Raw genomic sequence first — 57338 nt, forward strand, 5'->3', positions numbered from 1 at the left:
GGACCTGGCCTCCGCCCTGGAAGCCAAGGGCTACAAGGCTGCCGCGCTGAACGGCGACATCGCCCAGAACCAGCGTGAGCGCGTCATCGACTCGCTCAAGGATGGCCGTCTGGACATCGTCGTCGCCACCGACGTCGCGGCCCGTGGTCTGGATGTTCCGCGCATCACCCACGTATTCAACGTGGACATGCCGTACGACCCAGAGTCCTACGTTCACCGTATCGGTCGTACCGGCCGTGCTGGCCGCGATGGCCGTGCGCTGCTGCTGGTTACCCCGCGTGAGCGTCGCATGCTCCAGGTGATCGAACGTGTAACCGGTCAGAAAGTGGCCGAGGCCCGTCTGCCGAACGCGCAGGCCGTACTGGATGCCCGCATCAAGAAGCTGACTTCGAGCCTGGCGCCGCTGGTGGCCGAAGCGGAAGCCACCCATGGCGAACTGTTCGACCGTCTGACCGCCGACCTCGGCTGCAGCCCACGCGCACTGGCCTCGGCCCTGCTGCGCAAGGCCACCAATGGCCAGGCTCTGGATCTGGCGGCTGTCGAGCGTGAGCAGCCGCTGGTGCCAAGCTTCACCCCGCGTGAGCGCAGTGGTGAGCGTGGCGACCGTGGTGAGCGCAGTGAGCGTGGTGACCGCGAGCGTCGCGCGCCGATGCCGCTGGCTGAAGGTCGCGTTCGTTGCCGTACCGCGTTGGGTGCCCGTGACGGTATCGCCGCCAAGAACCTGCTGGGTGCGATCCTCAATGAGGGCGGCTTGGCTCGCGACGCCATCGGCCGGATCCAGGTTCGTGACAGCTTCAGCCTGATCGAACTGCCGGAAGACGGCCTGGAGCGTCTGCTGTCCAAGCTCAAGGACACCCGTGTGGCGGGCAAGCAGCTGAAGCTGCGCCGCTACCGCGAGGACTGATCCTGGCGCCATGAAAAAATCCCCGGCCTAGGTCGGGGATTTTTTTGCCTGCACGCTCAGCTTTACCGGCAGGCGGCGGCCTGCCGGCAAGAGGTCCCTTCAGTCGAATCGATAAATGTCCATCCCCAGGGCCCCCAAGGTGAACCCCTGGTGCACCACGGCAAACCGCTTTCCGGCCCCCAGGGCAAAGAACAGCGGCAGCAAATGCTCATCGCTGGGATGGTTGCGCACCGCAAACGGCGCCTGGTGCCGGTAATCCAGCAATGCAGCTTGGTCATCCTCGGCCAGGCGCGCCACCACCCAGTCCCTGAAGGCCAACGCCCAAGGCTCGATCACATCCGGCCCGGCGTGCCAGTCCAACTCGCCCAGGTTGTGGGTGATGCTGCCCGAACCGATCAGCAACACATCTTCCTCTCGCAGCCCCGCCAACGCTTGGCCGACCTTGATCTGCAGCGCCGGGCCCATGTGGCTGGGCAGTGAAACCTGAATTACCGGAATGCCCGCATCCGGGTACATGAGCGACAGCGGTACCCAAGCACCATGGTCGAACGGTCGCTGCGGGTCCAGGCGGGCAGGCAGGCCGGCCTTGGTCAACCGTTCGCTGACCTGGCCGGCCAGGCCAGGTTCGCCCGGCGCCGGGTACTGCACCGCATACAGCGCGGCGGGGAAGCCATGGAAGTCATGCCAGGTCCCTGGTTGCGCACTGCCGGTCACCCGCAGTTCGCGGCTTTCCCAGTGCGCCGACACCACCACGATCGCCTTTGGCCGTGGCAAGGCGTTGGCCAGACCAGCCAGGGCCGGACCGCTGGCGCCGGGTTGCAGGGCGAGCATGGGGGAGCCGTGGGAAATGAACAGGCTGGGCAGCATGGTGGTGTCCTGGCGGTTAAGATGCTGACATCTTCGATCAGATACAGATCGAATTCCAATATAAGATTTTAGCGTTATCTATCGAATAACCAGGAGGAAAGATGGACGCGGCGTTCTGGCATCGCAAGTGGGCCGACAACCAGATCGGTTTTCACCAGGCCCAGGTCAACCCCTATCTGCAGCGGTATTGGCCAGCGTTGGGGTTGGCACCCGGTAGTCGGGTATTGGTGCCGCTGTGTGGCAAGAGCCTGGACCTGGCGTGGCTGGCAGGGCAGGGGCACCGGGTGTTGGGGGTGGAGTTGTCGCGGCGGGCGGTGGAAGACTTCTTCCGCGAGCAGGGGTTGTCGGCCGAGGTATCGCAGCAGGGCGTATTCGAGCTCTGGCAGGCCGGCGCGGTGCAAGTGTTGTGCGGGGATGTCTTCGCCTTGCAGGCCGAGGATGTCGTCGACTGTGTCGGGCTCTACGACCGGGCCGCGCTGATTGCCTTGCCCCCTGAGATGCGGGAGCGGTACATGGCGATGCTGTCGAATATCCTGCCTTCTGGTGGTCGAGGGCTGCTGGTGACACTGGACTATGACCAGGCCAAGCTGGAGGGGCCGCCGTTTTCGGTGGGGGATGAAGAGGTGCGGCGCGGCTTTTGCGCTTGGAAGGTGGAGGCGTTGGAGGCCGTCGAGGTGATCGAGGAAAGTCCGAAGTTTCGCCAGGCTGGAATCGCGAGCTTGCTGGAGCGCGCCTATCGGCTAGGGTTTTGATCGATAGCGCGCAGGTCCCGGACGCTTTGCGGGTAAGCCCGTCCCCACAGGTGTTGGTGGGGAGAGGTAGGCGTAAAAAAAGGGCGACTTGAGTCGCCCTTTTCATACCTCGACCCATCAACCGCGGCGACGCAGCGCCTCGATGCGGTCTTCCAGTGGCGGGTGGCTCATCAGCAAGCCAGCGAGGCCATGCTTCAGGCCGCCGTTGATGCCGAAGGCACGCATGGTGTCAGGCATGTGCACCGGCAGGCCTTGCTCCACGCGCAGGCGCTGCAGGGCGCCGATCATGGCGTTGGTACCGGCCAGTTGTGCGCCAGCTTCGTCAGCGCGGTATTCGCGGCGACGCGAGAACCACATCACGATCATGCTGGCCAGAATGCCCAGCACCAGCTCGGCGACGATGGTGGCCACGTAATAGGCGATACCCTGGCCTTCCTCGTTCTTGAAGATGACCTTGTCGACGAAGTTGCCGATGATCCGGGCGAAGAACATCACGAAGGTGTTTACCACGCCTTGCACCAGCGCCAGGGTCACCATGTCGCCATTGGCCACGTGGCCGATTTCGTGGGCCAGCACGGCACGCACTTCATCGGGCGAGAAGCGCTCCAGCAGGCCTTGGGATACGGCGACCAGCGCGTCGTTGCGGTTCCAGCCGGTGGCGAAGGCGTTTGCCTCGTAAGCTGGGAAGATACCCACCTCGGGCATCTTGATGCCGGCCTCGCGGGACAGCTCCTCGACAGTCTGCAACAGCCACTGTTCGTGACGGGTGCGCGGCTGGGTGATGATCTGGGTGCCGGTGGTCATCTTCGCCATCCACTTGGAGATGAACAGCGAAACGAGCGAACCGGCGAAGCCGAACACGGCGCAGAAGACCAGCAGGCTGCTGAGGTTGAGGTCAACCCCATTGGCGGCCATGAACCCGTTGAAACCGAACAGGCTCAGGGTAATGCTTGCAACCAGCACCACCGCAAGGTTGGTGGCTACAAACAACAGAATGCGCATCATGGTTGTTACGTTCTCCTGACGGATGAGTTCGTTGCGTATGCGGGGTATATAAGGGGCCTGTCGCGCCGATTCAATCGGGCGACTATTTCAAACTGTGTACGGCGGAGTATGGCAGAGGATATCGCGGGGGCTGTGAGCTAGAGCGTTGCAGGATGTAAGAAACATGCTGAGAGGGCTGTCGGACGTTGTTTCATGGCCCTAAGCAAGCGTAGGAGCGAGCCATGCTCGCGATGCGCCGCGCGGGCGGCGCTCGATCCACGCGCCGCCACGAACCCCAAGCCGACCCTACTGCGAATACCCCTTCAGGAAATTACCGATGCGGCCAATCGCCTGCTCCAGGTCATCCACACGTGGCAAGGTCACCACGCGGAAGTGGTCCGGCCACGGCCAGTTGAACGCGGTGCCCTGAACGATCAGTAGCTTTTCCGACAGCAGCAGGTCGAGCACGAACTTCTCGTCGTTGTGGATTGGGCACACTTTCGGGTCGATCTTCGGGAACGCGTACAGCGCGCCCATGGGCTTGACGCAGCTCACGCCTGGGATGGCATTGAGCAACTCGTAGGTGCGGTTGCGCTGCTCCAGCAGGCGCCCTGGTGGCAGCACCAGGTCGTTGATGCTTTGGTAGCCGCCCAGGGCGGTCTGGATGGCATGCTGGGCGGGCACGTTGGCGCACAGGCGCATGTTGGCCAGCATGTCGATACCTTCGATGTAGCTCTGGGCATGCTGCTTGGGCCCGGAGATGATCAGCCAGCCGGAGCGGAAGCCAGCGACCCGGTACGATTTGGACAGGCCGTTGAAGGTCAGGCACAGCAAGTCCGGGGCCAGCGAGGCGGTGCTGATGTGCACGGCCTCGTCGTAGAGGATCTTGTCGTAGATTTCGTCCGAGAACACCACCAGGTTGTGCTGGCGCGCCAGTTCCAGCATGCCCAGCAGCAGTTCCTTGGAGTACACCGCGCCGGTCGGGTTGTTCGGGTTGATGATCACCAGGGCCTTGGTGTTCGGCGTGATCTTGGCCTTGATGTCTTCCAGGTCCGGGAACCAGTCGGCCTGCTCGTCGCACAGGTAGTGGACCGGTTTGCCGCCGGCCAGGCTGACCGCAGCGGTCCACAACGGGTAGTCGGGCGCTGGGATCAGCACTTCGTCGCCGTTGTTGAGCAGGGCCTGCATCGACATCACGATCAGCTCGGACACACCGTTGCCGAGGTAGATGTCCTCGATACCGACGCCTTCGATCTGCTTCTGCTGGCAGTACTGCATCACCGCCTTGCGCGCGCTGAACAGGCCCTTGGAGTCGCTGTAGCCCTGGGCGGTGGGCAGATTGCGGATCACATCCTGGAGGATTTCGTCCGGTGCCTCGAAGCCAAACGGCGCCGGGTTGCCGATGTTCAGCTTGAGGATGCGATGGCCTTCCTCTTCCAGGCGCTTGGCGTGCTTGAGCACTGGGCCGCGAATGTCGTAGCAGACATTGGCGAGCTTGTTCGATTTGCTGAACTGCATGATGTGATCCCGATTGAGAAGTCGCAGGCGCCGCCGTCGAAAGGTTTGAAAGGGCGGGGCGCGGGTGCCAGACTTGGAGCCTTGCACACGAAGCCGACTAATATACGTGCCACCCGCGCCCTGGAAAAGACGGCGCAGCGTGAAATTCAGCCTGCCGAGGTCACCTTATGCAAAAGATCGACAAAACCCTTGAAGAATGGCGTGCCATGCTCGACCCGGCCCAGTACCAGGTGTGCCGTCTCAAGGGCACTGAGCGGCCGTTCAGCGGCAAGTACAACAGCGAACGGCGCGACGGCATCTACCATTGCATCTGCTGCGACCTGCCATTGTTCGACGCACAGGCCAAGTTCGATTCCGGCTGTGGCTGGCCCAGCTTCTACCAGCCGATCGAAGACAGCGCGATGATCGAAATCCGCGACACCTCCCACGGCATGATTCGCACCGAGGTCACGTGCGCCCGCTGCGATGCCCACCTGGGCCATGTGTTCCCCGACGGCCCGCCACCGACCGGGCTGCGCTACTGTATCAATTCGGTGTGCCTGGACCTCAAGCCGCGTGACTGAACGGAGCTGAACATGGCTGGATCGATACTCGACATTCCCTGCGTGACCCTGGGCGGTGAGCACAAGGTGCTGGGCGACTTCGCCGGCAAGGCACTGCTGGTGGTCAACACCGCCAGCCAATGCGGCTTCACCCCGCAGTACAAGGGCCTGGAGCAGCTATGGCAGCAGTACCGTGATCGTGGGCTGGTGGTGCTGGGCTTCCCGTGCAACCAGTTCGGCCAGCAGGAACCGGGCGATTCGCGGGAAATCGCGCAGTTCTGCGAGCGCAATTTCGGCGTGAGCTTCCCACTGTTTCGCAAGATCGACGTCAACGGCCCTGGCGCCCACCCGCTGTTCGTCGAGCTCAAGCAGCGCGCCCCAGGCCTGCTGGGCACCCAGAAGATCAAGTGGAATTTCACCAAGTTCCTGTTCGACCCGGCCAGCGGCAAGGTCAAGCGCTACGGGCCAACCACCAAGCCCCAGGCCCTGGAGGCAGACATCGAGCGTTTGCTCAGCCGTTGACCGGTACCCAATGGTCGATCAGCGCCAACAGCTCCTCGCGGCGGAACGGCTTGGCCAGATAGTCGTTCATGCCCGCCGCGCGGCAGCGCTCGCGCTCCTCGGGCATGGCATTGGCAGTCAGCGCGACGATGGGCAGCTCAGGCCAGCGACCGCTCTGACGAATCCGCCGGCTGGCTTCGTAGCCGTCCATCACCGGCATGTTGCAGTCCATCAGCACCATGTCGAACTGATTTTCCTCGAGCATCTCCAGCGCCTCGGCGCCTTGGGTGGCGAGCTGCACCTGGCAACCGAGCTTGGCCAGCATGCCCTTGGCCACCAGTTGGTTCACCGGATTGTCCTCCACTAACAGAATGCGCGCGCGGCCTTCCTCAAGTGTGGCGCTGGGGTTGGCCAGTGGATGTTCGGGGGCCTGTCCTTGCAGGGTGCGGCGCAGCATCTGGTACAGCGGATTGCGCGCCAGCGGACGGGCCAGTTGATGTAACGGGGCGAGCAGGCTGGACTGTTCGCTGGGCAGGAAATTGCCATAGGCGGTCACCAGCAGAATCGGCGCCTTGAAGGCTGGGCGCAGGTCCTGCAGGTGGTCCAGGTCATCGGTGATCAGCACGTCGACGGCTTTCATCCGCACGTTGCTGGCATCGTCATGACGGCTGTAGTGCAGGCCCCAGGCGGGCAACAGGCTCTGCAGCAGTTCGCCCAGGCCGCTGCCGGCGCGGGTCAGGGCCACCACCTGGCCGTGCAGCGGCGCTGGCGCGATGGCTTCGGTGTGCGCGGCCAGTGGCAGGTCGGCGCTGAAGCGGCTGCCGAAGCCCGCCTCGGACTGGATGTGCAGGTGCCCTTGCATGGCTTTGCACAGGTTGCGGGTCAGCGCCAGGCCCAGGCCGGTGCCGCCGTACTGTCGGGTAATGCCGGCGCCTGCCTGGATGAAGGGCTGGAAGATGCGCGCCTGGGCTTCCTCGGGAATGCCGATGCCGGTGTCGTGCACTTCCAGGCGCACACCGCCGACGATGACGCTCAGGCGCACGTCGACGCGGCCGAAACGGGTGAACTTCAGCGCGTTGGACAACAGGTTACTGACGATCTGCCGCACGCGTGTCGGGTCGCCGAGTACCATGCTGGGGAAGTCGTTGGCGATCAGGCAGGTCAGTTCGACGCTTTGCGCGGCATTCTGCGACAGCAGGTTGGCGGTGTCCTCGATCATCGCGGCCATGTCGAACGGAATGCGCTCTAGCTCCAGCTGGCCGGCATCGAACTTGGACAGGTCGAGGATATCGTTGAGCAGCTCGACCAGTACCTTGCCCGAGTCGTGGGCGATCGACAGCTGCTGGCGCTGCTCGCCGGCCAGCGGGCTGTCCAGGGCCAGGGCGATCATGCCGAGCATGCCGTTGAGCGGGGTGCGGATCTCGTGGCTCATGTTGGCCAGGAAGGCGGCGCGGGCCTGGGCCATGTCCAGGGCACGCTGGCGGGCTTCTTCCAGTTCCTGGTTGAACTGGCTCAGGCGACTGTTGCTGGCCTTCAGCTCAGTGGTGCGCGACGAGACGATGTCTTCCAGTTCATTGAGGTACTGGGTGAGGCGGTTCTCGGCACTGCGCCGCTGCTGGATTTCGGTGGCCATGCTGACGAACTGCTGGTTGGCGACCTTCACCAATACGCCGATCTCGTCTTTTTCGTGACCGTGCGGGCAGTCCACCCGGGTTTGCCTGCGTTGGCCCGCGTCGTTGCTGAGCGCGCCGATGACGGTCACCAGGGGTTTGGTCAGCATGAAGTAGAACAGGGCCAGGAGGATGCCGGTAAGCACCAGGCTGCGGGCGAAACCGTTGACCAGGGTGACGCCGGCGCGGTCGAGGAAGCGGCTGCCGAAGGCGTAGGTGTCCACGTCCAGGTAGAGGGTGCCCAGGTACTCGTTGGGCATGTGGGTCAGGAACAGGCGGTCCTGGAACTGGCGCTGTTCGCCGAACAGGAAGTCACTCAGCGGCCGGTAGCGGTCCTCCAGGCGCGAGCGTTGCACGTCGGCCAGTACGGTGTCGTTGTTGTCGATCAGCCGCGCGCGGATGACGGCTGGCGATTGCAGCAGGCCACGGGTCAGCTCCAGGGCCAGTTCGGCGTCGATGTTGTAGGCGATGCGCGAGGCCGGGTTGTGGCTGATCTGTAGCAACGCCTGCACTTCGCGGTTGATGGACGCGTCTTCACTGGCATAATCAATGCCGATCTGGATGAGACTGAGCAATGTTCCCAGGATGAAGCCGACCAGGACTGTCAACCGGGCTTGCTTGTATGACAGGCGATTGGTGAACTTGATATCCATGGGTCCCGAGCCGGTTTCATGTCCCTTGCGCTGCGCAAGCATAGCCGATCAGCCCCGGCTGCTGGCGGGTCTGTCAAACATTCAAACTTGATTGTTGTTGGTTGTACCGGTGTCTTCGCGGGTAGACCCGCTTATACAGGCCGTAGCCACCTTTCAGGGGGCTGGATTGTTCGCGACAGGGCCGGTACCGCCGTAAAACTCATGTTGTCTTGCTAGGAGTCGTCATGGACGCCCGCTTGTATGCTTTCCTGGAACGCGCCGAATCGGTACTGGCGCGTCTTGAACCCCTGTTGCCAGCACCACGCCCGGACATCGACTGGCATACCACCCTGGCCGCCCGCTGGCAGCGCGACGGCCGCACCGGTTACCTGATGCCGCTGGAGGTCAGCCTCGACATCCGCCTGAGCGACCTGATCGGCGTCGACCAGCAGCGCGACCAGCTGGGCCGCAACACCCATCAGTTCATCAACGGTCTGCCGGCCAACCATGCCTTGCTGTGGGGCTCGCGCGGTACTGGCAAGTCGTCGCTGGTGCGTGCGCTGCTGGCCGAACATGCCGGTGCCGGTCTGCGCCTTATCGAAATCGAGCGCGATCACCTGGCCGACCTGCCGCGTGTGGTCGAACAACTGCAGACGCTGCCGCAGCGCTTCATCCTGTTCTGCGACGACCTGTCGTTCGAAGCAGGGGAGGGCGACTACCGGGTGCTCAAGAGCGTGCTCGACGGCTCGCTGGAGCAAGCCCCGGACAACGTGCTGCTGTACGCCACCTCGAACCGCCGCCACCTGGTCCCGGAAAAAGAGAGCGACAACGAAAACTGGAAGCGCGTCGATGGCGAGCTGCACCCCAGTGAAGCGGTGGAGGACAAGATCGCGTTGTCCGACCGTTTTGGCCTGTGGCTGTCGTTCTACCCCTTCACCCAGGACCACTTCCTCAATGTGGTGGAACATTGGATCGGCCAGTTGGCCGCCAAGGCCGGGTTGCGCTGGCAGCGTGACGAAGCCCTGGATATTCTCGCCGTGCGCTGGGCAACCGGGCGCGGCAACCGTAATGGCCGTTGTGCCTATCAGTTCGCCCGCTATTGGGTCGGGCTGCAATTGTTGGAGCAGAAATAAATGATCGACCTCAACGCCAGCGGCACTGGCCTCGATGGCTATGACCTGCTGGCTGCGCAAGTGCAGGCGCTGTTCGCCGACGAGCGCGACTTCATCGCCAATGCCGCGCAGTTTTCCGCGTTTCTCTACCACCAGGTGGATGACCTGAACTGGGCGGGGTTCTACCTCAATCGCAACGAACAACTGGTGCTCGGCCCGTTCCAGGGGCAGGTGGCCTGCGTGCGCATCCCGTTCGACAAGGGCGTGTGCGGGGCGGCGGCGGCAACGCGTCAGACCCAGCGCGTGGAGGACGTGCACGCATTCCCAGGGCATATCGCCTGTGACAGTGCGTCAAACAGTGAGTTGGTGATTCCGCTGGTCAAGGAGGGCAGGCTGATTGGCGTGCTGGACCTGGACAGCCCGAAGCTTGCGCGTTTCAGTGAGGCGGATCAGGTGGGGCTGGAGCGTTTGGCAGCGATTTTTCTCGACTTGACCGACTGCTGAGACCGCAGCGTCGGGGTATTCACCAGAATGACTGAAGCTGGCGAGCTGCCTTTTCGCGCCCCAAGGCTGCTCACCAGCTTCCGCGCTCAGTCGTAGATGACGCGCTTCTTCCAGGTCTCTTCTTCATCGGTCTTGAGCCCTTGGGTCAGCGCGTTCTCGTCATTCTCGGCCGGCTCCATCTTGTCCAGCACCTGGGCATTGGCCCGCGCCAACAGTTTTTCCAGATAAGTCAGCTGCTCTTCGTAGAGCTTCGGCTCAGGCTGCTTGCGCAGGTACTGCACGCCCCGTTCGAACGCCAGGCGTGCCTGGCCGGGTTGTTCCTGTTGCAGGGCCTGCTGGCCGAGGTTGTTGAAGAACTCGATATGCAGCAGCACCAGGATATGGCGGATTTCCTTTACCCAATACTTGCCCTCGTTGGTTTGCAGGACGTTTTCCTGGGTGGCGCGGACGATCTGGGTGTGCAGTGCCTCAAGCAGAAACCGCACGTCCTTGGCCTTGACCTCGGTCTGGATCGGGCTTGGCGGGTTGTTAACCGGAATCTGCTCACCCTTGGCGACCAGGCCTTCGAGCTCGGCGATGCGCGCTTTCAGGTCGCCGTTGTGCTTGTCCAGTGCCAACTGGCGCTGGTTGAGGTTGAGCTCGAGCCGGGCGAGCATCAGCTTCAGCGCTGGCGTCATGAACTGGCCTGGGAAGGTTTCGGTGATTTCGCCACAGCGGCGTACACGGTCGGCCAGCTCGACCTTCAACCGGGCGCGTTCGAGCTTGCTGTTTTCGACCACGTTGTTGAGGTAGCCGATCACGATCAGCAACGCGATGCCCGCCACGATGAGCAGAGTGATCAGAAGTGGTGTCACCTTTAACGCCTCATCAAGAAGTTTTGCTTTATTGAGTGTAGTGAGTTCGCCGAGGGGCGAACAGCGCAGCCTGGCGGACGACTCTGTGTCGGCTCGGGCTGCGTTATCTAAAGCCTGATGGCACTTTGCTTGGGCTGCGTCAGAAAATCAACGCCAATCCTCGGACGCCCCTTGCCGTGGCCGGCCCGAAGGGTGGAAGTCATTGATTTAAATAAATTTCTACAAAGGGGTTGACGACCTGCCAAGGCATCCATAGAATGCGCGCCACTTGCAGCGTAAAGCACACAGCGAAACGCAGCAGGGAGTGAAAGCAGCATGTGAATGCTTGCAGCGTGTCCCCTTCGTCTAGTGGCCTAGGACACCGCCCTTTCACGGCGGTAACAGGGGTTCGAGTCCCCTAGGGGACGCCAATGCGGGAATAGCTCAGTTGGTAGAGCACGACCTTGCCAAGGTCGGGGTCGCGAGTTCGAGTCTCGTTTCCCGCTCCAGTTTCTCCGGCAACGCCTTGTGGCGCGGCAGGAAAAGAAAATCCAGGCTGAATCGTGAGGTTCATGTGCTGGTGCACTGAAAAGTGTTGTGTCCCCTTCGTCTAGTGGCCTAGGACACCGCCCTTTCACGGCGGTAACAGGGGTTCGAGTCCCCTAGGGGACGCCAAATGCGGGAATAGCTCAGTTGGTAGAGCACGACCTTGCCAAGGTCGGGGTCGCGAGTTCGAGTCTCGTTTCCCGCTCCAAATACAGGTATGCAAGGCTGAATCCAACCTTGCAAACCTTCAAAAAAAGACGCTTAGGCGTCTTTTTTCGTTTCTGACCATTTATTCTTATCGTGACAAAGGCCGCAGGGTATTCGCCCTGTGGCCTTTTTTTGCGTGTTATTTGTAGCTTACGGTAAAGGTCAAGCCTCCTTCGGCCAAGCCTGGCGTTACCACCGGTGCGCTCTGGTAATAGCGTGCCTGAAAGTCCAGCTGGGTGATGCCAATACTGACTGGCTTGACCAGCTCGTCGGATTGCAGTGGCATGGGCGTTCCATCGCTGCGCAGTAGTTGAATTTCAACCCCGGCGGCATCGGAAGCGGCACCCAGGCTGAAGCGCCCCTCGGCCGGAACGGTCGGTACCGAGCCGTTGGCGCCATCCAGTTCGATGTACACATTCGCGGCCGCTGGATTGGGGGCGCTGGCGTCTTCGCAATCACTGAGCGTGATATGGAACGGGACGGACGCGGTCGTGGTACCTACCCCTGTGAAGTCAGCAAGGGTGTGATCACCCAGTTTCACGGGGTCGGCGCTTACGGCATTGGATTTCAGGGAGCACTGTGCCTGGTTCACCGTCGCGCTCAAGCGGTATTCCATGACCTTGCCCAGATTATGCAAGAATCCATGAAACATCTCGCCGTTGACACGTTGGGGGCCGGGTGCAATTGGCCCGGTCTTGATGAACCAGGCATTGCCGCGCATGACCGACACCAGTACGTTGAAGGGCTGGTCTCGCAGGGTCCCCGAGTAGGGGATAACCGCAGAGGTGCCAGGATCAGGGATAAAGGAGTTGTTGGCTGCGCCGTCAAAAGGTGAACCAAGCTCCATGTACACGCCGATGCCGGGAATGTTGGTTTCCATGACATGCCCATTGATGTCCTTGCCACCCAGCGGGGGCAGGGTGCCCGTGAAGATTGGCGCGGTGTTGGGCAGCCTTGCCTGGGGCGGGCTGGCGGAGTCCCAAAGGCACGAGGCCCTCGCGCCTTCGTTGTTGCTTCTGGTAAGCGAGCTGGTACCGATCACGGTACCGATTGCGGCATCGCGGGGTACCCAGAATGTCCCCATGTCACGCTCGAAGGTCATGTAGTTGCTGGCTGTCTGGAACGAACAGCTGGCGTAAGCGTTGCCAGAGAACAGGCCTAGGGTCAGGCAGCAGGCGGTCAGCCGCAAGCTGCGGTCGATGTTGAAGGTCAATGCGGTCATCAAAGCATTTCCTGGGTATTGTCGCCGGGCAGAAGAGGCTGGCCGCTGGCCACGGGCCGTGCGCAGCGCAGGGTTTGCAGGCGGTAGCCACCTTCTTGTGCAAGTGCCTGCGGATCTATGTTGAGTGTGCAGTCCGTATCGCTGGCCTCGCCCCACATCACGCCTATCGCCTGCGGGCCTGTGGTGCGGGTGGACACTAGTGCTTGGCCGGCCTGCCCGACCACGCCCAAGCTCTGGCCATCGGCATCGAGCACCTGGGCGCCAAATGGCACGGGTTGCCCATTGGCTTGCAGCAGGGTCAGCACCAGGCGGGCCACATGCTCGGCCTCGTAGCTGGCCTTGACCACGGCGCCGCGGCGCGGAACCACTTGCTGGCTGGCATTGGCAATCACCACTTCCGGCGAAAGGTCGTCGGTTTGCAGCACCAATGCATTGAGCCGATAGGGGCGCAGGTACGGCACTAGCGCGTAGCCATGGGAATTGGTGCGCGCCGAGGGTGTATTCTGCACGCCGACACCTGGCACGTCGGGCACATGCACCAGGGCCATGGTTTCTCCCAAGTGGCTGCCAAATGCCACGCCGTCTCCATGCAGCATGACGGCACCGCTGGCGTTCACCGACATGCTGCGGTAATCGTTGCCTTCGTTGTAGCCCATGCCGACACTGGCCTGGCTGCCCTGATAGTTGATGGACAGCCCGCCACTACTGCGACCTTGACTGTCGTTGGTCAGCGAGGTGCTGTAGGTCAGCTGGTTGTCCAGCAAGCCGCCGCTCAGGCTGGCGCGTTCGCTGGCGCGGCCATTGTCGTTGCGCAGGTCGAAGCTGGCCTGTTGCTGCCGGCCGAAGTCTAGCGGCACGCTCAAGCTCAGGCCGAACAGGCGGCTATCGTCGTTTTTCGAGTCCAGCGCCTGGGAGGCAAACAGATTGATCGCGACCTTGCCCACGCGGGTGGTGTATTGCAGTTGGTACTGGCGGCGCTGGAGGCTGGTTTGCCAGTAGGTGTCCTGGGAAAAGGTCAGGTTTAGCGCGCTGCGTTCGCTCACGCGCTGGTACACCGATGCTTCCAGGCGGCTGCGGCGGTTGCCCAGGTAGCGGCTGGCATTGCTGCGTTGCTGCACGGCTTCGTCGAAGTCGCGGTAGCCCTGGGTCGAGTAGCGATAACCGGCAAAGCGCAGGTTGGTGCGGGTTTGGAAGCTTTTGCCATAGCGCAAGGCAAAACTGTGGCCCTGGGTCTCACCCAGCGTGTTGCCCAGGTCGCTGGAGGAACGGGTGACATCGAACGATAGCGCGCCCAGATGGCCGACGTCGCGGGCCATGCCCAGCACACTGGCGTTGTAGTACTCACTGGAAAGCAGGCCGCCGTAGAGGGTGGTATCCCAGGCCCCGCCACGGGCCAGGGTGGCTTGCCAGAACAGTGGGTCGTCAAGCTGCTCGGCGCCGTCGTAACGGCCCACGGTCGCGCTGTAGCGCCATACGCCTTCGCGCAGCAGGCTGCCCATGCTCGAATAGGGTTGGGTAAAGCGACGCACCTGGCCGTCAGCCTCGGTGATCACCACTTCCAGCTCGCCGTGGCCGGAGCCCACGCTGAGGTCATCGATGGCATAGGGCCCGGGGGCCACGTAGCTGGAGTAGATGGGGTAGCCGTTGTGCAGGATCTCGACCTTGGCGCGGCTCTGGGCCACCCCGCGGATCACCGGGGCGTAATGCTGCATCGCGTCGGGCAGCATGCCGATGTCCGAGGCCACCTGTGCGCCGGTAAAGCGTACGCTGCGGAACATGTCGCTGTTGGTGAAGGTTTCACCCAGGGTGAAGTTGGCCTGTAGGCCTGGCAGGTCGCGCTGTGCGTAGGTGTCGCTGCGGGTCCAGCGGCGCGCCCCGTTGGCCTCCTCGCGCAGCGCCTGCTTGCTGCGTAGCCGCCAGGCACCCAGGTTGAGGCCGCTGTTGAGGTACAGGTCCTGGCTGCTGCGGTTGCCGCCGCCGTGTTGGCTGCTGTGCTGGGCCGAGGCCTGGTAGCTGATGAAGGCGGCGTTGATGCCGTTGCTCCATCTGGCCTCGGGGACGCTGCCTGAACGGTCCTGGCGCAGGGCGATTTGCGGGATCGACAGGGACAAGTGCAACTGCGCAGGGTCGAACATGACGCTGGCGTGCGGCACCAGTTGCATCAGGTTCACGCAGCTGTCGTCGTCTGGCAGTGGCGTTTCCAGGGCCTGTTCGCGCAGGTCGAGGGTGCGTAAAACCTCGGCCGTCAGGCAGGGCTGCAGCCCTTTACCATTTCGGGCCTCGAAGAAGTTGATGTCTTGCTCGGGCTGAGGGCTGAGGTTGAGCGAGACCCGCACCCGGTAGCGTCCTGGCGGCAGGTGTGCCTGCGCGGCCAGGTTTTGCAGCGCCAGGGCACCGGCCTCGGAAGACTGGCCGGGGGGCTGGCGCATGAAACCGGGTAGGAAGGCAATGCCGGCTTGGTCTGCCAAGGCGGCGGGGGCGAGGGCCAACGCCAGGCAGCCGCCGAGCAGGGGCGGCAGCGGGGCGAAGCGCGGGCGCAACGGCAATAGCCTGCGCCATTCGAGCTGGAGCATGAGCGTGTCCTGGGCGGCGCCTACGGACGATGCTCAGGTGGGCTCGTGGTGGGCGCCTGAAGCTGGAAATGAGGGGTGAAGGCAGGTGGTGCTGCCGGGTCACGGTTTTCAGGCGGGGACAGGGTAGGTGGGAGGGGGAGGTTTGAAATGTAGGAAAAGCCAGTAGCTGGAAGGGGATGATTCGACGAAGTAAGTGTTGGGAGGCCTTCGGGATCTTGCCCGCCACCTTTCGGCAGCGGGCTTCGAGATTGACTGGCGGCGCGCGTCGTCCATGCAGGCGCCGTGGGGTTGTGCAGGGTCGGTGTGGTCACCAGTACCCGGGCAGCGTTGGCGGGGCCACCCGTGACGAGTCTATCCTGCCGCCCCTAAGACTACTGGGTTTAAATACCCCGCCTTTGTATTTGCCAACAATGAAAACTCCCCATTGGTTGCCATTCGGCGCCGCCGGTGCACCGTTTTGCATTGGTAGTGCCATACCTCCGTTTTGTGGAGCGGCTACGGAGCGGGTCGCTTGTGCAGACCCGGTAGCATTGCTGCTTGCGGCAGGGGCAGGCGTAGATGCCGAGCTTGGTCCCGGAGCTGACGAAGGGCGTTCGGTCAATGACCGTAAACTCGCGCGAGGTCGCCGAATAATACCTCTTGATGATCTACTCGAGTAGGAAATGTGAGTTGTATAATTGTTCGTGATGTTCTGAATGGTCTTCCCACCCGCATTCGCCGTCACAGGCGCCGCGTGCGTTCCATTCGCCCCCTCTCTGAGTGCTTTCACCGCCCCTCTGGTCGCCGCAGCCCCATACCCTGACGCGAACATACCGATGACGGAAAACACGATCGCAAAGTTCTGCAGCAGGCCCGACACTTCCGGGTTGCTGTAAGTCATCGCCGTCGCCACCCCTTGCATGACCAAGGCGATGCCGTTGGCTGCCACACCGATCACGCCGACGACATAACTGGTGGTCACGCCGATGATGGCCGGTGCTGTCCATGGCATTGCTATCGCCGATGCCACGAAAATGGCGGCGGCGGCAGCCACGCCAATCCAGGCATACCAAGGCACCTTGGGCTTTTCCTCTTCGATGCGTTCCAGTGGTGCCTCGCGGCCGCGGGTTACGGGCACGTTGCGGTGGCCGCTCGGGTCTTGCCAGTAAACGGGGTTGCCCAGGGCGTAGACGTACGGGTTGATGCCGGCCTCTTCGGGCGGCAGCGAATCAGGGCTGTGGAAGCGCATCAAGACCGGGTTGTAGGCCCGGTAGCCGCTGCCCAGCAGATACCAGCCAAAAGCACGCTCGCGCGCCTCGCCGTTGAAGGCCAGCAGGCTGCGCATTTGCTTTTCAGTATCCTCAGGCAGTTGCTCACCATAGGGGGCATAGTGGGCATGGCGCGTGCCGTCTGCATCGTGCTCGGTGTTCACGCTGCCTGCATGGTCGGTCAGCAGCAATATGGCGCTGCCTGCTTGCTGCTGGCCCTGGGCTTGGCCGCCGGCATACAAGTACTCTGTGAGCAGGCCGTCTTCCAGAATGCTGTCCAGGGTATGCCCCTGATAGCGCCGCTGCGACTTGCGCTCATCGGTGCCCGAGTAAAGCAACTGATCATGCCCGTCGTAGCCGTACTGTGCCGCTACCTTGTTGTTGGCATCCTGCACCCGGTGCAGGCGACCGAGGCTGTCGTAGTACAGGGCATTGCCGCATTCATCATTGAGCATGTTGCCCAACTCATCGTATTGGAACGACTGTTCTGCCGGGCACCCTTCAGGAGGCAGGGTATGGGTGACCTTCTGTAACCGGAACCTGTCTTGAGATGAGTAGGTAAAGTTCGCGTCGTCCCGGTCTCCATTGTTGAACGTTGTGCGGCAACGCTCGATGTTGTCTACCGCGTCGAACCTGAACAGTTGGGTTGTTATCTGCTGGCCGCCGGCGGTTTCGACGGGGCAATCGTACCTGATCAGGCGGCCAAGGTCGTCATACTCGAACATCTCCTCACGCAGCTTTTGCTCGCCTTGCCAAAGTGTTCGCGAATGCAGCATGTCGTTGTCCAGCCACACTTGCACCAACGTGCGCACGTGGGTGCCGGCGCTCAACGTGCGGCGGGTCTCCCTGCCCAGGGTGTCGTAGTGCAGGGTGCACAGGGTGACGGGCTGTTTTTTCAGGTCGGGGTTGGTCGTGTCGCGCGTCTCTGTGCTTTCCAGCAGCCCGGTGTCTTTGGAGTAGCTCAGCGTCGACTGGAGTTTGCCCTGTGTCACCGTTTTCAGCCGGCCCAACTCATCATAGGCGTAGTCACAGGCCTGGCCATCGCTGTGCTTGCGTCGCGTGGGCAGCCCTTGCCAGGAGTGCTGGTAAGTGGCGCTGTACGATGTGCCGTCAGTGTCGGTCAAGTGCTCTTCGCTAAGGTCGCCCTGGTCGTTGTACACATATCGGCGTTTACCCAACGCGTTGTTGGCATGGATAATTTCCGAGCTCTCACCGTCATAGTCGAAGTCTGCTGCCTGCTGGCCTTCTTGTGTCGCACGCCCGTGTTCATCTTCCCGTGTTGCAACGAGCTTGCTGGGTTGCTCGGTCAGCTCCGGCTTGTATTCATAGGCGATGACCCGCTTGCGGACGCCCTTGCCTGTTGCTTCGCGGCTAAATGATGTGCGCGTGTCGACCAGGTGGGTCATGCCCTGATAGGTGTATTCTTCTACCCGCGCACCCACACTCATGTGGACAAGGCGGCCAAGCCCGTCGAACTTGCGCTCGTAGAGCATTTGCTCAGGTGAACTGCTGTCCACTTTCAAATGCAGTTCCGTGACCAGCTCGCCCATGCTGTGGTTGGCGAACGTGCGCGACAGGGTGCTGTTGTCAGGCCGCTGGTGGGTGGTCATGCGCCCGAGGGCGTCGTAGGTAAACCTGCTGGTGAATGTTCTGAGTTCCGGAACGTTGAGTGTTTCGGTTCGGCTCAGGCAGCGACCAAGGCCGTCGTAGGTAGAGTCAGTGCGACCGGCCACGCGTGAAACCCATTTCGCACCGCTTTCAGGGGCTTCGGGGTCATCCACTGCTTCTTCTACCAGGCGGTACTCATAAACGGGTTTGTTGAAGCGATTGAGCTTGCTTACGGTCTGCTGCAGCCTGCGCCCAGGCGCATCCGGGCTCTCGATCCAGCGGGTGACCAGCGGGCCACCGGGTTCGAGCGGCGATGTGTCAACGCATTCCTTGATGCCATCGGGGCGCACGGTTTCACACAGTTGGCCCCAGCCATCATAGGCGTAGCGTGACTCCAGCTCGAGAACGTGCGGCTCTGGCGCCCCGTCCTTGCCCGGTAGATAGTCATAGGTGGTTTCGCTCTGCAAGCGGCCGGCCGAGTCATAATGCTGCTCGGCCATCGTGCGCTTGACGACCACCCCGGTCACGGCATCCTTGGCTTCGCGCTCCTCCCGGATCGGGCGGTGACTGCCATCGAAAACGATCCGTGTGATTACACCTTTGCTGTCGGTGGCTTCTTCGCAAGCGCGTTTGCGGCGGTTGTCGTCGATCAGCTTATAGACGGTGGTACGTGTGGTGGCAAAGTCAGTACCGGGGCTTGCGATCGTCGCAGTGACGCGGCCAAGTACATCATGGTGGTAACGGGTGAACACATCGTTGGCATCGTGTTCCAGCACCACCTGGCCGTCGTACATGGAATAGGTGGTGGCCGTTTTTTTCACAAGCGTATGGGTGTGGTCGGTAAAGGTTTCGGTACTGCGGCTCCAGGTGAGTTCGCCGTTGTCGTCCTTGACCTTTTCGTACTTCCACTCGCTGGTGGTTGTCTTGTCGTTGATCGTCAGCGATTGTTGATCGAGTCGCCCATGCAGGAACGGCGTGTCCATTTTGTCCAGGTAGCGGCGATGCTTGCTGTTCAGTAGTTTGCGTTCTTTACCGAGGCCTTCGAATGTGTCTTCCTGTTCCAGTGACAACCATGCTGGCAGGTCCAGGTCAGGATCCGTTTGTGGCAGTGCGGCCAGGCGGGTATAGACGTATTCGCTACTGATGGTCTGGGCCTGTGGTTCTCCCGGGCTGGATGGGGCGGCAGGGTGGATGACGACGGACTTGAGGTTGCGTTCAAAGCCTTCCGGGTCATCCGCACCAGGGTAATAGGTGCGTTCCATGCGCGAGCCGTCAGCTTTGAGCTCCGTCAACAAGTTGCCATGGTCATCGTAGGTGGTTTGCGTCTGCTCGTAGTCGCCCACCGTCGGATCGCCCACCTTACCCCAGGACTTCGTCACGCTGGCTGGCAGCTGGAAATACGTAGGTTGATCTTTGAACTGTACGTTTGCTCTTTCGTGATACACCGTTTTGATGGTCTCGATACAGCCGTTATCCGTGGTCGCCTGAGACGTCATCAAGTGGAACCGGTTGAACGTGCTTTCGACCGTTCGGTAGATTTTATTGTCGCGGTAGTGCTCGGCGGTAGATCCGTATTCAAAGGTATGACCTGTAAACTTGTAGAGTTGGTCCGTTCCATCCTCAGTGCCATACACCAGCCCTGTGCCGTTACCTAAGAAGTTATTGCTGGAATAAGTGTATTTCGTGAGGATATGCGTGCTGCTGTCACGCTCATCGGGTTTGACCCAGTGCTCATTGACGGAGGGTAAGTACCGGTCGATGCCTGGATATTTATGGCCAGCAGTCCCCTCGTGATAACTGATCGTTTCCAGGCCTTTGTCGGGGTTTTCGACACTGACGAGGAAGGGCAGTTGATCGTAATGTTTGTATTTCAGTTCCCAGTATTCGTCGGCCGATGTGGGCAGGGTTAATTTTCTAAGTTCGTTGTTCTCCAGGTCCAACGTGTACTTGGCCGGGCGGCGCGTTGTGGGGTTGACGATCACCTCTGCCTGGATGTCGGAGGGGTATTTTATCTCCAGCAGTGTACGACCCGTGTCATCTTTGATGAGCTGCAGACGTGCCTTGGACTTACGGGTGTCGTAACTCAGGTTGATGCCATGGCCAGAGGCTCCCATGACACGGACAGGCACGGCAATGGTCGCGTCGTTTACCTGAGGCTCGAGTATCTCCACCAGGCCGCCTTTATGGGCAACGCGAAGGCGTTTCCGATTGCCTTTACTGATGTTGCTGAAGCGAAAGCTGTCCAGTTTCTTTTCTACGATAACAGGCGGATTGCCCGGTCCGTTGTCGGCGACGTTAAACGATTCGCCGGTGTGCAGGGCGAGCATGCCGGTGCTGATATTGAACGTGCTTAGTTTAAGGCTCCAGCCCATGCCAAACCCGTTGTTATCGTTGCTCATTGGGTTGAAGTTCAATTGCAAGGGCAGGTCTGGGCCGCACTGATCGTTGGCATTCAAAGCGGGAAGGGCAATGGACAACGTGTAGAGGCCAGTACGAGGGTCGACGCTGCTCTGCATGAAACTTGAGAAATTGAATGCATTCGATGTGGTTGCCATGATGCAGGTTCCTGGGGGTGCGGTATGCGTTGAATGGCCTGTGTTCAGCGATGGGCCCACTACCAGAATTTTTCCGCTGGGGCGGATACGCCCTCGTCATAACTGCGGTGCGGTAGTCAGGGATCGCATTCGAGACAAGCTGTCTACCCCGAAGGCTAAGAAAAAAGCCAACTACATGCACCTGGCAAAACTGCTAGGTCTGTGCGCTTCCCCGCGTTTCGGGCCGTGCGCGGTCAACCTGTTATTTTTGCTAGTTGTGGGGCAGGCGAGGTCGGACTAAAACTGTCCGGGCAAGCAACCGAGCCGGGTGACAGGCATTGTAAGAATGCCGTTTTCGCGCTGTTTATTTAGCTAATTGATGGATGCGCACCTGAGCGAAGTGCAGGTGTTCGCCCTTTTATGGAAGTTTCGATATGAATGAGCAGCTTGATAAAGACGAGGCTTTGGAGGCGCCCGCGATTGAGGGCTTGACTGCATTCGGTGAAATTGATCTGGATGAACTCGGCAACAAGCCTCTGAAGACCTTGATCAAATACACAGGTATGAAGATTGACGATCTGGTGCGGGTGCGCTGGCTGGGCCGTAGTGTTGCCGGCGAAGCGTATGACTTCGCAGCGGACTATCCCGTCCAGGACGAACATCTGGACGACGGACTCCAAATAGAGATCGCGAATGCTTATATCGCAAATGCCGCAGGCGGTGAGGCATTTTATTCCTATACCCGTCTGGCTGATGGCCCGGTGCCTGACGCTGAGTCGTTACGAACGTTTTGCTATATCGGCGTGAGGCCGCGCGGACAAGTTGAAACACCGTCTGTACTGCACGCTATTCATTCCCATGGATTGATCATTCAACCCGATAAGCTGCCAGGCGCAGGTATGACCGTTGTGGTGCCCCGCTACCAGTCAATGCAGGAGGGAGACAAGGTCACTCTAACGGTCGAGTGCTATGAGCCGGACGGGACGCGCGATGACACCTGGAAAAAGGTGGTCACGGTCGGTAAAATGTCGGCGCTGATTGAAAATTGACCCACCCTGCCGATTGAAAAATGACCCAGGGCTGCTTGCCGATTTAGACCCCGGCAATTGTGGATAAGCCTAGCAGTCGACAGCGTCGTAAAAGTGCTGACCCTGCACTCAGCAAGGCCAGCCCAAAGAGGTCAAAACGGGTCGTCCTCCGCCTCCTCGATATCCTGTCGCCTACGCTCCCTCGCCTGGATCTTGGTCTTGGCCACCAAGGTGCTGTTTTGCAGGCGGTACGATTCATTCCCCGTCTCGACGATGTGGCAGTGGTGTGTCAATCGGTCGAGCAAGGCCGTGGTCATCTTGGCGTCGCCAAATACGCTCGACCATTCGGCGAAGCTGAGATTGGTGGTGATGATCACGCTGGTGTGCTCGTAAAGCTTCGAGAGCAGGTGGAACAGCAAGGCTCCGCCGCTCTGACTGAAAGGTAGGTAACCAAGCTCATCAAGGATTACCAGATCTGCACGCAGTAGCCCCCGGGCGATCCGCCCCGTTTTGCCCTCGTGCTTATCACGTTCCAGCAGGTTGACCAGATCGACCGTGGAGTGGAAGCGTACACGCTTGTTGTGTTGGGTGATGCCGGCCACCGCCAGGGCGGTGGCGAGGTGCGTTTTACCGGTGCCAGGGCCGCCGATGAACACCACATTTTGAGCTGTGTCGGTGAAGGTCAGAGTGGACAGTTCCTTGATCAGCCGGGCATCAGCGCTGGATACACCGAAGTCGAAGCCAGCCAGATCGCGGTGCATGGGCAGTTTCGCCATATTCATCTGATGATGTACCGAGCGCACTGCCCGGTCGGCGTGTTCCTGATCGAGGAGATGCTCGATCAGCCATTTCGATGAGGCGGTGGTGGATTCACCTTGTGCGGCCAGATCTGCCCAGGCAGTGGCCATGCCGTGCAGGCGTAAGTCTTTGAGTTCCTCTGTAAGATCACGCATTGCGCACCTCCTCATCTGTGCTGCGCAACCGGTCATAGCGCGCGGTATTGGCGATAGGGGTAACTTTCAGTTGCAGGTTGGTTTCGACCGAGGGTGGTGCGTCACGGGCGGTCAGACGGGCCACGATATTGAGGATGTGGTCAGCGCTCAGGCTGCCGGACTCCAAAACCAGCTCAACCGCTACGAGGACAGCATCCAGCCCAGCGATGGGCACGGCGGCCAAGACCTGGGTCATGACCCGATCACCCTGTAGATGCCGCCGCAGCCCGCGCCTGAGCAGGCGTAGTGGCTTGGGCAGGTCGGCAAACGGGGCACCATTGCGTAGGGCTCCCGGTTTACGCTCAATGAGGGGGATATAGTGTTGCCAGTCGTAGCTGACCTGATCGCGATCAAACAGGCGCTCATGGCTGGCAATCACACCATCATCGGCAATCACGACGATCCGCGAGGGATAGAGCTGACTGCTAACCCACTGTCCAACACGCTCGCAGGGTACTGAATAGCGGTTGCGAGCCACGTTGATCAGACAGGTGCTGGAAACGCGAACCGTGCGCTCTACATAGCCGTTGAAGGGCGTCGGCATCGGCATCATTTCGACGCGCTCCAGCTCCAAGACTTCTGCGACGGTGAGGCCGTTGTACTGCGGATGGATCAGCTCGTGCCACAGAGCCCGGCAGCGCTGGGCAAGCCAGGCATTCAGCTCTTCGAAGCTATGGAAAGTGTTGTCGCGGGCGGCCAGCCAGATGCGGCGCCGACTGTCTTGGACGTTCTTTTCGACGATACCTTTTTCCCAGCCGGACGCTACGTTGCAGAAGTCCGGGTCGAACAGGTAGTGCGAGCACATCACCATGAAACGAGCATTGACCGTGCGACCTTTACCCTTGGAGACCTTGTCGACCGCCGTTTTCATGTTGTCGTAGATGCCGCGACGCGGCACGCCGCCCAAGGCGGCGAATGAGCGGGTATGGGCATCGAACAGCATCTCATGCCCTTGGCTGGGATAGGCCACAAGCCAGAAGGCTCGGCTGGCACAGAGCTTCATATGCGCGACCTGGACGCGCCTGAAAACACCGCCAATCAGCAGACCTTCCTCGCTCCAATCGAACTGGAAGGCCTCGCCCAGCGCGAACGCCAACGGCACAAATGCCCGTACCGCCTTGCCTTGTTCTCCGCGCCAATGACGAACGAAGGCAGTGAGCTGGCTGTAGCCGCCGTCATAGCCTTCAGCGCGAATCATGGCCAGTAGCGCCTTGGCACTGCGGCGATGTTGCTTCGCCCTCAAGGCATCAGCCCGCAGCGCCTGCTCCAACATCTCGTGAAAGGGACTGAGCTTGTTGAACACGGCTCGACGCTGATAAACCGGCTGCTTGGACTCCGGCGCTCTGACCCATTTTCGGATGGTGTTGCGCGACAGGCCGGTGCGCTTGACTATCTCATGCAACGACAGCTTGTCGCGGAAATACATCCGCCGAATTTTGCCCATCATTTCCATGCTGATCACCCTGTGTTCTCCTGCTCAAAAAATGAGCAGGTGCAGTGGAACACCTGGGTCAGTTTTCAGTCAGCACAATGGGCGAAACTGGGTCAGTTTTCGGTCAGCGGCAACATCGAGCAGAAGGACGCTTGAAATCTGTTGCACTGAGCCCCACAGCAAGCATCTGTAGCAACTGACCACCACCAAGGCACTGTTGCGTGCATAGATTGCGGAATGGATACTTAAAGTGGCTCCTTTCGAAATGTAACGTGCTGGCAGAGAGGCCGAGGCTTGAAGCGCTACGAATGCCTTTTTTCTGCTCTTCCGCCTGCTTACAAAGTTGCATCTGAGGTCACAACGCATCAGCCTGGCTGCTGAGCCCACCCGCCGCCAAGCGATACCATCAAGCCAATGCATGTCTCTACCTGCTTGATATGTAGCGCTTGAAGATCCTGCTTCGTCTGCAGCGCATCGAGCTGGGCGGTGAGAACGTCGAGAAGGCTTACCGCTCCCTGCTTGTAGCTATTCATGGCAATACTTTCTGCTGCCGTGGCAGCATCTGCAGCGCTTTTCACATCCCTGGCTTGTTGGCCAAGATCGCCGATCTGGGCAAGGTTATCTTCAACCTCGCGCACAGCATGAAGCACCTTATTGTGATAGGACTCAGCAGCCTCATCGAACTCAGCCACGACTTTCTGCTCAGCCGCATCTCGTTTCCCCCAGATGTTGGGCTAGACCACTTCTCCGCTGGATGGCGACATCATCCCCCACTCGCTTATGGGCCGAAAAAACCAGCGCCCGGAGATACGCGTCTTATATAAAAATGCGACGCTTCAGGCATATGTTAGAAGCGAAATTAACAGACTAGCCACACGCCCCACAAATTCCTTCACACCTTCCCTCTAACCATCCCTCGCACCGATCAAGATGAAGAGTTACTTGAGCCGACCAAGTCAGACCACGCTTACCAAATCTCTCAGCATCTATCCCAACAATTCCAATAAGTTCAGCATCGCAGCCTGATTGCTTCATATTCATGATATCCATCGTAGAGCACACCCGTATACCATGCTTGCTTCAACGACGCGATTCAAACCAAATACTTTGTCATGAATCGCATGAATTATTTCACTTATAAACCTGTTTAGAAACATGATTCTCGACTAGGATTCCGCTCTTTCCATTGCAGGGCTTAGCTCCATGAATCTCTGGTTCCGTTTGTTACTACTGCTGCTGCGCCGTCCTTGGCGGAATCCAACTTCAGGTTTAGCTACAACTGTAACCCGTTTAAGGGTTTGGCCTCTAGACCTTGACTTTAACCGGCACGTCACTAACGGACGTTACTTCACAATGTCTGACGTCGCGCGAATGGATTACGTGTTACGCACCGGTGCTTTTCGTGCAGCGCTAAGGCACCGCGCAATACCGATAGTTGGTGACGCTTTAGGCAAGTTTCGCCAAGAACTGAAATTATTCGAGAGTTTTGAAATCCACACCAGCTTGTTGGGCTGGGATAGCAAGTGGTCATTCATCGAACATCGTTTCGTCAAACATGGGAGGGTAATCGCCGTGATTGTTATTCGTGGTTTGTTCCGGAGCCCTCGAGGCAACGTCTGTCCAACCGAATTCGCCCGCGAGCTGGGTTTGGAGGAGCACTCACCACCTTTGCCTGAATGGCTGACACAGTGGTCAGCCAGCTGTGACGGCCTCAGCTCCTGCCTTCGAGACGGGGAGTCGTTATAAATAAGCCTAAATTGCGGAACACTAAATAGGATGCGCCAGGTTGCAGGCATTCCTGAACGACCTGGGCTTTGAACGGTTTCGGATAAGAGCTTCGTTGGCGCATGGAAATCCTGACGATAAGGGCGATCGCGTCCGCTTAAAAATACGCGGACACCATCGCCCTTAAAGCTGGAGTTCGGAAGGAGAGTTCGCCGTCCGCTTACTGCCGATTGGGTTTCTCGGCATTTCGTAAAGAGCCTAGGAAATTAGGCACGATGCAAGCAGTCCAAAGTGGTGGCCCGATTGCGGTAACCAATTATTGGGAGTTGACTCTTTCGCGGCCTGGCGATCTCTGATTAGGAACTCGCAGCGAGCAATCCTGAATAGGCATTGCTCGCCGAAACCATGACCTCTTGATCAATAACCCACAATGCCTTTCACTTCCAGAAATTCTTCAAGTCCAAACTCAGCATACTCCCGACCATTTCCTGACTGCTTGAAACCTCCAAATGGCGCAGCTGGGTTCCAGGCTGGATAATTGATGTAGACCGTCCCTGCCTCCAAGCTACCTGCAACCCTAGCTAATGCTTCACGATCAGCCCCTTGAACATAGGCGGCCAAGCCATACACAGTATCGTTCGCTAAAGCGATTGCGTCCGCCTCCGACTCATAAGGAATAATAGCCAGCACTGGGCCAAAAATCTCCTCCTTGGAAATGGTCATCCAAGGTTTGACATTCGCAAAAATAGTTGGCCGTACAAAGTGACCGCGCATTAAGTCTTCGGGACGACCCACACCACCGGCTATCAAGTCTGCACCTTCATTGATCCCTTTCTGAATCGATGCTTGGATTTTCTCAAATTGCTGCCTGCTAATCACAGGCCCAATATCAATTCCATCTTCAGTAGGCAGACCCGTGCGGATTTTCGAGGCTGTTGCCGCTGCAATACCGACAGCTTTATCGTGCAAAGCTGCTGGTACCAGCATCCGGGTTGGGGCATTGCAACTTTGGCCAGCATTGCTAAAACACGCGAAAACGCCCTTTCTAACAGCATCCTCCAGGTTGGCATCGGGAAGCAAAATGTTAGCGGACTTTCCCCCAAGCTCCTGGTGTACTCGCTTGATGGTGTCTGCAGCGGATTTGGCAACTAGAATGCCAGCCTGGGTAGAACCTGTGAACGACACCATGTCAATCCCGGGGTGCTGAGAGATCGCACCTCCTACCGTGACGCCATCGCCATTGACCAGATTGAAAACTCCGGGCGGCACACCCGCTTCGTCCATAATCTCTGCAAACAAAATCGCGTTAAGGGGTGCCAACTCCGAGGGTTTAAGCACCATAGTGCAGCCTGCGGCAATTGCAGGCGCGACCTTGCAGAGAATCTGGTTCATTGGCCAGTTCCACGGAGTGATCATACCCACCACTCCGATTGGCTCCTTGCTTACGCGCAGCCCTGCTTCACGTACCTGGACGAAAGAAAACTGTTCAAGAGTTTTGATGATCTGCTGGAGATGTCGGCTGCCGATGCCTGCCTGCCACTGGACTGCAAATGGTAACGGAGCCCCCATTTCCTGGCTCATCGTCTCCCCAAGCTGATTCAGTCGACTGTCATAAACCTCCAGAATTCGTTGCAATAGAGCCAATCGGTCGCTGGGCGAAGTTTTGGAGAAACTCTGAAACGCCCTTCTCGCAGCGTGAACAGCCAAGTCGACGTCCTGAGCGTTGCCTAAGCTGATCTCTCCGACAGTTTCTTCGGTTGCAGGGTTTTCGACTTTCAAGCGCTGCCGATCTGCAGGGGTGACCCATTCGCCGTCAATGTAGAAACTCAGTGAATTGTCCATACACCACTCCTTTGGAAGCTCAGGCTTACCGCCTCAGCACAGGTTGCAGTTGCTTAGTGAGACGCAGCTAAAAGCAATTCGATTGTTTTGCCTAGCGCAAGTAATCGCGCGTCTTGTCCCCTGGACATGACTAGTTGTAGACCAATGGGAATACCGTTTTCGGTCGTACCGCATGGCATCGCCAACGCAGGTTGCTGACTGAGATTGATAGGGAAGCTGAAGCCTGCCCACTCAGTCCAGTGCTTGTAGGCACCGTCTGGTGGCACCTCCATCCCTGCAGCGAAGGGAAGGATTGAGGCGGCTGGTGAGATCAAGACGTCATAGTCGTTAAGCAAGCTCTCCATCGCTGCTCCAAACGCTGCACGACGATTCTGCGCATCCACAAGCTCTGCAGCGCTCCAGTCGCCCCCTTGACGGGCAGTACTGATAAAGCCGGGATCCATGAACGCCTGCGCATTTTGAGGTAAAGCCGCCAGACGTGCAGCTGCACCAGAGAACCAATGGCGCTGAAAAATATTCAGAATTTCGGCAGCGGGTAGATCAACCACCTCAACTGATGCGCCTTGCTGGACGAGACGCTCAACCACCGCGTCTAGGCGCTGCTGAATGGCAAGGTCAACATGGCCCTGTGGGGGGCTGCGCCAGTAAGCGATTCGCTGCCCTCGCAACTCCACTTGGCCGCTGTGCAAGGCAGGTAACGCTCCGGCGCCTTGAGCCCAGTCCGTAATGCTTCTACCCGACATCGCGTGCAGCATTAACTCCGCATCCGCTACACTGCGCGCCATTGGCCCAAGGTGCGCGACCGTTCCGAAGACGCTTGCCGGGTACGCAGGCACACGACCGAATGTAGGCTTGAGGCCAACTATGCCTGTAAACGCTGCAGGCACGCGAATTGAACCACCACCATCCGTACCAAGATGAAGCACTCCAGCGCCAGTGGCTGCAGCCACCGCCGCGCCACCCGAAGAGCCACCTGGCGTCAGCGATGGATCGTATGGGTTACGAGTCACACCAAAACGCGGGCTGTCAGTAACTGCTTTCCAGCCAAACTCTGGTGTAGTCGTCTGTCCGATGAAAACTGATCCCGCATTTCGCATCAGCCCAACCGCAGGAGCATCTGCGGAACAGGGAAGCTGAGATGTCGTGTGAGAGCCGTAACTTACGCGCCAGCCTTCAACCCAAACGATGTCTTTAAGTGTTGTCGGAATGCCATCAACGGGTGATAAAGGTTTACCGCTTCTCCACCGGCGCTCCGATGCATGGGCCGCTGCCAGCGCTCGCTCTGCGTCAAGGAATGTGAACGCATTAAACTTCGGATTGATCTCCTCAGCACGATCCAATGCCGCCTGAGTAGCCTCAACTGGCGACAGCTCCTTGCGCCGGAAAGCTTCGGCCATGGCGACTGCGCCGATCTGTGCCAGCGCGGAAGCGTCCGCCAACGGAGCAGGTACATCTGTGTGTAGTGGGGGCTTGTTCACATCTTTTCCTCTTCATCAGCAGGCGAGTCGTCTGGTAGAAAGATGCCGTCCGCTGGGAGCCATTCGACCACTACAACGTCACCGATCTCAAAGAGAGCTTGCCGCGCCGGCATCCGTGAGGTAACCACAGAGCCATTGGATAAAATAACGTCGTAGCGCACGTCAGCACCTAAGTAGAGTTTTTCGGTCACCACGGCTGGGAGACTGTTAAATCCGGCAACTCCATTGCCGCGCGCAAGGCGAACCTTGTCTGGGCGTATTAACAGTGCGTGAGGGCCAGGGGCTTGGGGCAATTTATCGATTACGACTTCCTGGTTAGCCACATTGAGAAGTACGCGCTGCCCTTCAATCCGATAGGGGCCTCGGATAATCGAACTCTCGCCAATGAATCGGCCTACAAAAAGGGTTTTGGGTCGTTCGTATAGCTCCTCACTGGAGCCGATTTGTTCGACCTTGCCCTTGTTGAAAACCGCGATCCGATCCGACAGCACCAGAGCCTCTTCCTGGTCATGGGTCACGTAGATAAAAGTGCTTCCGATCTCACGGTGCAGCCGCTTGATCTCCAACTGAAGGACTTCACGCAGCTTCTTATCAAGAGCGCCAAGCGGTTCGTCCATGAGCAACAGAGGGGGAGAAAAAACCATTGCCCTAGCAAGGGCTACGCGTTGCTGTTGTCCGCCAGATAGCGCGCTCGGATAACGGTCAGCAAATGCAGCCAGCTCTACTTTGGCCAGCGCATCAGCCACCGCTACCTGACGCTCAGCTCTAGGGACGCCTCGTTGGCGTAGCGGATAGGCGACGTTTTGTTCCACCGTCATGTGCGGGAACAATGCGTAGTGCTGAAATACAACACCGATATTGCGCTTGTGGGCAGGAACGTGGCTGATAGCCTGCCCTCCCAGATGTATCTCACCTTCACTCAGATTGGTAAAACCAGCGATGGCGTTAAGGGTCGTGGTTTTTCCCGAACCTGATGGGCCAAGAAACGAGATGAACTCCCCCGGATTGACGTCCAGGTCAATGTTATCGAGCGCTGTGAAGGGCCCATAGTATTTACTGGCATTGGTGATCTTTATCGCGGCGCCCCGCTGCGGCGTTGCATTGGTCATGACTTACGTCCTTTAGAACTGAAGAAAAAGCTCGCACTGACCGCCAACAGGGTCGCGGCAAACATCAAGGTGCCTAGGGCCGCTACAGTGGGGTCGGAGTCTCGGGTCATGGATGAATAGATCTGTACCGGCAGTGTTTTAATCTGTGGGCTCGCGATGAACAGGGAAACAACCACCTCGTCAAAGGAGGTGACAAAAGCAAAGATTGCGCCCGAAACGAGACCAGGCATGATTAAAGGAACTGTCACGCTAAAGAACGTAGAGAGCTTCGAAGCACCCAGACTTGCGGCTGCGGTTTCCAGTCGGTTATCAAACATCGCCAAACTGGCACCTACTGCGATGATCACAAATGGGATCGCCAATAGAGTATGAGCCAAAATGAAGCCGCTGTACGTGCCAACCATATGAGTCTGGAGACACACTGCGTAGATACCTACTGCCAGCACTACCCCCGGAATGATGATTGGGGTGAGCAGCATCAGGCGAATTACTGCTCCAGCACGACTCTGCATTCGATGGATACCCAATGCCGCCATTGCGCCTATAGCAGTAGCTAAGACGGCGACCACCGAACCGATCTTGATCGATGTCCACAAACTTCCAGACCATGCAGCGTCAGTGAAAATGTTCTTGTACCACTGCAGCGAAAATCCAGTGGGAGGAAACGCTAGCGATTGGCGATCAGCGAATGACATAGGAATGATTACAAGTGTCGGAGCTACCAGCCAAAGCGCGATAAATCCGCAAATTGCCCCCAGAGTCAGACGACCTAACAGCTCGCTCATTTGCTACCTCCGGTTGCGTCGTACTTACGCTTCAGGAGCGGTGCGACAACCACCAACAGAGCCATTGTCGCCACCAGCAAAACCACTCCCATTGCGCCTCCGCGCCCCCAGTTCAGCAAGGAAAGGACTTGCTGTTGAATCAACGTCGACAGCAACGTACTGGCAGGGCCGCCGAGTAACAGAGGTGTGATATAGAAACCGAGAGCCAGAATGAAGACCGTCAGCGCCCCAGCGGCTACGCCAGGCAGCGACAGGGGAAGATATACTTGGAAAAAGATGCCAATAGGCGACCCGCCAAGGCTGCTAGCTGCTTGTAGCAGGCGCATATCGATACTGCGCATCACCGAATACAACGGCATGACCATAAACGGGAGCAATATTTGCGTCATACCGATATTCACTCCAAGTTGGGTGCGGATGAGCCGAAGCTTATCGAAGCCCAGAGACATCAGAGCGTGGTTAATCAGCCCTGAGTCCTGAAGCAAAATGACCCAAGCGAACGTTCGGATCACACCTGAAACCAGAAAAGGCACCATCACGCAAAGCATCATTAATGTGCGCAGACGAGGTCCTACGACGGACATTGCAAAAGCGAAAGGATAGGCCGTTATCACACAGCACAGAGTGACCCAGAATGCAGTGTTGAACGTACGGGCGAGTATGGTGATGTTTACGTCACCACTGAAGAACCATTGATAGTTCTGAAGTCCAAGCGCGGGCTCAGTGAAACTGCGCAAAACGATGATGGCCAGAGGCGCAATCATCACGCAAATAAACAAGGCTAGCGCCGGCAGGGTGAGTAAGAACGACCGCGTCTGCACCGCCTTGGGCGACTTGGGCGTACTCGGTTGAATCATGGACATATTGTGCTACCTTCGGGCAAAGAGGAGTAACTTGCCGCAGCTGTGGCCGCGAAACACGCCACCGATCGGGCGCCTTCGCCCGACCGATAGCAATCACTCAGTTACCCGTAATGAACGCGGCCCACTTTTCTTTGAGCTCTGCGTTGTGCTTGACCCAGTAGTCGAGATCGTAATTGAACGCGCTCGCCAGTTTCTCAGGGGTGTTAGTCATCCACTGTGCGGTTAGCGGATCGAGCTTTGGACGTGCGTCGATGTTCACAGGCGAATATGACGTAGTCTCTGCAAGTCGCTCTTGGGCAGCCCTACCCAGATAAGCATTGAGTAGCGAGTAGGCCGCATCCCTGTTCGGAGCTCCCACGGGAATCGACAGCTGATCTTTTACGACCACCCAGTCCTTCCATACAGGGGCATAGCTCGCACCATTTTCGACTGCGGCCTTCGCTCGACCACTCCACACAATGGCCATGTCCGCCTCGCCACTCTCTAGGAGTTGCTGGGACTGGGCACCCGTCTGCCACAGGATCAGGTGATCGCGCATACCGCGATATTTATCGAGGGCACGATCAATGTTCGCGGGATGAAGCTGGTCTTTGGGGACGCCATCAGCGAGCAGCGCGAGGTCGATGATGTACCCCTCAGCATCCCCATATCCAGGCATCGCCCGTGTCCCTGGGAATTTTTTAGTATCGAAAAAATCCGCCCAGCTTTGCGGCGGATGGTCGCCGTAGACTTTCTTGTTGTAGACGAGAATGGCGGCATAGTTCATTGCCGGCACGCTACACTCCCCGACTTGGCCAGAAGGGATTTTCGAGGTATCGATACGCTTGAAGTCGAGTCTCTCGAACAGAGTCCCGCAGTACACGTATGGAATCATGTCGCCGCTGTCGACCACGTCCCACATGACATTCCCAGCCTGTGACTGAGCCTGCAACTTGGCCACTTCTGTAGGCCCATCAGAGAGGATGCTGACCCCACTCACGTCAGCGAACTCCTTGAGTGCCGCAATCTGCCCGGCCTGGTACACCCCGCCATACGACACGAAGGTAACGCTCTCACCTTTGTGTGATCCTGCAGCTGTCTCCCCGGCCACAGGTGTTGCTGCGCTCGCGGTAGCTGCGCAGAAAAGGGTGACGCAAGCGCTCAGCGCAAGTGTCTTTTTCATGAGCCTTCTCCTAATCATTTTGTGGTGTGTAGGCACTTGCACCGTAGCCCGGATGACCGAGCGGGTGGGTGTTTCATTTCCATCCCTATCCGACGTTTACGCTGCCTAGATCGAAATCATTTCTGGCGTCGTCGCATCTCTTCAAGCGCCAAGCGGCGGTTGGAAGCGGGACGTGCAAAAAGGCTGTGGCAAAAGAAAACCACTATTTATTTTCCATTGCAATAAAAATTTGTACGTATTTTTTTATTGCTTTTAAAAAAAACCATGCGTAAATTTATTTTCGTTAGCTGGATTGCTCTGCCAGCCCACTGCCACTCTGATGAACCGGAGACCCTGCGATGAAGAACTTGTACGAGGCAACCGCACGCCCGGTGGTTGAGACTAGCCGTCTTGCAGGCGTGGTCAGTGCCGACGTTGCGATCATCGGCGGTGGATACACAGGCCTCAGCGCTGCTCTTCGGCTTGCTGAAGGCGGAGCCAATGTTGTGCTTCTTGAAGCTGCCGACATTGGTCACGGATGCTCTGGACGTAATGGAGGGCAGGTTAATCCTGGGTTGAAAGAGCTCCCCGACGACGTTGAGAAACACTGGGGCTCTTCACTCGGCGCACGCATGAACCGGATGGCGAGTGACGCTGCAGGTGAGGTGTTCGATCTCATTGGAACATTGGGAATAGACTGTGAGCCCCGTCGAACCGGATCTATACGAGCAGCTGTAGACGCTGCGGGGTTGCGTCAGGTGAATGCCCACGTCCATCAGAATTCGGCCGCTGGGCACCCGGTTCGTTATCTAGATGCTCAAGAGATAGCCCGACTGACGGGTACCAATGTTTATCTCGGCGGCGCCATGGATGGACGCGGTGGGCACATCAACCCATTGGCTTATGCCAGAGGACTCGCGCTAGCTGCTCAAGGGAAAGGGGCGGCCTTGTTCACACAGAGCCGGGTCGAATCGATCTCAAGGCAAAATGGCGGCTTCCGACTCAAGACTCAGATCGGGCAAGCGCAGGCTACACAGCTCATTGTATGTACCAACGGTTACGCCGATGGAGTATGGCCAGGCCTGCAAAAGGCAATGGTGCCCGTTTACACCTACCTCACAGCAACCGAACCACTTCCGCAGGCCATGAGAGACGCCATCATGCCGTGCGGATCAGCACTATTTGAAACCGCTTGGGACGTCGTTTATTACCGCCTGGATGACGCAGGCCGACTGATCATTGGTGGACGCGGCCCGCAACGAGACGCCCGTGGAAACGGGGACTACCAGCACCTTCGAAAATACGCATTGAAGCTGTGGCCCTTTCTGCAAGGAATTAAATTCCCTTGGGGCTGGTATGGCCAGGTATCAGTAACACCAGATCACTATCCACATCTTGTTGAACCTGAACCAGGCGTCCGCCTGATGTATGGCTATAACGGCCGAGGCATCGCGGTAGCGACCGCCGCTGGAAAAATGCTGGCAGATCGAGTGCTCTCTGGAGGTCAGACAGAAATAGCGCTGCCAGTGCGCACAGCACTCCACCCTGTTCCCTTTCATCGATTTTGGCGGGCTGGCGCTCACGCGACCATCGTTTGGAACCTACTCAAAGACACGTTCGCCGGGCGATAACCGGCTTTCAGAAAAAAGTGAGATTGAATATGCATTCAACAGTCAAATACCCTACATTAGTACTGCCCACAGCCCCTACCGCTCCACGCCCTAGCCCTAGCGGTACGGCATCAGAATTGGCAGACGCAGCGCCCTACTCTCAATCCTGGCCTGCGGGAAAACTGCCCAGCGGGAGCGGCGTACGCTATGGCGCGTGGATGGGGGAGCCAGGGTTTATCAAAGTCGACTCTTACCCCCATGATGAGTTTTTCATCATGGGCTCCGGGATCGTGAGGCTCCTGGGCACAGAAGGTGATGAGCTCGAAGTGCGCGCGGGCGACACCTGCCTTATTCATCGAGGCTGGGCTGGTACCTGGCAGACAGTTGAAACGACACACAAGGTATTCATCATCATTGATCCTCAGGATGCGAGCGGTACAGATACGACAGTTGATGTAGTATCATGAGAGATCTCCCGAGAGCTAAGCATGAATCAATTACCTGAAAACCCGATGGACATCACTGATCTCGACATTGATTTGCATGCCTCGGTTGAAAATGGCCCCATTGACGAACTTGGTTCGCGAATTCGGCTACGGCGCAAGATGAAACGGTTAAAACTTGTGCAGGTAGCAAAAGCTGCAGGGATTTCTCCCGCCCAGCTAAGCCAGATTGAACGCGGTAATTCCCGGCCTTCAATCGGGAAACTTGTACTGCTTTGCAAAGCTCTTGGCATGCCGATTAGCTGGTTGTTCGATGATGGCCAACGGGAAAGTGTAGACGCCGAGGAAAGCAATGTCGTCGTCCGCAAAGCAAACCGCCGCCATGTCAATTTTCCCGCGAGCGGCATGGAGAAGGACATGCTCACGCCAGATACCATGCCGGATATCCAAATGATGCGCGTGGTGCTGAAGGCCGACGGGACAACCGGCGAAGCTCCCTACAACGAAAATGAAGGAGCTAAATGTGGTCTGGTCTTACGAGGTTCGATAGTTCTCGAAATCGATGGAGTTGCTCACCACTTGAATGCAGGCGACTCTTTTGCATTTAGCGCGACATCATTGACAAGATTCTGGGGAAATGGCGAAGAAAGCGAAGTCATTTGGGCATGCTCTCCAGCATTCTATTGATCAAGCTCGACGTGCTCAGACGCTAGCCATAACCTGCAATATCCAGCGATCTAGAGTCTTGCTTTACCAGTAGGCGGTATACTCGCGAAAGCGTATTTCAGGCACCTCAAACCATTTCGACTTCACATTATTGAGAACTCGTTTGATGGACGATGAGGATGTGCGCTCTCCATGTATCACCGCCCACTCTAGCAGAGACGCTGTGTAGCGGCGGCATAGGCGATCTCAGACATGCTGCTGTCTGAATCGCGCCTGGTTTCCTAGACACCTCCAAGCCTCATAATGAGGTCCAAACAGGAGGTGCCATGAGTCGTCAGCATTACCCCGAAGAATTCAAAATCGAAGCGGTCAAGCACGTGACCGAGAAAGGCAAATCTGTCGCCTATGTCGCTCAGCGCTTGCGGATATCGGTTCCATGGGCGACCTCTTTTTATTGTTTGAGTGTCAACGCCTGTCGCCGACCCGGCGATATTTCCCAGGCCGACAGCGTGAGTCCAGCTCATGGGCCTTAGCGCCCGCCTTCAAATCCTTGTAGGGTGTTAACGGCGTTGATGCCGATTTCATCGACCATGTAGCCGCCTTCCATCACGGACAGCGTCGCAATGCCAGCTCCCGCGATGTCCGCGCCTAAGCGTAGGAAGTCCTCGCTGGTGAGTTTGAAGTGGCTGATTGGGTCGTCCTCGAAGGTATCGACGCCCAGCGAGATCACCAGAAAGTCGGGTTTGTACGCGACGATCCGGATCAGGGCGTCGGTCAGCGCCTGTCGGTAACTGGCCCAGGCGGTACCTCTGGCCAGTGGATAGTTCACGGTGAAGCCCTCCCCCGCTCCCGCCCCCCGCTCGTGTTCAAAGCCCGAGAAGTACGGGTAGGACACATGCGGGTCACCATGAAGGGAGGCAAAGAAGACATCAGGGCGGTCGTAGAAAATGTTCTGCGTGCCATTACCGTGATGGAAATCCACATCCAGCACGGCAACTCGTTTGGCCCCCTGGCTCAGGCATCGCTCTGCGGCAATGGCCGCATTGTTCAGGTAGCAGTAGCCGCCCATGTATTCGCGGGCGGCGTGGTGGCCAGGCGGACGGCAAAGAGCAAATGCACTGGGCGCACCGTCGATCACGCGTTGTATTCCGGTAAGGGCCACATCGGCACTACTGCGCACCGCCTCCCAAGTGCCACCGGTAATCGGCGCGCCGGCATCCATGGCGTAGAAGCCAAGTTTGCCGTCTATGAAGCCTGGCTCGCGGTCGATGGCAAGATCACGCACCGGCCAGACTAATGGCAAGGCATCATGGGTCTTGCCGGTTGCAGTCCACTCAGCCCAAGCGTTCTCCAGAAAGGCCACATAGCGCTCACTGTGTGCGGCGACGTAGCAGGCACGATCGAACGCCTGCGCACTGATCACATCACCCAAGCCGGCGCTCTTAACCCGCGCCAATACGGTCTCGGCGCGCTGCGGACTTTCAAAAGACGGTGTTACGGCTCCGTCCTTGAGCTCACACCCATGGTGTAAGCGATGGTTTTCACTGAAGACCGTCAGCACGCGAGTATCCTTCTGATCAGGTTTCTGGATGAACAATTCTCGCGTTATGCTGCAGAAAATTCTTTGCTTTATGCTCACACTATCGGTATTTTTGAGCAAAATACCCACATTAAATGGGATACATGAGCAAAGATTTTGCTTACGATCAAATCGACGCAGTGGATCTGGATCTGCTGCGGCTTTTACAAGAGGACGGCACACTTTCCAGCGCTGCGCTGAGCGAGCGACTATCAATGACCGTTACACCATGTTGGCGCCGACGAAAGCGAATGGAAGAACTGGGCATCATCAAGGACTATCAGACCAACCTGGATCGACGCAAACTTGGTTACGACGTGATGGCATTCGCCCAGGTGCGCTTTGGAAACCACTCGGCAAACGCGCCTGACGAGTTCGAACAGGTGATCATGAAGCTGCCTCAGGTGCTGTCTTGCCATAAAGTCACGGGCGAGGCTGACTATGTTCTTACAGTGTTGGCCACTGACCTCGAAAGTTACGGAATTTTCGTAGAAGAGGTGCTCCGTCGCCAGCCTGGAATTTCCTCAATCCAGTCCAGCTTGGCTCTAAGAGAAATTAAGGCAGTATCAAGGATACCCGTTGGAAAAACAGGCCGCCAGCAGACTTAATGCTCAGCGAGAATCAGTTATCACCGACCATCAAATAAATTCTTCTCAATGCACTATATCGAATTAACCCTAACCAGAGTTAAACCACGAATATGACAGAGATCACTCAAGAAATCGATCAATAGATTGCACACACGACCGAATGCTAAACTTGTGTTCACAAAGAAACACCACCAGACCCAAAACAAAACCCTAACAACTGATTAAAGCACATCACCACACGTGCAAAACGAAATTCGAAAATCGCTAGACAAGCACTCAATAAAAACAAACACCCCAAATCATCAATTACATCAAACAAAGGCGTTAGCGACTCACCGCTCACCTATAAAAAAGCTCACTTTTGAGAATATTATCGACTTTTAAACCCGCCCCAGGCTATTGAGCAAAACGGCACCTTGATGTATATTTCCAAATCCTATAGTCAGTAGAGATCAATTCGATGCAAGAAAAGCCGCAAGCTGTCGACAGGTCCGTAGCCGCGGCAGACAGAACGTTGGCTCTGTTAGATGCTTTCATCGGAGCTGAGACCGAGCTATCTTTAACGGACTTAGAAAAGCGCACAGATCTTTTTAAGAGTGTCATCTTGCGCTACATGATCTCGTTTGAGCGCTGGGGATACGTGCGAAAAGGGCAAGATGGGAATTACCGCCTAGGCCCCAGAGCCTTCCAGTTAGGACGTGCGTTTGAACGCTCACTGAAAGCTACCGAGATTATTCAAACGGCTCTTGACCAACTCACTCACAAGGTTGGCGAAACCTCTTCCGTATATATCCGAGATGGCGAGTGGCGGGTTTGCTGGCTGCGATCAGAATCCAACCATTTCATCAAAGTAGGCATGCAACCTGGCAAGCGCTTACCGATGGATGAGACGTCAACAGCACGGATATTGCGTCGATTTAGCGAAGAGCCTTTGTCTGACGTAGACAGCATGAGTCTTGACTTTGTCATAGCATCAGTAGGTATCGCAGATCCTCTACTCGCATCCATCGCAGCACCACTGTTTGGTGCAAACAACGAATTTATCGGGTCGTTGACTCTATCAGGGATCAACAATCGTTTCGACGCCACTCGTACCGATCTTCAGGAAATATTGCTGGCCGAAGCAATTCGCATCAGCAAGGCCCTCGGTGCATCAAATAACCGCCAGGGCGGGCGATTGGAGTAATCACCCACCCTGCCCTTCACCCCAGAAATTACTGGGGTGAAGCTTCACTCCTCACTGATATCACGATCGAATTTCGGCACCCCCATGCGCGCGGTGCCAGGGCCGAAACGCTCTGCAAACTCCAACGCCAACGGCCGAGTGTCGTTGCGCAGCCACAGCCGCAACAAGTGGCGCTTGCGATCATCTTCCTCGAAGTCGACGAACTCAGTCCGCGAATGAACAATCGTATGATTGTTCAACATCTGCATGTCGCCAGGCTCGAACTGCATCTCAAAGCACTGCTCAGGAGCGGTGGCCAAGGCGTCGAACAGATTCAGGGCCTCTTCCTGCAGGGCAGTCTTAGCTTCGCCGCTTTTAGCGAAAGCAGGTTCGATGGCGTTACGGACGTACCGCGCACTGAGATACCCCTCGTAATCGCTAAAGACCGGAATTTTGTGGTCGCTCAGTTCGCCGGCACCTGGGCGCTGTTCACCTTTAAGGTCATAGTAGAAGCCCTCGAAAAGCGGCTCCAGCAGATCTGGACGAGTCTCGAGAATTCTATTGAAAATCGTGTTCGAACTCGAGAAACGACTCAGCCCGCCCGATTGAGGTGTACGCAGGCATAGCAGGCCAACTACGTCGGCGTTGTCTGTATGGAAGTTCAATTTCGCCTTGGTGTTGTAGCCTCGAGTCTTTTGGCTATAAGTGACACCTTCATCTTTAACGTGACCCAAAAGATGAGCACGCTTGTTCTGGGTCACCGGTGTACCCAGGTACAGGCCAATCCCCCAGTAGATCCGTGAAGCATCTTCTTTCGTGTAGCGCTGCACGGGAAGCCCACGAATCACCGCCATGCCAAAACCGTGCTGCACTTCGCGATCCACTGCTTCGACGAACGGCACCAGATAGTCGAGGGGGAAATCTGCCTTGGTAATTTCCGTAATCGGCAGGTGGCGAACCTTATCCAGCAGAGCCTCCAGCTCTTCGACCCCGCGGGAGTCGAGGCGGTACAGCCACGAGTTGTCATTGGCCAGATCGTGAGGCGTCCACGCGCTCTTAGCGGTGACAGGGGTAGTGCGAATGCTCATTGTTTTCTCCTCTGAGAGGCCAGATGGGGGGGATGGCCCTAGGCAAATCATAATGACGTTATGATTTTTTGCAATGCCCCTTTACAAAAATCATAATCTGGTTATGAATATAGGTAAGCGGGCCGTGGGCCCCCTGGTTTCCCCCAAACCACTGATAGAAAAAAATAATCGAGGGGTGATGAGTTATGCGTGCCGATAATGAGTCCCAACAAGCCACAACCCCAGGTGCTAAGCACCACTGGCGCCTAGCCTGCCTGCTATCGCTATGTGGTTTCACGAGCCTGGCCGATACGACCGGAACCTCACAGAGCATCCTTGCGTTCGTTACCTGCTGCTGTGTGTTTTTGATCAAAAGCGTGCCCACCAGATCAACCGTCAACGCTCATCGGAATTTATCGTCCCTTACCGGGATCGCTTGGGCGTGCGCGGCAGGAAACGTTGCCGGGACGATCGGCAGTGCGCTGATAGCCCTCGACGGCTCTACAATTAGCAGACCTGCGGGCACTGCTATCACCATTTCAGCGCTGGCACTGACGTTGTGCTTCGCGCTGACCCGTTCATCGGTTGGCGAGAAACCCGGCATGGTGCCTCGGGTTGCAAGGACTGCTCTCAAGCCGACAACAGCAAAACTGAGCTTTGCTATGTGCGCTAAAATTAAATAACGCGCAGCACTGAGCCCAGTTTTATATCCATTGAAATGGATAATCCGAGTGCTTTGGTTGTTTGGTTTAAACATCAAGAGCGGTTCATTGATAATAACAAAGGTATACCGTTATGGGTCTTGCAGTGTGGGCATTAGCCACTTACATAGCCGTAATCATTTTATGGAGTACATGGCTTAAGCGAGGCATCGCTGAAGCTATGGTTATTGGCTTCGTAGCTGTCTGTCTATTTGGTAAAGGCGATTTTTTAGGTATTGCAGTTGGCGGCATGTCGTCTGCTTTCCAAGAACAGGTCGTTTTCTCAGCCCTGGCGTTCACATTCATCGGTTTCCTGCTCTCGAAGACCGGTATCATCGACTTGCAGGTCGCCATGCTGAACTCGATGATGGGAAGGCTTCCCGGTGGAGCCGGTTACGTAGCGACGATAGGCGCCGCACTTTTCGGCTCTGTTGCCCATGCTGGCTCTGCTAATGCCGCAACGATCGGGACTGTCACCATTCCTTGGATGAAGAAGTCGAAATGGCCAGCAGAAGTATCAGCAACTGTGGTTGCGGGCAACTCAGGCCTGGGCAACGTGATTCCACCAAGTGGCTCCTTCTTCATACTGGTTGGACTGGGTACAGTCGCCCCTTTTGTCACCGTCGAGAAGCTACTGCTTACCATGTATGCAGTCTCCGCTTGGTGTTTGCTCTGGCGCCTCATCATGGTTTTCATGTTTGTGAGGAAGCACAAGATTGGTCGCGACGGTAACGATGACATCCAGCCACTGCGTCACACCTTGAGCCAAGGCTGGTGGACCATGTTGATCTTCATTGCCATCGCTATTCCGATCTGTCTGACGCTTGGCCCTGTCAGCGAGATGCTGTCGGCTGCGCTCGGTAGCGGCAACATGAAGTCGATCTCACTGATGATCTGGATGCCTGTCATGCTTGGCATCTTCGCTCTGCTCATGGGTTGGAGGAAGCTGCCTAAAACCTTCAAAGGGTGGCATCAACTGATTGCATCTACAGCACCTCGTTATCGCGAAGTCGGTACTACTCTGGTTTTTGCTTTCGCTGGTGGTGCTTCGCTGGGGCTGCTTGGTCTGGGCGAACAGCTTTCCGACTTGCTGCAGGGCATGAATGCTTCGCCACTTACTGCATGCTTCATCGTGGTTGTGCTGGTGATCCTAGTAGCTGGCCCACTGAGCTCCACAGCAACGGTTGCAACTATTGGCGGTATTGGTTTCAGCGTGCTGATGTACGCCGGAGTGAATCCCTATCTGGCTGCAGCCTTGGTACTAATCGCTGCTTCGACGGAGGGTGCGTCCCCGCCAGGTTCAGCTTCGATATACATCGCATCCGGCATCGCCCAGGTACCACCAGCGAGGACTTTCATCCCGCTGATTGTTTACTACGTGGTGCCTTTCATCTTCATTGGTGTCGGCGTTGGTATGGGCTGGCTTCCGGTACCGGCGTAAAATTTCTCAAGATTTGGAGCGAATAATGAGCGAATCTATGACTGTACCTCGGAAAACCGCGGCCTCAGCTCACTCAGAGCCCAACGCAAAAGTGGCCAGCCCTGAAACTGAGCAAAGCATTGCTCAGAAAATCATGATCAACGGCTACGTTGGGCTTCTAGTCTTAATGCTCGGTCTCGGTTTTCTGCTCGTAACACTGCAGTCCGTGGGTCTTTTCATGCAAAGTGGAGCCCTGATTAAATACTGGGCAGATGCCCTTAACCCATGGCTTTTCACTGTTTCAGGCACCTTCGGAATCTGGACGTTGCTTACCGCCTACGTGTGCGGTTGGAAACCCCAGGAGTAACAGCACCAATCTAGGACGTTTTAAAACCTCACACCAGAGGCTCTTCAATGGGCCTCCCCTCCGTGCCGGTTATAAATTAGCCGGATTACCTGCAGCCGCTGGAGCTTAACTGTCCCAGCGGCTACCTTTTGGGCGACCTCAATGCTGGAAATATTCAACTCATTCTCATGGGCGGCACTCGCCCAGATTGTGGCAATCGACATTCTGCTGGGAGGCGACAACGCTGTTGTGATCGCTCTGGCTTGTAGAAACTTACCGGCTGATCTCAGGAAAAGAGCTATCACCGCCGGCGTTGCAGGCGCGATACTGCTTCGAATCGCTCTACTATTTTTTGCCATTCAAATTCTTGCTCTGCCCGCACTCAAAATTGTTGGCGGACTCATGTTGCTCTGGATCGGAATAAAGCTGTTTCAGGCTGAGCAGGAAGATACCGGTGAAATTGCCGGCGGGACTAAACTGATTTCCGCGGTCAAAACGATCATCATTGCAGATGCGGTCATGTCCTTGGATAACGTACTGGCGCTTGCTGGCGCAGCCGGCGGCGACCTCCTTCTCGTATCCTTGGGTGTGCTGATCAGTATTCCAATCATCGTATGGGGCAGTCGCTTTGTTCTCGCCTTGATGGATAGATTCCCACAGGTCATCGCACTCGGGGCCGCGTTGCTTGGCTGGATCGCAGGCGGCATGATCGCCGCTGATGCGCTAGTGGCAAAACATCTGGCTACAATGCCGATCACACCCTCCACCATGCACTATGCTTCAGCTGCCGTCGGTGCTGTCCTGGTCATAGCGCTTGGATATTTGATTTCGAGAAAGCGAGCATTGCCCGCGCGGAGTTGATCTACCCGTCCAAGAACAGTGTTGGCGGAGCAATGAGGAATAAAGCTACACTTCATTGCCTTTGCCATCCGATAAAACAACCTCACGCTACTTTATTGTTTCCAATCGACCATCTGCCCCCTCCACTTTGATATCACGACAGTCTGCCCACTGCTCTTCCAGAAGAAATAAATGCCAGAGCAATGACGGCTAAGTGTTCACTATGCTGTCCGTACTCACAGCAACCCGTGGGGACGGAAACCTACTCCGATACCTTTTGGGCCACTCTCACATTCGAGAGCAAAGCTACACTCCAATACGGCCTACGGCCACTTTTTGTGGTGCCAAAGGTGATCCGCTTGCATTTCACCAAGGGAGCGCGGCGTAGCAGTAGTTCTGCCACGCGCCAACACAGTGGGTCATGCGCTCCAGCAACTGCAACGCGTCGGCCTTTATTGAACGTCATGGAGATCTCCTGTTCGAGTTTCACAGGCAGTCCCGCGACCTGTGAAAGCGAATACTCGCTAGTGCTGGCTTATTGTCGTTGGCAAGGCGCCGTCGCCAAACGGCCATCAACATGGCGTCGATAGCAAGGTCGCTGCACATCCTTGATCCAGGCGTAGAGGCTGTGAACGGACATGCCCAGGCATTCAGGGCGGGCTCGTTGTTTGAGCGAGACAGCGAGACTCGTTTGCTGTCCTTGGGCGTCGATGGATCTTTCCTAAACGTCGGCCGTGTACGCGCCCGGATCGCTGCTGCCAATGCTGCGACCGCCGCGGATCTTGCAACCTACGAGCGCACCGTGCTCACTGCGATTGAGGAGACTGAGAACGCGCTGGTGGGAGTCAATCGTACTGAGCAGGAGAGCAGTCACCTGCAGCAGGCGGCTGAAGCAGGTGTTCGCGCAGCTGACGTGGCAAGGCTGCGCTTCGATCAGGGCTCGATCGACGTACTTGAGCTATTGGATGCCGAGAATGCGCGGCTCCTTGCACAAGACGCCTACATTCAGAGTCGTGCGCGCAGCACCCTGGCCACCGTAGCTCTGTACAAAGCAATGGCCGGCGGATGGGGGGACTATGTCCCCAACACGAAGATCGCCGGTAGGCAATAAGAGGGGGCATGGTCTGTGCCGTTGGGCTCGTACCCACGCCACGCCGGCACAGCGCCTTCAAACTGAAAATCGGGTACGCTGCACATGCTCCGTGCGTGGTGAGAGTTATTGGAGTGAGTCGAGGGAAAAGGATGGAATTACGTCACCTCCGCTGCTTTATTGTTCTGGCCGAGGAATTGCATTTCAGCCGTGCCGCTGACCGTCCGCATATCGAGCAGCCACCGCTGTCACGAACAATCAAAGAACTTGAGGATAGTCTAGGCGTCGTGCTTTTTGATCGAGACCGCAGGGGAACTCGACTGACTGCGGCAGGAGCGGTTTTCCGACAGGACATCTATCGACTGTTCACAGTACTTGAGCAAGCTCGCAAGAATGCGAGAGCACTCGCCGCAGGATTACAAGGGCGTGTCCGCATCACTGCTTCAGAAAGAGAGTTGAATCAACATATTTCGGCATTTCTTGCCGAATGTCGGGCGGAAGAGCCAGAGATCGAAATTCGCCTGTCGGAAGTAGCTTTAAACGAACAGTTGCGCGACCTTAGGACAGACGATGCCGGGCTGTAGGCATCAACACTGCACCTGCAAAGTCGAAAGCCTAAGAGTCAGCTTGGCCGGCAATCACCGATGAAATCTTGCGGAAAACATTGTTGATGATCACTTGCACAACTGCTCAGGCTGCCTATAGATGCGGCGAGATCACTTGAACCCGCTTCGACGTCGCGCAATGGCGAATCAGCGAAGCAATCACCACAACAAAGGAAAGCCCTCATGACATTCAATATTGCAAGCATCCTGACTTGGGTGCTCGTCGCCTTCTTCCTCGTCGGAGGCGTCATCAATGGAATTGCACCCAAAAAGGTGCAGGATGAGTACGCCCGATGGGGGTACCCCGGTTGGTTCCACTATGTCACCGCCGCGAGCGAATTGCTCACAGCACTCTTGCTGATTTTCCCCACCACTAGGATTTCTGGCGCGATTATCGGCGCTGCTGTGATGGCAGGTGCAATTGCTACCGTGCTGCGCCATCGTGAATATGCTCACGCATTCCCACCATCTATCGTCTTGGTGTTAACGGCGGCCTGCGGCTGGCTTGCTTTCAATGCAGCCTAGCTAGCCTTCTGGGCATGGAGTTGCGGCAGCTTCATTGCTTCTTGGCCGTTGTTGAGAAGATTCACTTCACCCTCGAGACAGAGCAGATCCATGAGCACACGCCGGTGAGTTCATGGACCGATTGTACGCCAATGTCGGACTGAATGGCTTTGGCGAAAATACGCAAAATCTGCGAGAGCGTGCTCTGAGTGACCGTAGCACTCGCCCCCTTGCCCCCATGCAAGGAGAACTGCCCAACAGACCAGCAACACCAATCATCATCCCCGAATCAATGTAAGCGTCCGCGCAACTCACCTTGCGTAAGTCAGGCCGGTACCCACATATGCGGCAACAGTTGCCCGATCTCACTGGCCCGCTGTGTCGGCAGAGCGAGACATCTTAAAGTAGGCCGCCGCGTACTTTCCAAGGAGTGCGGCTGAAGTACGCCTTCATCAAAGAGCACTCGACCGATTGGCGACGCAAGCCACAGCAGCAAGTGATGATTCACTCAGACAGTAAGAATGTACTGGCCAGTGTTTCCATATGGTCTGACTCACACAGCGATAGACCGATGATGGATGATCTGGTCGTGGAGTGTCCCGGGTGGCCTGACCCACACTCCGATCGACCCTTGTGTCTTTCCCTGGACCTGTCGACCATCCGGGAACACTGCACGTCAAGGTGACCGCCTTGCCGATACGTGTGACCCAAGAAGGGCCTGACGCCACGTCACTTTACTGTCTTGTCCAGGTGTCCGGTTGGAGCGGTTAAGTTCGTGCTCGGTGAACCCAGGCTTATGTCAGTCGACGTCTCGCAGAGGGACATTCGAAGCTGGAAGCTATCCGCTGCCTAAAGCGCTACATCGCACGGGAGGTCTACGGCATCATCCAGAGGCGAAATAGCATCATCAACCAAAGCGCAGTATCCACTTGACACTTAGAAGGGCGTCCAAGGCAGTCAGTTCAGTAGCTCAGAATGGCAAAGCTTCCTTAAGGCCAACAATGTGATCAGCAGCATGAGCAGACGGGGAAACTGCCATGACAACGCCGTGGCCGAGAGCTTTTTCCAGCTTTTGAAGCGGGAGCGGATCCGGCGAAAAATCTACGGAACGCGTGACGAAGCCCGAAGTGATATTTTCGATTACATCGAGATGTTCTATAACCCAAAACGTCGACAAAGCAGTGATATGCAGCTATCTCCAGTAGAGTATGAGAAACGCTATTTTCTGAGCTTGGAGAGTGTATAGGAAACTTGGGGCGATTCAATACTGCTGAGTGCTCCCCCCTCCTTTCAACGACTGCACACTTAGTAATCACGAAAAAAAGCGCCCGAAGGCGCTGAGGAAAGTCCGTCAGATCAAAAGTGCATTATTCCTCAAAGAAACAACCCTTGGATCGCAAGGAGTTAACGACCCAATCACGGCTGTTAGTACCATTGGCGATGTCGTCCAGCTGCTTGGTCTCAGCCGCATGTTTTGCGCTGGCCTTTTTCAGGATGCCGGCAGCCTCAGCCAGAGATATTGCTACGAAACCGTCATCATCGCCCACGATGAGGTCGCCTGGTTCGATGACCATACCGTTGATCGCAATCGGTACGTTGATCTCGCCAGGGCCGTCTTTATATGGGCCGCGGTGGGTCACACCAGCAGCAAAGACCGGGAAGCTGCCTTTACGGATCGCTGCAGAATCTCGAACGGCACCGTTGATGACAAAACCAGCGACTTTTTTCTTGATCGCATAAGTAATCATCAACTCGCCGGTCAAGGCGTTGGTCAGATCCCCACCAGCATCGACAACGATCACATCGCCTGGCTGTGCGATATCGAGCGCGTAGTGCAGCATCAGGTTGTCACCTGGACGACACTTTACCGTCAAAGCAGGACCGGCCAGCACTGTACCGTCATGCAACGGTCGAAGGTCGGCACCACCTGCAAACATACGATTGATGGAATCACTGATGTTGGCAACCGGTACTTCACGGAAGGCAGCTACCAGTTCATCCGAAGCAACTTGTTTTCTTTTAAGAACACGAAATCCAGTCGACATATTATCTCCTCGGCCAGTCTGCCTTAGAACTGTTGTTGCGGTTTAGGAAACGATTAAAAGCTGAGCTTGTAAGTATCTATCGCATTATTACTGAAGAGCAACGTACGCTCATCAGAATTAAAATCGGAAACAAGTCGTTTAAAGCTATTCCACAAGACACTGTACGAGAACATTCCCTTATCAACAGGAAAATTGCTTTCAAACATACAGCGCTCAACACCAAACAGCTCGATCACGGTAAGGATGTATGGCGCCCAATCCATAGCCAAAGTTTCAGACGAAGGCGGTTTTTGTCTGAGATGGTAATCGAAGCCACCGATACTCATGCCCAGGCCGCCCAATTTGACTCGGACATTCGGAAGCTCTGCAAGTCTGGCTAGACTTGCCCGCCACTCGTTGAAAACCAGCCCTCGGTTGTTAGCGTACTCGCGAACGCCCAGTGGCCCCCCGACATGATCCAGTACAATCACCACCTCTGGATTTGCTAGCGCGAGATCCAGAACTTCTGCCAACTGGGTGTGGTACGCCCATACATCGAGCACGAGGCCATAGTCCTTCAACGCGCGAACGCCTTGCCGAAACTTTGAACTGCTCAACAACCCAGCGGGTGGGGGGTTGGGGTTCGAGACAATTTCAGAATCCCTGTGCCATGCCGTCGTGTTCCTCACGCCGCAAAGCCGGGGGCCGGCTCGCTCCTGCATTTCAGCCAACACCCGCCGCACCGCGTCCCCCAGGCTCAAGTCGGCTCCGGCCACGATGCCTGCGCAGAGCCTGGCATCACCGTACAGTCCGCTAGCAGAGAGGGCCGCAATGCAGTTGGCGAACTCAACTTCTCCCACAGTCTTGAATGCGTCCACTCGCCCTTCCTGGAACATCGAACGACACTGAACGTAAACCGACGCAATGATGTTGTGCTTACCGGATGTATCCGCTCGGAGTTCGTCAAATAGGTAACGACCGCTCGGCCGATCCCAAAGGTGGTGATGAGCATCAACGATCGGCAGGTCTGCATCAAGAGCCTCCTCCTGATGCAATGCCAACCATTCCTCCCGAACAGCGATGTGTGGCGAGCGAGCTGCAGTGTTCATCAGTGGGCCCGGATGTCCGAAATGAACTTCGCCGCTCGCGGATGCTTCGGCGCGGTGAAGAAGTCCTCCGGGGTCCCCCGCTCCAACACTGTGCCGGCATCCATAAACCAGATACGATCCGCCACTTCGCGGGCGAAGCCCATCTCGTGGGTGACGCAAATCATGGTCATACCTTCCGATGCCAAGTCCTTCATGACCTGCAGCACCTCCCCTACCATCTCGGGGTCAAGCGCGCTGGTCGGCTCATCAAAAAGCATGACCGGCGGATCCATCGCCAATGCTCGGGCAATCGCGACGCGCTGCTGCTGACCGCCCGAGAGCTGGGGAGGCATGGCGTCGGCCTTGTGCGCAAGACCCACCTTGGCCAGCAACGCCAGGGCTTTGTCCTTGATCTCTTTGCGATCGGCTTTGAGAACCGTCAGCGGGCCGATCATGACGTTATCGAGCACGCTCATGTGCGGGAATAAGTTGAACGACTGGAAGACGAAACCAATGCGGCTACGAATGGCGTTCAACTGCGTTTTGTGAGCATGCACTTCAGAGCCGCAGACTACGATGCTCCCGTCCTGAATCTCTTCCAGGCGATTGACTGTACGAATTAACGTCGACTTGCCAGACCCCGAAGGACCGCAGACCACCACAACCTCCCCTTTCTCGACGGTTTCGGTGATGTTGTTGAGCGCGTGATAATCGCCGTACCACTTGTTTACATTTTTAAATTCGATCATTTCGAGGCCTCCAGGTGCACTGGCGTATCAATATTGTTTTGGGACTGGCGACCTACGCCCGAACGCTTACGGCCGATATAGCCTTCAAGCCACTTGACCATGCGGCTCAGCGAGAAGCAGAGGACGAAGTAGCATAGAGCTAGCAGGATGTAGACCTGGAACGGTTTGGTGAGCAGTTGGTTGTTGATCTGATAAGCCGCGAACGTAACCTCCTGAGTACCAATGAGGTAGGCCAGTGAGGTATTTTTGGTGATCAGAACAAACTGGTTGAGGATGCTCGGTATCATGTTGAAGAGCGCCTGCGGCAGAATGATCTTTCGCATGCATTGCCAATAGGTCATTCCCAAGGCGCGCGCAGCCTCGGTCTGCCCTTTGTTCACCGAATCGATCCCAGCACGGATCACCTCTCCGAGGTATGCGCCCTCGTAAAGAACAAGCGCTACCACCATGGTGACGAAACCAGAGATGTTGTAGCCAGTTACCAAGGGGACGACAAAGTAGGCCCAGAACACCAGAAGCACCAATGGAACGGCCCGAACCACGTAGGTGTAGGCTGCGGCAACTTGATAAATCGCCTTGATCTTCGAGGTTCGTGCAAGGCCGATGCAGATCGCCAACGGGAACGACACGAGCAAACTGGTAACAGCAAGAACAATGGTAAGCGCCAAACCGCCGAGCGGGCCGTTGGGAAACTGGCCGACCATCAGCATCACGCCATATTCATTAATGATGTCGATCATTTCTCACCTCGACCCTTGAATTTGAATACGGCGCTGCCAGATGCCACCCAATGCCATGATGGTCCAAGAGCCAATCAGGTAAATGATGCTGGCTACCGCATAGGTCTGGAACGTCATGTAGGTCTCGCCCTCAATCTGCCGCGTCATATACATGACTTCCGCAGTACCGATCGCCATCGCCAGCGCGGTAGTCTTGAACAGGCCTAAAGTCTGGTTAACCAGTGCAGGAGCTGCCGCCCGGATCGCTTGAGGGATCAGGATCTTGCGCAGTGTCTGGAAGTAGTTGATGCCCAGCGCACGCGCAGCTTCCGTTTGCCCGGTAGGCAGCGAGCGGAAGCCACTTCTGAGATCCTCGGAGATGTAAGCAGCCGCGTTGAGGGTGAGCGACACGATGGCAAAGAACACCTCACCGCCGTGCACGTTAATCCAGTCCTGGGTAGATTGCGGCAAAAGCTGCGGCACCCCAAAGTACCATACGAACAGCTGAACCAGGCTGGGCACGTTGCGATGGTATTCAACATACACCGTAACCAGTGAATCACCGATGCGCCCTGGGGTGAGCCGGATCATCATCAAGATGCAACCCAGCAATAAGGCAGCGATGAGCGAGACCACAAAAAGCTGGGCCGTCAGGGCTATACCTTGTAAGAACAAGTCGAGATAGCTTCCCGTCAAAAGGGAGCTAAATCCAGAGAAGATTGCCATTTATGCGCCTCCAAAAGCCGCAACTGTCAATTAACGAAACTCGGTAACAGCCGTGAGCTTCTTCTCTCTGGCCAGCTTGTATTCCGTTTCTGGACCGTACCAGTGGTCCCACATGGCCTGCAGCTCTCCTGAATCCTCCATGGCCTTTAGCGCCCCATCTACCGCCGCCGTCAGAGAGGTTTCCCCCTTCTTGATACCGATGCAGCTCGGTTCAAAATGAAGGCTTTGAGCCAGGAAGTGCATACTTTCAGTTCGAGTATGGAATCGAATGGCTGCCGGCTCAGTCATTGCCATCCCTTGAACCTTGTTCTGCTCCAACGCCATGAATGCTCCCGGCGCATCCTCGAAGCCGATTACCTTGGCACCTGGAATCTGCTGTCGCGCGTACAGTTCAGGCGTAGAGCTCTTTATAGCGCTGATTCGTTTGCCATTTAAGTCAGAGAACTCGCTGACGTTGGAGTCTTTTCTGACCAGAATCTTTACGGGAATTTGATAATAAGCCGAGCTGAAGTCGATCTGCGAAGCACGGGCCTCGGTATAACCCAACGCTGCAGCGACCAAGTCAACTCGACCGGTCATGAGGCTGGGAATCCGTGCGCTGACGGCTACTCCTTGAATATCAGCTTTCACGCCAAGATGCTTTGCAACGCCTTTGCAGACATCAACATCCAAACCAACCAGCTGACGACTGGTCGGATCCTGGTAACCCAAGGGCACGCTGTCGGTGAGTGTTGCACAGCGAATCGATCCACGTGCCTTGATGTCACTCAAAGCATCGGCGTGTACAACACTCGATGCGATGAGGCCAAGAGCGATAAAAATTATACTTTTCATGCGATACCACTCAAAAGTTACGGCAGGTCAAAGCCATTTTGTTTTATTTAATTATTCTGGCCAGCGGAAATCTCACACCAGCTTGCTGCATGCTTCCTTGATCTGCTTACAGCCTTCCTCAATGATCTCAGTCGAAGTAGCGAACGACAGTCGCAGATACGGAGAAAGCCCGTATGCTCCGCCGTCTAGGACTGCGACATTGGCCTCCTCGAGTAGGTAGTTACGAACATCAGTATCAGTCTCCAGGATCTCGCCCGACGGGGTTCGTTTGCCGATCAGTCCACCGCAGTTCGGGTAGGCGTAGAAGGCACCCTCTACCTGGGTGCAGGTTAGACCTGGAACTTCGTTGAGCATTTTGACGACCAGGTCGCGGCGAGCACCGAACACTCGAGCGGCCTCGTCGACGAAAGGCTTGGAATTGGTCAGCGCCTCGATGGCTGCAGCCTGGCTGATAGAGCACGCGCCGCCGATGCTTTGCGACATGAACTTGTCCATTGCCTTGGTCAAGCTCTGCGGGCCGCCGGCGTAGCCGATACGCCAGCCAGTCATGGCATAAGCCTTAGAGACACCATTGATGATCAGCGTGCGATCACGAAGTTCCGGATACAGGTTAGTGATCGCTACTTGGGAAACACCACCGTAGTTGAAGTGCTCATAGATCTCATCAGTCAACAGCCAGACGTGGTTATGACGTACCAGTACCTCGCCGAGCGCTTTGATTTCTGCCTCGCTGTAGACAGCGCCACTTGGGTTATTTGGCGTGTTCAGCACCAGCCATTTAGTACGCGGGGTAATCGCCGCCTCGAGCTGCTCCGCGGTGAGCTTGAACCCCTGGGTATCCGGGCATTCGACTACCACCGGCACACCGCCGTTGAGCTTAACGATGTCCGGGTACGACACCCAGTAAGGTGCTGGAACAATAACTTCGTCACCGTCGTCCACGGTGCAGGTGAAGGCTGTGAAGATCAGTTGCTTCGCTCCCGACCCAACAACGATCTCTGCCGGATCGAAGTCAAGTCCATTCTCGGACTTGAACTTATTGATGACTGCCAGCTTCATCGGCCGAGTACCAGTGGTCGGTGTATAGCGAGTTTCGCCGCGCAAGGCCGCCGCAAACGCAGCTTCGCTGATATTGCTTGCCGTCACGAAATCCGGTTCACCGACGCAGAAGTCAAGGATTCTTTTGCCCTGAGCTTCAAGCTCAGTCACGCGGGCTTTAGCACTGACGCTTGCAGATGGAGAAAAACGGTTTAGACGTTCAGACAGCGGATACATGACCTTCGACCTTTTTGTGTGCGAGTCACTGGAGCTTAAGGTCCGTCGAGTTGGACAAAAAGCGAATTTTTCACCTAGAATAAAATCGCAAAATACGATGAAAGGTTTTTCACTATGATTACTCTCAAGCAGATCGAAGCGCTCTACTGGGTAGCCCGCCTAGGTAGCTTTGAAGCCGCGGCCGATTACCTGAATACAACCCAATCCGCCATATCCAAGCGTATTCAAGACCTCGAGGCCCGGTATGGCCAAGCCCTCCTCGATCGAACTCGCCGCAGCTCCCAGCTCACTCCGCTCGGCGAAGAGGTGGTGGAACTCACCACCAAGCTGCTCGGCCAGCGAGACGCCATCGTTCAGCAGCTAGAGCGGCCCGAAACGCTCAAACGCAAATTGCGTCTTGGTGTTACCGAGCTCACCGCCTTGACCTGGCTGCCGATCATGGTAAGCGCCCTGCGTGAGCGATACCCTCAAGTTGAAATCATCCCCGAGGTCGATCTCAGCCCGAATCTTCTTGAACGCTTAAGTAGCAATACAATTGATCTCATCATTATTCCCGACATTTTCCCTGACAACCGATTTGAATCTGAACTTCTAAGCGACGTCGAAAATGCCTGGATGGGCTCACCTACCCTGATTGGGGACAAGCAGATCCAATCCCTTGAAGAACTGGCCGATTTGCCCTTGATTGTCCAAGGCACTACTTCTGGCATGGGAGTGGCGTATGGACAATGGTTCAAACAGCTTGGCCTTCACATTAACAAACCAATCATCTGTAGCAACCTGTTAGCACAGATCGGTCTGGCGGTATCTGGCCTAGGCGTCTCCTACCTGCCGCTACATTACCTAGGCGCACTTTTGGACAGCGGAACGCTCGTTCGCCTCGATGTCCAACCACTTCTACCACGCATCAAATACCGAGCACTGCATCGTAATGATGCCAATGATCTCTTTATGCAGGATCTTTTGGCCATCGCCAAAAAAACTTGTGACTTCGGCTCGTACGTAACTCAGCCACAACCCGTCATCATGACTCGCTCATAGACGACTGCTTGGCTCGAGCGAACTGGAAATAAAGCCCGATCGCCAATATGGCAAGTATTGATCCTTCAACGCCGAAAGTAACCTTCGCACCGTAGTAGCTGGCCAACCAACCAGCCACTAACCCACCAACAGCCTCGAACCCTGAGCGTAACGATATATACAATGAAACGACACGCCCCCGCATGTGATCGGGCGAATAAGTCTGCAATAAAATATTGGAACTCACATTCGTGCAACTGATGCCAAATCCCATCATGCATAATGCTAAAAGGCTGAGGTTAAATTCAGAAAAGCTACTAAGCAGTAACATGCCACCGCAGCTGACGATCAATGCCGCCGCAATGATACGTTTCAAGTGGGTAGTATTACTCAGGGCTGACAAGAGAATCGTAGCTGCCAATGCGCCAAAACCCGCTGCCCCCCACAGCCCGCCTAGCGTTTTCGAATCACCATCCAGCATGTCTTTGGTGACAATAGGCAAAAGCACTGCATAACTGGCTGCCGTAACATTAATTACAACAACCGAGAGCATTAGCACTCGAATAATCGGCGTTGAAAACGAGTAACTTAGCCCTTCCTTGAAAGCGTTCAGCAGCGAGGACTGCACAGCCGGCTGTGGCCGACCTGGAATCAGCACTATGGCGATCAGCGGCGCAATGAATGCCAATGAGTTCAACGCGAAGCATGCCGCCTCTCCAGTCAAGGCTACAAGCAACCCAGCAAAAGGGGGACCGATGAAACGCGAGGCGTTGAATAACATGGCATTCAAAGCTAGACCATTAGGGATGTCATCCTTATGACCGATAAAGCCCGAGATCATGGCCTGCCTTAATGGGTTCTCAATAGCGTTGAGCACACCGAGCAACAGCGACATCAATATGATCACGATAGGCGTAACCAGCTCTAGCGCTGTGAGCACTGCCAGGGTCAACGCTTGAATCGCTAGTAATGCCAGCACCACAATCAAAAGAGAACGCTTGTTGACCTTATCGGCCCAAGCACCAGCGGCTGGACCGACTATAAGCTGGGGCGCCAACGAACAGAACGTAGCGATACCAAGCAACGTCGCAGAAGACGTCAGGTGATAAACCAACCACGAAAGGCCCACCTGCTGGATCCATTTGCCTAGGTGCGAAAACGCCTGCCCAAAGAAATAGAACCGGAACTCACGGTGGCGCAGTGCACGGATCGGTGTGGGCCACGAGCTGATACTGGTAGATTGCAAATCATATTCCTATCGCAGCAATGCTGCTTGACAACCGCAGATTCACGCCAGCCCCAAGCTGGGCTCAGGTCACGCCTCGACGCATGGCTGCAGCCAAAGAGCTTGTTCGCATCGGAGCTTGATTAGGCTATCCCTAAAATGAGAAGAGGAGCTTCCCTGCGGTCACTAACGATAACGAAGGCCGACGCTTGGATTTTCATGGAGCATGGAATGCATCAATAGGACCAATCATAACCGCGTTATGAAAAATTAAGCAACGCTTGACCGCCCCCTCCTCCCGACTGCCAGCTCAGCCGGACTGGGGAAATCCTGCTGCACCGCCGCTGAGCGGCCTGGACGAACTCGTATCATCAGCCCCTGAATAGCTTCCTAGAGCCTGGGATACCTATCCACCCTACGTAAAACGACAGAAATTGACCTGGCGAGCCAGAGTGAATCTCGTTCTCAACTGTTCGATAAGGCTCGAATGCGCAAAAAGCTCAAGGCGTCTTAGGGGCAGGCTGCGGAAAAAATACGATGAATAGAATGGAAAAAAACTCGCTTTTCTTCATTTCAGATGGCTCATAGGCTGCCTCCATCGATGCGACGACAATGCGGACTCCCCCGCAATTTTAGGCGTTCGATAGGCTGTAAGGACACTGAGCTCGACCACTCCTAATCGCTAAAAAATATAGAGTCGGGCCGCATGGAGCGAATAACAGAATGCAATACAAATTTTATAAAAACTGCCCTATCTGTTAACGAGAGACACTCATGAAAAAGATTCCTTTGATCGCTCTGACATTTGGCTTGATATCCTGTCATGCAATGGCTGACGCACTGCAAGACATTAAAGATCGAGGCACGCTGCGATGCGCAACGCTCACAGACAGCGTGCCCTTGGGCTATCAAGATCCGAAAACTCGAGAAATTGTTGGCCTTGACGTAGATCTGTGCAAGAGTTTGGCCAAGCATCTCGGAGTAACTTTAGAACATCAAGGGATCGCAGTAAGTGCCCGAATCCCAACGCTGATTGCCGGTCGCGCCGATGTCGTAGCCGCCGCCCTTGGATACACTAAGGATCGGGCAACCCAAATCGACTTTACTGCTGCGTATTACCAAACCCCCATCAAGATCCTCGTCAAAGATAGCAGTGGAATCAAGTCTTTTGCAGATCTGGCAGGCAAGCGAGTCAGCTCTGTAAAAAGTTCAACTCCAGAATTGTATGCTCGACAACAACTCACCGACTCAAAAGTTGTCGGCTTTGAAGATGCGCCTGCGGCTTTTGTAGCACTGGAGCAAGGAAAAGTGCAGGGGCTGGCTATGTCCGAACCTGCGGCAATCCGATTCCACGCGCGTACTTCCGGCATGCATTTCCTTGATCAAAACCTGCATTTCGAGCCCAACTGCCTGGGGGTCAAGAAGGGTGAAACTTCCCTGCTGGCCGCTCTGGACGGCGCTCTCCAAGACATGGAAAAAAGTGGTGAACTTCAGTCCATCTGGGACAAATGGTATGGCGATCACACTGAGTACAAAATGATCCGTCAAAAGAAACTGACCCAGATCGCAGACTTCGAATAAAGTTATCTCCCCGCCACCACTTGATCGAGCTCCAGCGATCGCTGTAGCTTGTATCACCGAGCACTGACAACTTTCAGCCACAATACGCGGCTAACCAAATAGTGCCGGCTATAAGAAATGTAACAGGAGCATCAATGAAACTTTCGATTTCAGCGTCGACTGCACTGATGGGCTTTGGCGTATCTGTACTCCTATCGAATAATGCACATGCTGACTTTCTCAAAGACAGTAAGTCAGTCATTAGTTCACGTACCCTTTACTTTGATAGCAACGCCCGTGAACAGGATGCCGATCAAAGGCAGACAGTGACCGGCCTTAGG

The 57338-nt window shown here is 56.6% G+C and carries 49 protein-coding genes, 4 tRNA genes and 4 pseudogenes (2 of these 57 running past the window's edge); 29 read left to right on the forward strand and 28 right to left on the reverse strand.

Annotated elements, in window-relative coordinates; translation table 11 throughout:
• Nucleotides 1-904, forward strand: the 3' portion of a protein-coding gene (locus H620_RS0109880) for a DEAD/DEAH box helicase (protein WP_023379365.1). 776 nt of this gene lie to the left of the window's left edge; 904 of the gene's 1680 nt are visible here — the last part of the coding sequence; its start codon lies beyond the left edge, outside the window; the stop codon is at nt 902-904.
• 99 nt (nt 905-1003) lie between these two features.
• Here the strand turns inward: H620_RS0109880 and H620_RS0109885 are convergent, their stop codons facing one another.
• Nucleotides 1004-1771 (reverse strand): DODA-type extradiol aromatic ring-opening family dioxygenase, encoded by a 768-nt coding sequence (locus tag H620_RS0109885; protein WP_027907253.1) that lies wholly within the window; start codon nt 1769-1771, stop codon nt 1004-1006.
• Nucleotides 1772-1872: 101 nt separating this feature from the next.
• Here H620_RS0109885 and H620_RS0109890 point away from each other — a divergent pair, with 101 nt between their 5' ends.
• The gene (locus tag H620_RS0109890) at nt 1873-2523 is read left to right on the forward strand and encodes a thiopurine S-methyltransferase (RefSeq protein ID WP_023379367.1); all 651 of its coding nucleotides are present in this window, start codon (nt 1873-1875) and stop codon (nt 2521-2523) included.
• 117 nt (nt 2524-2640) lie between these two features.
• Here H620_RS0109890 and htpX read toward each other — a convergent pair whose 3' ends face one another.
• Together htpX and H620_RS0109900 are read right to left on the reverse strand one after the other, a co-directional pair.
• Nucleotides 2641-3528: a protease HtpX gene (htpX, locus tag H620_RS0109895; RefSeq protein WP_023379368.1), complete on the reverse strand. Its 888-nt coding sequence runs from the start codon at nt 3526-3528 to the stop codon at nt 2641-2643.
• Between the two features lie 285 nt (nt 3529-3813).
• Nucleotides 3814-5025 carry a pyridoxal phosphate-dependent aminotransferase gene (locus H620_RS0109900; RefSeq protein WP_023379369.1) on the reverse strand — a complete coding sequence of 404 codons (1212 nt, stop codon included), beginning with the start codon at nt 5023-5025 and terminating at the stop codon, nt 3814-3816.
• A 167-nt stretch (nt 5026-5192) separates the two neighbouring features.
• On the opposite strand from H620_RS0109900, the gene msrB reads away from it, so the two are divergent.
• Nucleotides 5193-5588, forward strand: a complete 396-nt coding sequence (msrB, locus tag H620_RS0109905) for a peptide-methionine (R)-S-oxide reductase MsrB (protein WP_023379370.1) — start codon at nt 5193-5195, stop codon at nt 5586-5588.
• Between the two features lie 12 nt (nt 5589-5600).
• Nucleotides 5601-6089, forward strand: a complete 489-nt coding sequence (locus tag H620_RS0109910) for a glutathione peroxidase (protein ID WP_027907254.1) — start codon at nt 5601-5603, stop codon at nt 6087-6089.
• Here H620_RS0109910 and H620_RS0109915 read toward each other — a convergent pair.
• On the reverse strand, nt 6079-8433 hold the full coding sequence (locus H620_RS0109915) for a response regulator (protein ID WP_023379372.1): 2355 nt from the start codon (nt 8431-8433) through the stop codon (nt 6079-6081). The two genes, H620_RS0109910 and H620_RS0109915, sit on opposite strands and share 11 nt — an antisense overlap.
• A 182-nt stretch (nt 8434-8615) precedes the next feature.
• Between H620_RS0109915 and H620_RS0109920 the strand changes: the two genes are divergently transcribed.
• Both H620_RS0109920 and H620_RS0109925 read left to right on the forward strand, forming a co-directional pair.
• Entirely contained in the window at nt 8616-9503 is an 888-nt protein-coding gene (locus tag H620_RS0109920) for an ATP-binding protein (RefSeq protein WP_023379373.1), read from the forward strand.
• On the forward strand, nt 9504-9986 hold the full coding sequence (locus tag H620_RS0109925) for a GAF domain-containing protein (RefSeq protein ID WP_023379374.1): 483 nt from the start codon (nt 9504-9506) through the stop codon (nt 9984-9986).
• A gap of 86 nt (nt 9987-10072) precedes the next feature.
• On the opposite strand, the gene H620_RS0109930 is transcribed toward H620_RS0109925, so the two are convergent.
• Nucleotides 10073-10840 (reverse strand): hypothetical protein, encoded by a 768-nt coding sequence (locus H620_RS0109930; protein WP_023379375.1) that lies wholly within the window; start codon nt 10838-10840, stop codon nt 10073-10075.
• Nucleotides 10841-11174: 334 nt separating this feature from the next.
• Here H620_RS0109930 and H620_RS0109935 point away from each other — a divergent pair.
• From H620_RS0109935 to H620_RS0109950, 4 genes are all read left to right on the forward strand, one after another.
• Nucleotides 11175-11250, forward strand: a tRNA-Glu gene (locus tag H620_RS0109935).
• Nucleotides 11251-11252: 2 nt separating this feature from the next.
• A tRNA-Gly gene (locus tag H620_RS0109940) sits at nt 11253-11328 on the forward strand.
• 90 nt (nt 11329-11418) lie between these two features.
• Nucleotides 11419-11494: transfer RNA gene (locus H620_RS0109945), tRNA-Glu, on the forward strand.
• A gap of 3 nt (nt 11495-11497) precedes the next feature.
• Nucleotides 11498-11573: transfer RNA gene (locus H620_RS0109950), tRNA-Gly, on the forward strand.
• 138 nt (nt 11574-11711) lie between these two features.
• Here the strand turns inward: H620_RS0109950 and H620_RS0109955 are convergent.
• The 3 genes from H620_RS0109955 to H620_RS25680 all read right to left on the reverse strand — a co-directional run bounded on the left by H620_RS0109955 (nt 11712) and on the right by H620_RS25680 (nt 20777).
• Nucleotides 11712-12794 carry a fimbrial protein gene (locus H620_RS0109955; RefSeq protein ID WP_023379376.1) on the reverse strand — a complete coding sequence of 361 codons (1083 nt, stop codon included), beginning with the start codon at nt 12792-12794 and terminating at the stop codon, nt 11712-11714.
• Nucleotides 12794-15367 (reverse strand): fimbria/pilus outer membrane usher protein, encoded by a 2574-nt coding sequence (locus H620_RS0109960; protein WP_027907255.1) that lies wholly within the window; start codon nt 15365-15367, stop codon nt 12794-12796. The genes H620_RS0109955 and H620_RS0109960 overlap by 1 nt, the downstream gene beginning before the upstream one ends.
• 307 nt (nt 15368-15674) lie before the next feature.
• Complete coding sequence (locus H620_RS25680) at nt 15675-20777, reverse strand: RHS repeat domain-containing protein (RefSeq protein ID WP_049818752.1); 5103 nt, start codon at nt 20775-20777, stop codon at nt 15675-15677.
• 413 nt (nt 20778-21190) lie between these two features.
• Here H620_RS25680 and H620_RS0109970 point away from each other — a divergent pair, with 413 nt between their 5' ends.
• Nucleotides 21191-21805 (forward strand): hypothetical protein, encoded by a 615-nt coding sequence (locus H620_RS0109970; protein ID WP_027907256.1) that lies wholly within the window; start codon nt 21191-21193, stop codon nt 21803-21805.
• 131 nt (nt 21806-21936) lie between these two features.
• On the opposite strand, the gene istB is transcribed toward H620_RS0109970, so the two are convergent.
• From istB to H620_RS0109985, 3 genes are all read right to left on the reverse strand, one after another.
• Complete coding sequence (istB, locus tag H620_RS0109975; RefSeq protein WP_023379379.1) at nt 21937-22737, reverse strand: IS21-like element helper ATPase IstB; 801 nt, start codon at nt 22735-22737, stop codon at nt 21937-21939.
• Nucleotides 22730-24229 (reverse strand): IS21 family transposase, encoded by a 1500-nt coding sequence (gene istA, locus H620_RS0109980; RefSeq protein WP_167332798.1) that lies wholly within the window; start codon nt 24227-24229, stop codon nt 22730-22732. The genes istB and istA overlap by 8 nt, the downstream gene beginning before the upstream one ends.
• A 344-nt stretch (nt 24230-24573) precedes the next feature.
• On the reverse strand, nt 24574-24936 hold the full coding sequence (locus tag H620_RS0109985) for a TolC family protein (protein ID WP_081669666.1): 363 nt from the start codon (nt 24934-24936) through the stop codon (nt 24574-24576).
• Nucleotides 24937-25411: 475 nt separating this feature from the next.
• Here H620_RS0109985 and H620_RS26370 point away from each other — a divergent pair, with 475 nt between their 5' ends.
• Entirely contained in the window at nt 25412-25954 is a 543-nt protein-coding gene (locus tag H620_RS26370) for a thioesterase family protein (RefSeq protein WP_081669667.1), read from the forward strand.
• A gap of 396 nt (nt 25955-26350) precedes the next feature.
• On the opposite strand, the gene H620_RS0109990 is transcribed toward H620_RS26370, so the two are convergent.
• The 6 genes from H620_RS0109990 to H620_RS0110015 all read right to left on the reverse strand — a co-directional run bounded on the left by H620_RS0109990 (nt 26351) and on the right by H620_RS0110015 (nt 33172).
• Complete coding sequence (locus H620_RS0109990; protein WP_027907258.1) at nt 26351-27775, reverse strand: aldehyde dehydrogenase family protein; 1425 nt, start codon at nt 27773-27775, stop codon at nt 26351-26353.
• A gap of 53 nt (nt 27776-27828) precedes the next feature.
• On the reverse strand, nt 27829-29253 hold the full coding sequence (locus H620_RS0109995) for an amidase (RefSeq protein ID WP_049818753.1): 1425 nt from the start codon (nt 29251-29253) through the stop codon (nt 27829-27831).
• Entirely contained in the window at nt 29250-30362 is a 1113-nt protein-coding gene (locus tag H620_RS0110000; protein ID WP_027907260.1) for an ABC transporter ATP-binding protein, read from the reverse strand. Before H620_RS0110000 ends, H620_RS0109995 begins: the two co-directional genes overlap by 4 nt.
• Entirely contained in the window at nt 30359-31147 is a 789-nt protein-coding gene (locus H620_RS0110005) for an ABC transporter permease (RefSeq protein ID WP_027907261.1), read from the reverse strand. The genes H620_RS0110000 and H620_RS0110005 overlap by 4 nt, the downstream gene beginning before the upstream one ends.
• Nucleotides 31144-32010, reverse strand: a complete 867-nt coding sequence (locus H620_RS0110010) for an ABC transporter permease (RefSeq protein WP_027907262.1) — start codon at nt 32008-32010, stop codon at nt 31144-31146. The genes H620_RS0110005 and H620_RS0110010 overlap by 4 nt, the downstream gene beginning before the upstream one ends.
• Before the next feature lie 97 nt (nt 32011-32107).
• Nucleotides 32108-33172 carry an extracellular solute-binding protein gene (locus H620_RS0110015; protein ID WP_027907263.1) on the reverse strand — a complete coding sequence of 355 codons (1065 nt, stop codon included), beginning with the start codon at nt 33170-33172 and terminating at the stop codon, nt 32108-32110.
• Nucleotides 33173-33510: 338 nt separating this feature from the next.
• On the opposite strand from H620_RS0110015, the gene H620_RS0110020 reads away from it, so the two are divergent.
• The 4 genes and pseudogenes from H620_RS0110020 to H620_RS26930 form a co-directional block, all read left to right on the forward strand.
• Complete coding sequence (locus tag H620_RS0110020) at nt 33511-34782, forward strand: NAD(P)/FAD-dependent oxidoreductase (protein WP_027907264.1); 1272 nt, start codon at nt 33511-33513, stop codon at nt 34780-34782.
• Nucleotides 34783-34811: 29 nt separating this feature from the next.
• Complete coding sequence (locus tag H620_RS27755; protein ID WP_081669668.1) at nt 34812-35228, forward strand: cupin domain-containing protein; 417 nt, start codon at nt 34812-34814, stop codon at nt 35226-35228.
• Nucleotides 35229-35249: 21 nt separating this feature from the next.
• Entirely contained in the window at nt 35250-35891 is a 642-nt protein-coding gene (locus H620_RS0110030) for a helix-turn-helix domain-containing protein (protein WP_081669669.1), read from the forward strand.
• Nucleotides 35892-36196: 305 nt separating this feature from the next.
• Nucleotides 36197-36301: pseudogene (locus H620_RS26930) on the forward strand (transposase); the annotation flags it as partial.
• A 98-nt stretch (nt 36302-36399) separates the two neighbouring features.
• On the opposite strand, the gene H620_RS0110040 reads toward H620_RS26930, so the two are convergent.
• Nucleotides 36400-37431 (reverse strand): histone deacetylase family protein, encoded by a 1032-nt coding sequence (locus tag H620_RS0110040; protein WP_027907266.1) that lies wholly within the window; start codon nt 37429-37431, stop codon nt 36400-36402.
• Nucleotides 37432-37553: 122 nt separating this feature from the next.
• On the opposite strand from H620_RS0110040, the gene H620_RS0110045 reads away from it, so the two are divergent.
• A complete protein-coding gene (locus H620_RS0110045; protein ID WP_027907267.1) occupies nt 37554-38057 on the forward strand; it encodes an Lrp/AsnC family transcriptional regulator in 504 nt (167 codons plus the stop codon).
• A 442-nt stretch (nt 38058-38499) separates the two neighbouring features.
• Nucleotides 38500-39225, forward strand: coding sequence for an IclR family transcriptional regulator (locus H620_RS25695; protein WP_049818757.1), 726 nt, complete (start codon nt 38500-38502; stop codon nt 39223-39225).
• Between the two features lie 44 nt (nt 39226-39269).
• Here the strand turns inward: H620_RS25695 and H620_RS0110055 are convergent, their stop codons facing one another.
• Both H620_RS0110055 and H620_RS26935 read right to left on the reverse strand, forming a co-directional pair.
• Nucleotides 39270-40292, reverse strand: coding sequence for a TauD/TfdA family dioxygenase (locus tag H620_RS0110055; RefSeq protein WP_027907268.1), 1023 nt, complete (start codon nt 40290-40292; stop codon nt 39270-39272).
• Nucleotides 40293-40674: 382 nt separating this feature from the next.
• Nucleotides 40675-41028, reverse strand: a complete 354-nt coding sequence (locus tag H620_RS26935) for a hypothetical protein (protein ID WP_027907269.1) — start codon at nt 41026-41028, stop codon at nt 40675-40677.
• A gap of 38 nt (nt 41029-41066) precedes the next feature.
• On the opposite strand from H620_RS26935, the gene H620_RS0110065 reads away from it, so the two are divergent.
• From H620_RS0110065 to H620_RS0110095, 8 genes and pseudogenes are all read left to right on the forward strand, one after another.
• Nucleotides 41067-42413, forward strand: a complete 1347-nt coding sequence (locus H620_RS0110065) for a TRAP transporter large permease subunit (protein ID WP_027907270.1) — start codon at nt 41067-41069, stop codon at nt 42411-42413.
• A gap of 25 nt (nt 42414-42438) precedes the next feature.
• Entirely contained in the window at nt 42439-42759 is a 321-nt protein-coding gene (locus tag H620_RS0110070; RefSeq protein WP_049818758.1) for a hypothetical protein, read from the forward strand.
• 141 nt (nt 42760-42900) lie between these two features.
• Complete coding sequence (locus H620_RS0110075; RefSeq protein ID WP_027907272.1) at nt 42901-43599, forward strand: TerC family protein; 699 nt, start codon at nt 42901-42903, stop codon at nt 43597-43599.
• Nucleotides 43600-44122: 523 nt separating this feature from the next.
• Nucleotides 44123-44689, forward strand: coding sequence for a TolC family protein (locus H620_RS0110080; protein WP_483314012.1), 567 nt, complete (start codon nt 44123-44125; stop codon nt 44687-44689).
• Between the two features lie 131 nt (nt 44690-44820).
• Nucleotides 44821-45240 (forward strand): annotated as a pseudogene (locus H620_RS27575) (LysR family transcriptional regulator); the annotation flags it as partial.
• 216 nt (nt 45241-45456) lie between these two features.
• Entirely contained in the window at nt 45457-45798 is a 342-nt protein-coding gene (locus H620_RS25700; protein ID WP_049818759.1) for a DoxX family protein, read from the forward strand.
• 765 nt (nt 45799-46563) lie between these two features.
• A pseudogene (locus tag H620_RS27395) lies at nt 46564-46710 on the forward strand (IS110 family transposase); the annotation flags it as partial.
• Between the two features lie 16 nt (nt 46711-46726).
• Nucleotides 46727-47023 (forward strand): annotated as a pseudogene (locus H620_RS0110095) (IS3 family transposase); the annotation flags it as partial.
• Between the two features lie 121 nt (nt 47024-47144).
• Here H620_RS0110095 and H620_RS0110100 read toward each other — a convergent pair.
• The 7 genes from H620_RS0110100 to H620_RS0110130 form a co-directional block, all read right to left on the reverse strand.
• A complete protein-coding gene (locus tag H620_RS0110100) occupies nt 47145-47822 on the reverse strand; it encodes an RraA family protein (RefSeq protein ID WP_027907275.1) in 678 nt (225 codons plus the stop codon).
• 53 nt (nt 47823-47875) lie between these two features.
• The gene (locus H620_RS0110105) at nt 47876-48910 is read right to left on the reverse strand and encodes an amidohydrolase family protein (RefSeq protein WP_027907276.1); all 1035 of its coding nucleotides are present in this window, start codon (nt 48908-48910) and stop codon (nt 47876-47878) included.
• The gene (locus tag H620_RS0110110; RefSeq protein WP_027907277.1) at nt 48910-49638 is read right to left on the reverse strand and encodes an amino acid ABC transporter ATP-binding protein; all 729 of its coding nucleotides are present in this window, start codon (nt 49636-49638) and stop codon (nt 48910-48912) included. The genes H620_RS0110105 and H620_RS0110110 overlap by 1 nt, the downstream gene beginning before the upstream one ends.
• The gene (locus H620_RS25705; RefSeq protein ID WP_049818760.1) at nt 49635-50378 is read right to left on the reverse strand and encodes an amino acid ABC transporter permease; all 744 of its coding nucleotides are present in this window, start codon (nt 50376-50378) and stop codon (nt 49635-49637) included. The genes H620_RS0110110 and H620_RS25705 overlap by 4 nt, the downstream gene beginning before the upstream one ends.
• A gap of 3 nt (nt 50379-50381) precedes the next feature.
• Entirely contained in the window at nt 50382-51083 is a 702-nt protein-coding gene (locus H620_RS0110120; RefSeq protein WP_027907278.1) for an amino acid ABC transporter permease, read from the reverse strand.
• A 30-nt stretch (nt 51084-51113) separates the two neighbouring features.
• Nucleotides 51114-51917 (reverse strand): transporter substrate-binding domain-containing protein, encoded by an 804-nt coding sequence (locus H620_RS0110125; protein ID WP_027907279.1) that lies wholly within the window; start codon nt 51915-51917, stop codon nt 51114-51116.
• A gap of 72 nt (nt 51918-51989) precedes the next feature.
• Nucleotides 51990-53192 carry an aminotransferase class I/II-fold pyridoxal phosphate-dependent enzyme gene (locus H620_RS0110130; RefSeq protein WP_027907280.1) on the reverse strand — a complete coding sequence of 401 codons (1203 nt, stop codon included), beginning with the start codon at nt 53190-53192 and terminating at the stop codon, nt 51990-51992.
• A 114-nt stretch (nt 53193-53306) separates the two neighbouring features.
• Here H620_RS0110130 and H620_RS0110135 point away from each other — a divergent pair, with 114 nt between their 5' ends.
• Nucleotides 53307-54233 carry a LysR family transcriptional regulator gene (locus tag H620_RS0110135; protein WP_027907281.1) on the forward strand — a complete coding sequence of 309 codons (927 nt, stop codon included), beginning with the start codon at nt 53307-53309 and terminating at the stop codon, nt 54231-54233.
• Here the strand turns inward: H620_RS0110135 and H620_RS25710 are convergent.
• Nucleotides 54217-55458, reverse strand: coding sequence for an MFS transporter (locus H620_RS25710; RefSeq protein ID WP_049818761.1), 1242 nt, complete (start codon nt 55456-55458; stop codon nt 54217-54219). The two genes, H620_RS0110135 and H620_RS25710, sit on opposite strands and share 17 nt — an antisense overlap.
• Nucleotides 55459-56211: 753 nt before the next feature.
• On the opposite strand from H620_RS25710, the gene H620_RS0110145 reads away from it, so the two are divergent.
• Together H620_RS0110145 and H620_RS0110150 are read left to right on the forward strand one after the other, a co-directional pair.
• Entirely contained in the window at nt 56212-57018 is an 807-nt protein-coding gene (locus tag H620_RS0110145; protein ID WP_027907282.1) for a transporter substrate-binding domain-containing protein, read from the forward strand.
• Nucleotides 57019-57164: 146 nt separating this feature from the next.
• A protein-coding gene (locus tag H620_RS0110150; protein WP_027907283.1) for an OprD family outer membrane porin crosses the window boundary here: on the forward strand, nt 57165-57338 show its beginning. 1170 nt of this gene lie beyond the right edge of the window; only the first 174 of its 1344 coding nucleotides appear in the window; it begins with the start codon at nt 57165-57167; its stop codon lies off the right edge, out of view.

The organism is Pseudomonas taiwanensis DSM 21245, assembly GCF_000425785.1.
Classification (GTDB): Bacteria; Pseudomonadota; Gammaproteobacteria; order Pseudomonadales; family Pseudomonadaceae; genus Aquipseudomonas; species Aquipseudomonas taiwanensis.

Coding starts and splice junctions, on each gene's coding strand:
- htpX (WP_023379368.1), bottom strand. CDS start 3,528: ATGATGCGCATTCTGTTGTTTGTAGCCACCAACCTTGCGGTGGTGCTG.
- H620_RS0110120 (WP_027907278.1), bottom strand. CDS start 51,083: ATGGCAATCTTCTCTGGATTTAGCTCCCTTTTGACGGGAAGCTATCTC.
- H620_RS0110075 (WP_027907272.1), top strand. CDS start 42,901: ATGCTGGAAATATTCAACTCATTCTCATGGGCGGCACTCGCCCAGATT.
- H620_RS25695 (WP_049818757.1), top strand. CDS start 38,500: ATGCAAGAAAAGCCGCAAGCTGTCGACAGGTCCGTAGCCGCGGCAGAC.
- H620_RS0110065 (WP_027907270.1), top strand. CDS start 41,067: ATGGGTCTTGCAGTGTGGGCATTAGCCACTTACATAGCCGTAATCATT.
- H620_RS0109990 (WP_027907258.1), bottom strand. CDS start 27,775: ATGGACAATTCACTGAGTTTCTACATTGACGGCGAATGGGTCACCCCT.
- H620_RS0110145 (WP_027907282.1), top strand. CDS start 56,212: ATGAAAAAGATTCCTTTGATCGCTCTGACATTTGGCTTGATATCCTGT.
- H620_RS0110100 (WP_027907275.1), bottom strand. CDS start 47,822: ATGTCGACTGGATTTCGTGTTCTTAAAAGAAAACAAGTTGCTTCGGAT.
- H620_RS0110070 (WP_049818758.1), top strand. CDS start 42,439: ATGAGCGAATCTATGACTGTACCTCGGAAAACCGCGGCCTCAGCTCAC.
- H620_RS0110015 (WP_027907263.1), bottom strand. CDS start 33,172: ATGAAAAAGACACTTGCGCTGAGCGCTTGCGTCACCCTTTTCTGCGCA.
- istA (WP_167332798.1), bottom strand. CDS start 24,229: ATGGAAATGATGGGCAAAATTCGGCGGATGTATTTCCGCGACAAGCTG.
- msrB (WP_023379370.1), top strand. CDS start 5,193: ATGCAAAAGATCGACAAAACCCTTGAAGAATGGCGTGCCATGCTCGAC.
- H620_RS0110010 (WP_027907262.1), bottom strand. CDS start 32,010: ATGTCCATGATTCAACCGAGTACGCCCAAGTCGCCCAAGGCGGTGCAG.
- H620_RS0109955 (WP_023379376.1), bottom strand. CDS start 12,794: ATGACCGCATTGACCTTCAACATCGACCGCAGCTTGCGGCTGACCGCC.
- H620_RS0110020 (WP_027907264.1), top strand. CDS start 33,511: ATGAAGAACTTGTACGAGGCAACCGCACGCCCGGTGGTTGAGACTAGC.
- H620_RS25700 (WP_049818759.1), top strand. CDS start 45,457: ATGACATTCAATATTGCAAGCATCCTGACTTGGGTGCTCGTCGCCTTC.
- H620_RS0110130 (WP_027907280.1), bottom strand. CDS start 53,192: ATGTATCCGCTGTCTGAACGTCTAAACCGTTTTTCTCCATCTGCAAGC.
- istB (WP_023379379.1), bottom strand. CDS start 22,737: ATGCGTGATCTTACAGAGGAACTCAAAGACTTACGCCTGCACGGCATG.
- H620_RS0110110 (WP_027907277.1), bottom strand. CDS start 49,638: ATGATCGAATTTAAAAATGTAAACAAGTGGTACGGCGATTATCACGCG.
- H620_RS0109885 (WP_027907253.1), bottom strand. CDS start 1,771: ATGCTGCCCAGCCTGTTCATTTCCCACGGCTCCCCCATGCTCGCCCTG.
- H620_RS0109970 (WP_027907256.1), top strand. CDS start 21,191: ATGAATGAGCAGCTTGATAAAGACGAGGCTTTGGAGGCGCCCGCGATT.
- H620_RS25680 (WP_049818752.1), bottom strand. CDS start 20,777: ATGGCAACCACATCGAATGCATTCAATTTCTCAAGTTTCATGCAGAGC.
- H620_RS0110005 (WP_027907261.1), bottom strand. CDS start 31,147: ATGAGCGAGCTGTTAGGTCGTCTGACTCTGGGGGCAATTTGCGGATTT.
- H620_RS0109960 (WP_027907255.1), bottom strand. CDS start 15,367: ATGCTCCAGCTCGAATGGCGCAGGCTATTGCCGTTGCGCCCGCGCTTC.
- H620_RS0110105 (WP_027907276.1), bottom strand. CDS start 48,910: ATGAACACTGCAGCTCGCTCGCCACACATCGCTGTTCGGGAGGAATGG.
- H620_RS0109910 (WP_027907254.1), top strand. CDS start 5,601: ATGGCTGGATCGATACTCGACATTCCCTGCGTGACCCTGGGCGGTGAG.
- H620_RS0109920 (WP_023379373.1), top strand. CDS start 8,616: ATGGACGCCCGCTTGTATGCTTTCCTGGAACGCGCCGAATCGGTACTG.
- H620_RS0109900 (WP_023379369.1), bottom strand. CDS start 5,025: ATGCAGTTCAGCAAATCGAACAAGCTCGCCAATGTCTGCTACGACATT.
- H620_RS0110125 (WP_027907279.1), bottom strand. CDS start 51,917: ATGAAAAGTATAATTTTTATCGCTCTTGGCCTCATCGCATCGAGTGTT.
- H620_RS0110030 (WP_081669669.1), top strand. CDS start 35,250: ATGAATCAATTACCTGAAAACCCGATGGACATCACTGATCTCGACATT.
- H620_RS27755 (WP_081669668.1), top strand. CDS start 34,812: ATGCATTCAACAGTCAAATACCCTACATTAGTACTGCCCACAGCCCCT.
- H620_RS0109890 (WP_023379367.1), top strand. CDS start 1,873: ATGGACGCGGCGTTCTGGCATCGCAAGTGGGCCGACAACCAGATCGGT.
- H620_RS0110135 (WP_027907281.1), top strand. CDS start 53,307: ATGATTACTCTCAAGCAGATCGAAGCGCTCTACTGGGTAGCCCGCCTA.
- H620_RS0109925 (WP_023379374.1), top strand. CDS start 9,504: ATGATCGACCTCAACGCCAGCGGCACTGGCCTCGATGGCTATGACCTG.
- H620_RS0110045 (WP_027907267.1), top strand. CDS start 37,554: ATGAGCAAAGATTTTGCTTACGATCAAATCGACGCAGTGGATCTGGAT.
- H620_RS26370 (WP_081669667.1), top strand. CDS start 25,412: ATGAATCTCTGGTTCCGTTTGTTACTACTGCTGCTGCGCCGTCCTTGG.
- H620_RS25705 (WP_049818760.1), bottom strand. CDS start 50,378: ATGATCGACATCATTAATGAATATGGCGTGATGCTGATGGTCGGCCAG.
- H620_RS26935 (WP_027907269.1), bottom strand. CDS start 41,028: ATGTTTAAACCAAACAACCAAAGCACTCGGATTATCCATTTCAATGGA.
- H620_RS0109915 (WP_023379372.1), bottom strand. CDS start 8,433: ATGCTTGCGCAGCGCAAGGGACATGAAACCGGCTCGGGACCCATGGAT.
- H620_RS0110055 (WP_027907268.1), bottom strand. CDS start 40,292: ATGAGCATTCGCACTACCCCTGTCACCGCTAAGAGCGCGTGGACGCCT.
- H620_RS0110000 (WP_027907260.1), bottom strand. CDS start 30,362: ATGACCAATGCAACGCCGCAGCGGGGCGCCGCGATAAAGATCACCAAT.